Source organism: Sphaerotilus natans (genome assembly GCF_900156335.1).
In the GTDB taxonomy this organism is placed as follows: domain Bacteria; phylum Pseudomonadota; class Gammaproteobacteria; order Burkholderiales; family Burkholderiaceae_C; genus Sphaerotilus; species Sphaerotilus natans.
On the sequence record NZ_FTMZ01000009.1, the window covers coordinates 1 to 56,489 of the forward strand.

At 71.7% G+C, this 56,489-nt stretch carries 51 protein-coding genes and 1 rRNA gene (1 of these 52 running past the window's edge); 25 read left to right on the top strand and 27 right to left on the bottom strand.

Annotation, left to right across the window (positions count from 1 at the left end; genetic code table 11):
• The 3 genes from BW996_RS09685 to BW996_RS09695 all read right to left on the bottom strand — a co-directional run.
• A 16S ribosomal RNA gene (locus BW996_RS09685) occupies nt 1-208 on the bottom strand; the annotation flags it as partial.
• A 299-nt stretch (nt 209-507) separates the two neighbouring features.
• A complete protein-coding gene (gene cphA, locus BW996_RS09690) occupies nt 508-3,087 on the bottom strand; it encodes a cyanophycin synthetase (RefSeq protein WP_037481984.1) in 2,580 nt (859 codons plus the stop codon).
• Nucleotides 3,088-3,152: 65 nt separating this feature from the next.
• Nucleotides 3,153-5,303 carry a cyanophycin synthetase gene (locus BW996_RS09695; protein WP_037481987.1) on the bottom strand — a complete coding sequence of 717 codons (2,151 nt, stop codon included), beginning with the start codon at nt 5,301-5,303 and terminating at the stop codon, nt 3,153-3,155.
• A 190-nt stretch (nt 5,304-5,493) separates the two neighbouring features.
• Between BW996_RS09695 and BW996_RS09700 the strand changes: the two genes are divergently transcribed.
• Together BW996_RS09700 and BW996_RS09705 are read left to right on the top strand one after the other, a co-directional pair.
• A complete protein-coding gene (locus BW996_RS09700; protein WP_037481989.1) occupies nt 5,494-7,791 on the top strand; it encodes a cyanophycin metabolism-associated ABC transporter in 2,298 nt (765 codons plus the stop codon).
• Between the two features lie 14 nt (nt 7,792-7,805).
• Entirely contained in the window at nt 7,806-8,297 is a 492-nt protein-coding gene (locus tag BW996_RS09705; protein WP_037481991.1) for a cyanophycin metabolism-associated DUF1854 family protein, read from the top strand.
• 18 nt (nt 8,298-8,315) lie between these two features.
• Here the strand turns inward: BW996_RS09705 and BW996_RS09710 are convergent, their stop codons facing one another.
• From BW996_RS09710 to BW996_RS09720, 3 genes are all read right to left on the bottom strand, one after another.
• Nucleotides 8,316-8,726 (bottom strand): helix-turn-helix domain-containing protein, encoded by a 411-nt coding sequence (locus BW996_RS09710; protein WP_037481993.1) that lies wholly within the window; start codon nt 8,724-8,726, stop codon nt 8,316-8,318.
• Between the two features lie 60 nt (nt 8,727-8,786).
• Nucleotides 8,787-9,218: a carboxymuconolactone decarboxylase family protein gene (locus BW996_RS09715; RefSeq protein ID WP_051631926.1), complete on the bottom strand. Its 432-nt coding sequence runs from the start codon at nt 9,216-9,218 to the stop codon at nt 8,787-8,789.
• Between the two features lie 62 nt (nt 9,219-9,280).
• On the bottom strand, nt 9,281-10,321 hold the full coding sequence (locus tag BW996_RS09720) for a helix-turn-helix transcriptional regulator (RefSeq protein WP_076458864.1): 1,041 nt from the start codon (nt 10,319-10,321) through the stop codon (nt 9,281-9,283).
• A gap of 92 nt (nt 10,322-10,413) precedes the next feature.
• On the opposite strand from BW996_RS09720, the gene BW996_RS09725 reads away from it, so the two are divergent.
• Nucleotides 10,414-11,211: a ThuA domain-containing protein gene (locus BW996_RS09725; RefSeq protein ID WP_051631923.1), complete on the top strand. Its 798-nt coding sequence runs from the start codon at nt 10,414-10,416 to the stop codon at nt 11,209-11,211.
• A complete protein-coding gene (locus BW996_RS09730) occupies nt 11,208-12,407 on the top strand; it encodes an MFS transporter (protein ID WP_051631924.1) in 1,200 nt (399 codons plus the stop codon). The genes BW996_RS09725 and BW996_RS09730 overlap by 4 nt, the downstream gene beginning before the upstream one ends.
• Before the next feature lie 22 nt (nt 12,408-12,429).
• Here BW996_RS09730 and BW996_RS09735 read toward each other — a convergent pair whose 3' ends face one another.
• From BW996_RS09735 to BW996_RS09765, 7 genes are all read right to left on the bottom strand, one after another.
• Nucleotides 12,430-13,014 carry a chromate transporter gene (locus BW996_RS09735; RefSeq protein ID WP_037482001.1) on the bottom strand — a complete coding sequence of 195 codons (585 nt, stop codon included), beginning with the start codon at nt 13,012-13,014 and terminating at the stop codon, nt 12,430-12,432.
• Entirely contained in the window at nt 13,014-13,622 is a 609-nt protein-coding gene (locus BW996_RS09740; protein ID WP_037482003.1) for a chromate transporter, read from the bottom strand. Before BW996_RS09740 ends, BW996_RS09735 begins: the two co-directional genes overlap by 1 nt.
• Before the next feature lie 17 nt (nt 13,623-13,639).
• Complete coding sequence (locus tag BW996_RS09745) at nt 13,640-14,458, bottom strand: substrate-binding domain-containing protein (RefSeq protein WP_037482007.1); 819 nt, start codon at nt 14,456-14,458, stop codon at nt 13,640-13,642.
• Between the two features lie 28 nt (nt 14,459-14,486).
• Nucleotides 14,487-15,464 carry a Bug family tripartite tricarboxylate transporter substrate binding protein gene (locus tag BW996_RS09750; RefSeq protein ID WP_037482033.1) on the bottom strand — a complete coding sequence of 326 codons (978 nt, stop codon included), beginning with the start codon at nt 15,462-15,464 and terminating at the stop codon, nt 14,487-14,489.
• Between the two features lie 203 nt (nt 15,465-15,667).
• Nucleotides 15,668-16,849: a tricarballylate utilization 4Fe-4S protein TcuB gene (gene tcuB, locus BW996_RS09755; protein WP_241461966.1), complete on the bottom strand. Its 1,182-nt coding sequence runs from the start codon at nt 16,847-16,849 to the stop codon at nt 15,668-15,670.
• Nucleotides 16,846-18,252, bottom strand: a complete 1,407-nt coding sequence (gene tcuA, locus BW996_RS09760) for an FAD-dependent tricarballylate dehydrogenase TcuA (protein WP_037482009.1) — start codon at nt 18,250-18,252, stop codon at nt 16,846-16,848. Before tcuA ends, tcuB begins: the two co-directional genes overlap by 4 nt.
• 82 nt (nt 18,253-18,334) lie before the next feature.
• Nucleotides 18,335-19,249 (bottom strand): LysR family transcriptional regulator, encoded by a 915-nt coding sequence (locus BW996_RS09765; protein WP_037482011.1) that lies wholly within the window; start codon nt 19,247-19,249, stop codon nt 18,335-18,337.
• Between the two features lie 85 nt (nt 19,250-19,334).
• On the opposite strand from BW996_RS09765, the gene BW996_RS09770 reads away from it, so the two are divergent.
• The gene (locus BW996_RS09770; RefSeq protein ID WP_241461967.1) at nt 19,335-19,667 is read left to right on the top strand and encodes a soluble NSF attachment family protein; all 333 of its coding nucleotides are present in this window, start codon (nt 19,335-19,337) and stop codon (nt 19,665-19,667) included.
• Nucleotides 19,668-19,680: 13 nt separating this feature from the next.
• Here the strand turns inward: BW996_RS09770 and alaC are convergent, their stop codons facing one another.
• The 5 genes from alaC to BW996_RS09795 form a co-directional block, all read right to left on the bottom strand.
• Entirely contained in the window at nt 19,681-20,892 is a 1,212-nt protein-coding gene (gene alaC, locus BW996_RS09775; protein WP_037482012.1) for an alanine transaminase, read from the bottom strand.
• Between the two features lie 109 nt (nt 20,893-21,001).
• Complete coding sequence (locus BW996_RS09780; RefSeq protein WP_037482014.1) at nt 21,002-21,532, bottom strand: GNAT family N-acetyltransferase; 531 nt, start codon at nt 21,530-21,532, stop codon at nt 21,002-21,004.
• A gap of 13 nt (nt 21,533-21,545) precedes the next feature.
• Nucleotides 21,546-22,121 carry a helix-turn-helix domain-containing protein gene (locus BW996_RS09785; protein WP_037482016.1) on the bottom strand — a complete coding sequence of 192 codons (576 nt, stop codon included), beginning with the start codon at nt 22,119-22,121 and terminating at the stop codon, nt 21,546-21,548.
• Between the two features lie 55 nt (nt 22,122-22,176).
• Nucleotides 22,177-23,991, bottom strand: a complete 1,815-nt coding sequence (locus BW996_RS09790; protein WP_139330822.1) for a flavin-containing monooxygenase — start codon at nt 23,989-23,991, stop codon at nt 22,177-22,179.
• A 213-nt stretch (nt 23,992-24,204) separates the two neighbouring features.
• On the bottom strand, nt 24,205-26,211 hold the full coding sequence (locus BW996_RS09795) for a sigma-54-dependent Fis family transcriptional regulator (RefSeq protein WP_445683262.1): 2,007 nt from the start codon (nt 26,209-26,211) through the stop codon (nt 24,205-24,207).
• 160 nt (nt 26,212-26,371) lie between these two features.
• Between BW996_RS09795 and BW996_RS09800 the strand changes: the two genes are divergently transcribed.
• From BW996_RS09800 to BW996_RS09840, 9 genes are all read left to right on the top strand, one after another.
• Nucleotides 26,372-27,025 (top strand): YitT family protein, encoded by a 654-nt coding sequence (locus tag BW996_RS09800; protein ID WP_037482047.1) that lies wholly within the window; start codon nt 26,372-26,374, stop codon nt 27,023-27,025.
• Nucleotides 27,026-27,038: 13 nt separating this feature from the next.
• Complete coding sequence (locus BW996_RS09805; RefSeq protein WP_037482018.1) at nt 27,039-28,427, top strand: L-serine ammonia-lyase; 1,389 nt, start codon at nt 27,039-27,041, stop codon at nt 28,425-28,427.
• Between the two features lie 170 nt (nt 28,428-28,597).
• Nucleotides 28,598-29,284 carry a carbonate dehydratase gene (can, locus tag BW996_RS09810; protein WP_037482019.1) on the top strand — a complete coding sequence of 229 codons (687 nt, stop codon included), beginning with the start codon at nt 28,598-28,600 and terminating at the stop codon, nt 29,282-29,284.
• 22 nt (nt 29,285-29,306) lie between these two features.
• Entirely contained in the window at nt 29,307-31,130 is a 1,824-nt protein-coding gene (gene aceK, locus BW996_RS09815; RefSeq protein WP_051631925.1) for a bifunctional isocitrate dehydrogenase kinase/phosphatase, read from the top strand.
• A 19-nt stretch (nt 31,131-31,149) separates the two neighbouring features.
• Nucleotides 31,150-32,349, top strand: a complete 1,200-nt coding sequence (locus tag BW996_RS09820; RefSeq protein WP_037482020.1) for an acetyl-CoA C-acyltransferase — start codon at nt 31,150-31,152, stop codon at nt 32,347-32,349.
• The gene (locus BW996_RS09825) at nt 32,346-33,014 is read left to right on the top strand and encodes an SDR family oxidoreductase (RefSeq protein WP_037482021.1); all 669 of its coding nucleotides are present in this window, start codon (nt 32,346-32,348) and stop codon (nt 33,012-33,014) included. The genes BW996_RS09820 and BW996_RS09825 overlap by 4 nt, the downstream gene beginning before the upstream one ends.
• 100 nt (nt 33,015-33,114) lie before the next feature.
• The gene (locus BW996_RS09830) at nt 33,115-34,260 is read left to right on the top strand and encodes an acyl-CoA dehydrogenase family protein (protein ID WP_037482022.1); all 1,146 of its coding nucleotides are present in this window, start codon (nt 33,115-33,117) and stop codon (nt 34,258-34,260) included.
• Nucleotides 34,261-34,319: 59 nt separating this feature from the next.
• Nucleotides 34,320-35,534: a lysophospholipid transporter LplT gene (lplT, locus tag BW996_RS09835; protein ID WP_241461969.1), complete on the top strand. Its 1,215-nt coding sequence runs from the start codon at nt 34,320-34,322 to the stop codon at nt 35,532-35,534.
• Nucleotides 35,534-36,571 carry a glycosyltransferase family 4 protein gene (locus tag BW996_RS09840; protein WP_037482023.1) on the top strand — a complete coding sequence of 346 codons (1,038 nt, stop codon included), beginning with the start codon at nt 35,534-35,536 and terminating at the stop codon, nt 36,569-36,571. The genes lplT and BW996_RS09840 overlap by 1 nt, the downstream gene beginning before the upstream one ends.
• 28 nt (nt 36,572-36,599) lie before the next feature.
• Here the strand turns inward: BW996_RS09840 and BW996_RS09845 are convergent, their stop codons facing one another.
• On the bottom strand, nt 36,600-37,442 hold the full coding sequence (locus BW996_RS09845) for a UDP-2,3-diacylglucosamine diphosphatase (RefSeq protein ID WP_037482025.1): 843 nt from the start codon (nt 37,440-37,442) through the stop codon (nt 36,600-36,602).
• A gap of 148 nt (nt 37,443-37,590) precedes the next feature.
• On the opposite strand from BW996_RS09845, the gene BW996_RS09850 reads away from it, so the two are divergent.
• Nucleotides 37,591-38,127 carry a hypothetical protein gene (locus tag BW996_RS09850; protein WP_076458865.1) on the top strand — a complete coding sequence of 179 codons (537 nt, stop codon included), beginning with the start codon at nt 37,591-37,593 and terminating at the stop codon, nt 38,125-38,127.
• Between the two features lie 9 nt (nt 38,128-38,136).
• Here the strand turns inward: BW996_RS09850 and BW996_RS09855 are convergent, their stop codons facing one another.
• Nucleotides 38,137-39,171: an NAD-dependent epimerase/dehydratase family protein gene (locus BW996_RS09855; RefSeq protein ID WP_076458866.1), complete on the bottom strand. Its 1,035-nt coding sequence runs from the start codon at nt 39,169-39,171 to the stop codon at nt 38,137-38,139.
• A 132-nt stretch (nt 39,172-39,303) separates the two neighbouring features.
• Here BW996_RS09855 and BW996_RS09860 point away from each other — a divergent pair, with 132 nt between their 5' ends.
• The 10 genes from BW996_RS09860 (at nt 39,304) to chrA (ending at nt 50,744) form a co-directional block, all read left to right on the top strand.
• Nucleotides 39,304-40,131 carry a phosphatase PAP2 family protein gene (locus BW996_RS09860; protein WP_051631563.1) on the top strand — a complete coding sequence of 276 codons (828 nt, stop codon included), beginning with the start codon at nt 39,304-39,306 and terminating at the stop codon, nt 40,129-40,131.
• Nucleotides 40,128-40,991 (top strand): lysylphosphatidylglycerol synthase domain-containing protein, encoded by an 864-nt coding sequence (locus tag BW996_RS09865; protein ID WP_037478359.1) that lies wholly within the window; start codon nt 40,128-40,130, stop codon nt 40,989-40,991. Before BW996_RS09860 ends, BW996_RS09865 begins: the two co-directional genes overlap by 4 nt.
• A gap of 86 nt (nt 40,992-41,077) precedes the next feature.
• A complete protein-coding gene (locus BW996_RS09870) occupies nt 41,078-42,121 on the top strand; it encodes a glycosyltransferase family 2 protein (RefSeq protein ID WP_051631562.1) in 1,044 nt (347 codons plus the stop codon).
• A complete protein-coding gene (locus BW996_RS09875; protein ID WP_051631561.1) occupies nt 42,105-43,766 on the top strand; it encodes a phospholipid carrier-dependent glycosyltransferase in 1,662 nt (553 codons plus the stop codon). Before BW996_RS09870 ends, BW996_RS09875 begins: the two co-directional genes overlap by 17 nt.
• Complete coding sequence (locus BW996_RS09880; protein ID WP_037478358.1) at nt 43,763-45,349, top strand: ArnT family glycosyltransferase; 1,587 nt, start codon at nt 43,763-43,765, stop codon at nt 45,347-45,349. The genes BW996_RS09875 and BW996_RS09880 overlap by 4 nt, the downstream gene beginning before the upstream one ends.
• Nucleotides 45,349-46,062: a phosphatase PAP2 family protein gene (locus tag BW996_RS09885; protein WP_051631560.1), complete on the top strand. Its 714-nt coding sequence runs from the start codon at nt 45,349-45,351 to the stop codon at nt 46,060-46,062. Before BW996_RS09880 ends, BW996_RS09885 begins: the two co-directional genes overlap by 1 nt.
• Nucleotides 46,063-46,185: 123 nt before the next feature.
• The gene (locus BW996_RS09890; RefSeq protein ID WP_037478357.1) at nt 46,186-46,467 is read left to right on the top strand and encodes a hypothetical protein; all 282 of its coding nucleotides are present in this window, start codon (nt 46,186-46,188) and stop codon (nt 46,465-46,467) included.
• Nucleotides 46,468-46,542: 75 nt separating this feature from the next.
• The gene (trkA, locus tag BW996_RS09895) at nt 46,543-47,922 is read left to right on the top strand and encodes a Trk system potassium transporter TrkA (RefSeq protein ID WP_037478356.1); all 1,380 of its coding nucleotides are present in this window, start codon (nt 46,543-46,545) and stop codon (nt 47,920-47,922) included.
• Nucleotides 47,923-47,940: 18 nt separating this feature from the next.
• Nucleotides 47,941-49,398 carry a TrkH family potassium uptake protein gene (locus BW996_RS09900; protein ID WP_037478355.1) on the top strand — a complete coding sequence of 486 codons (1,458 nt, stop codon included), beginning with the start codon at nt 47,941-47,943 and terminating at the stop codon, nt 49,396-49,398.
• A gap of 2 nt (nt 49,399-49,400) precedes the next feature.
• Nucleotides 49,401-50,744, top strand: a complete 1,344-nt coding sequence (gene chrA / locus BW996_RS09905) for a chromate efflux transporter (RefSeq protein WP_037478354.1) — start codon at nt 49,401-49,403, stop codon at nt 50,742-50,744.
• Here the strand turns inward: chrA and BW996_RS09910 are convergent, their stop codons facing one another.
• The 7 genes from BW996_RS09910 to BW996_RS09940 form a co-directional block, all read right to left on the bottom strand.
• Complete coding sequence (locus BW996_RS09910) at nt 50,745-51,782, bottom strand: DMT family transporter (protein WP_037478353.1); 1,038 nt, start codon at nt 51,780-51,782, stop codon at nt 50,745-50,747.
• A 1-nt stretch (nt 51,783) separates the two neighbouring features.
• Nucleotides 51,784-52,149, bottom strand: a complete 366-nt coding sequence (locus tag BW996_RS09915) for a DUF6488 family protein (RefSeq protein WP_037478352.1) — start codon at nt 52,147-52,149, stop codon at nt 51,784-51,786.
• A 32-nt stretch (nt 52,150-52,181) separates the two neighbouring features.
• Nucleotides 52,182-52,985, bottom strand: a complete 804-nt coding sequence (locus BW996_RS09920) for a HupE/UreJ family protein (protein WP_241461826.1) — start codon at nt 52,983-52,985, stop codon at nt 52,182-52,184.
• An 86-nt stretch (nt 52,986-53,071) separates the two neighbouring features.
• Complete coding sequence (locus BW996_RS09925) at nt 53,072-53,431, bottom strand: hypothetical protein (protein WP_037478351.1); 360 nt, start codon at nt 53,429-53,431, stop codon at nt 53,072-53,074.
• An 11-nt stretch (nt 53,432-53,442) separates the two neighbouring features.
• Nucleotides 53,443-54,030: a GNAT family N-acetyltransferase gene (locus BW996_RS09930; protein WP_162177948.1), complete on the bottom strand. Its 588-nt coding sequence runs from the start codon at nt 54,028-54,030 to the stop codon at nt 53,443-53,445.
• Between the two features lie 87 nt (nt 54,031-54,117).
• Nucleotides 54,118-55,848 carry a cation:proton antiporter domain-containing protein gene (locus BW996_RS09935; protein ID WP_037478350.1) on the bottom strand — a complete coding sequence of 577 codons (1,731 nt, stop codon included), beginning with the start codon at nt 55,846-55,848 and terminating at the stop codon, nt 54,118-54,120.
• A gap of 132 nt (nt 55,849-55,980) precedes the next feature.
• On the bottom strand, nt 55,981-56,489 hold the 3' end of the coding sequence (locus tag BW996_RS09940) for a tartrate dehydrogenase (protein WP_037478349.1). Its footprint extends 607 nt past the window's final position; only the last 509 of its 1,116 coding nucleotides appear in the window; its start codon lies off the right edge, out of view; it ends in the stop codon at nt 55,981-55,983.

Genomic DNA, 56,489 nt, shown 5'->3' on the forward strand with positions numbered 1-56,489 from the left:
CGCGAGGTCTTGCGATCCCCCGCTTTCACCCTCAGGTCGTATGCGGTATTAGCGTAGCTTTCGCTACGTTATCCCCCACGACTGGGCACGTTCCGATGTATTACTCACCCGTTCGCCACTCTCAAGGGTTGCCCCTCTACCGTTCGACTTGCATGTGTAAGGCATACCGCCAGCGTTCAATCTGAGCCAGGATCAAACTCTTCAGTTCGATCTTGTTGCTTGCTCAAGGAATTGAAGTGAACTTCACTTCTCTATCCATGAGCGTTTAAGGTCACAAGGACCCGGACCCGAAGATCCGAGACACTCGCCTCAAACGCCCACGCTTATCGGCTGTTGATTTTTTAAAGAACTGCTTCGCTTTGTTTGCCGCGTTTCGTTTGTTCTGCAGCAGCGAAGAACGCTATTCTAGTACGAACTTTTCGGGTCGTGCAAGCACTTTCCCAAAAAATTTTTCAGGGTCGTGTCACCCGCCTTTCAGCACCGTGACACGACCGATGCAGCACGCGTTCAGGCGCCCGGGGCCGCGCCTCGGACACGCTGAGCCAGATAGGCCAGTGCCTCCTCGACCTGATCGACCAGGATCAGGCAGAGATCGCCCGACTGCAGGCGCTCGAGCGCCAGATCGATGGCGACGAACTCGCCGCGGATCTCGTCGATCTGCCTGGTGCGGGCCGCGCCCTGCAGGCCTTCGCGCAGCAGCGCCACCACCTCGCCGTCAGCGCGGCCGCGCTGGCAGGCATCCTGATAGAGGATGACGTCGTCGAAGGCGGCGCCCAGGATCTGCGTCTGCTCGCGGATGTCCTGATCACGGCGATCGCCCGCACCGCTGATGACCACCGAGCGGCGCTGCGCCGGCAGCGCATCGACTGCCGAGACCAGCGCACGCATTGCATCCGGGTTGTGGCCGTAGTCGGCGATGACAGTGGCGCCGCGGTAGTCCATGACGTTGAAGCGGCCGGGAGCGTTGTCGGAGTCGCTGGCGAAGCTCGCCAGGCCGCGGCGAATCGAATCCCAGTCCAGCCCGGCGCCCCAGCCGGCAGCGACCGCGGCCATGACGTTCTCGACCTGGAAGCCGATCAGGCCGCCCCGGGTGATCGGGATCTCGCGCAGCGGCAGCAGCTCGCGACGCGCGCCCTCGGCGGCGACCAGATGATCGCCTTCGACATAGACGCAGCGCCGCCCCTGGGCGCGGTGCGTGGCCATCACCGGGTGCTGACGGTCGGCGGCGAAGAAGATCACCTGACCGGGGCAGACCGAGGCCATGCCGGCCACGATCGGGTCGGCGGCGTTGAGCACCGCGTAGCCGGTGGCGGCCACGTTCTGCACGATCACCCGCTTGAGGACCGCCAGGTCCTCGACGGTGGTGATGTAGTTCAGGCCGAGGTGGTCGCCGGCGCCGATGTTGGTGACCACCGCCACCTGGCAGCGGTCGAAGCCCAGGCCTTCGCGCAGCACGCCGCCGCGGGCGGTCTCGAACACCGCCGCGTCCACGTCCGGGTGCATCAGCACGTTGCGCGCGCTGCGCGGGCCGGAGCAGTCGCCGCTGTCGATCTGGCGACCGTTGACATAGACGCCGTCGGTGTTGGTCATGCCCACGCGCAGGCCGCTGCTGGCGAACAGGTGCGTGATCAGCCGCGCGGTGGTGGTCTTGCCGTTGGTGCCGGTGACGGCGACGACCGGGATGCGGCCGTCATCGCCGTGCGCGTACATGCTGTCGATGACCGCCTCGCCGACCGCGCGGCCCTTGCCGTAGGACGGCGACAGGTGCATGCGCAGGCCCGGCGCGGCGTTGACCTCGACGATGCCGCCGTCCTGCTCCTCGAGCGGACGCAGCACGCTCTCGCAGACCACGTCGACGCCGCAGACATGCAGGCCGACCATCTGCGCCGCGGCCACCGCACGCGCGGCGACTTCCGGGTGGACATCGTCGGTCACGTCGGTGGCGGTGCCGCCGGTGCTGAGGTTGGCGTTGTTGCGCAGGATGACGCGCCGGCCCTTCTCGGGCACCGACTCGGGCAGCAGATCCTGCAGCGCCAGCCGCGCGATGGCGATGTCGTCGAAGCGGATCTTCGTCAGTGAGGTCGCGTGGCCGGTGCCGCGGCGCGGGTCGGCGTTGACGATCTCGACCAGCTCACGCACGGTGTGCTCGCCGTCGCCGATGACATGGGGCGGATCGCGACGAGCCGCGGCCACCAGCCGGTCGCCGACGACCAGCAGGCGGAAATCGCTGCCGGGCAGGTACTTCTCGACCAGCACCTCGCCGATCTCGGCGGCGGTCGCGAAGGCACGGTCGAGCTGGGCGCGGTCGGCGATGTTGACCGTCACGCCCTTGCCCTGGTTGCCGTCCTGCGGCTTGAGCACGACCGGCAGGCCGATCTCCTCGGCCACCGCCCAGGCCTCGTCGGGCGTGGCGGCCGGGCGGCCGATCGGCACCGGCACGCCGGCGGCGTGCAGCAGCTTCTTGGTCAGGTCCTTGTCCTGCGCGATCGACTCGGACACCGCGCTGGTGGTGTCGACCTCGGCGGCCTGGATGCGGCGCTGGCGCGAGCCCCAGCCGAGCTGCACCAGACTGCCCTGCGTCAGGCGGCGGATCGGGATGCCGCGGGCCAGCGCGGCGTTGACGATCGAGCCGGTGCTCGGGCCCAGGCGCACGTCCTCGTCGAGATCGCGCAGCTCGGCGATCGCGGCGGCGACATCGAACTCGCTGCCGTTCAGCGCCGCGCGCACCAGGGCCTCGGCATGGCGCAGCGCGAGGCGGCCGACGTCCTCCTCGGTGTACTCGACGACGACCTGATAGGTGCCGTCCTCGACCGTGACCGAGGTGCGGCTGAAGGTCACCGGGCAGCCGGCCTGGGCCTGCAGCGCCAGCGTCGCAGCCTCCAGCACATGCGCGAGCGACACGTCGGCGCGCTGCGCGCCGACCGGCACCGGCCCGATCGCCGGGAACAGCGCGCGCAGACGGGCCTCGAAGCCCGGCAGGTGGACCAGGGAGCGCTCGGCCGGCTCGCACGAGACGATCGCCTCGACAGCGGTGTGGCGGCTCCAGAGATTGGGGCCGCGCAGGGCCCGGATGCGGGAAACGTCCATCGGGTGTTCTTCTCTGATCGGGGTCGATCGGATCGATCGGGTTCTTCGTGCGGGGCGAGCGTGACTCAGGCGGCAGCGCGCGAGCCGAAGGTCTCCAGGCCGGCGGCCATCAGCTCCGGGTTGATGCCCATCGCCCAGGCGGTGGCCAGCGCCGGCAGCGCGACCTCGGGCGCGATCGCGATGCGACGGCGCGCCAGATCGACGCAGACCGCCTCGCTCGCGCCGGTGGCCAGCACGATGCGGCCGTCGCGCAGCAGCACGGCGCGGCCGCCCTCGGCGCGGTGGTCGGCCAGCGGCTCGGGCCGGGTGGCGTAGAGGATGACCTCGCCGTCGGACAGGCGTGCCATGTCGGCGATGCGCTCGTCGTCGGCGTTGAGCACCGCCGCGCCCTCGGGCAGCACGACGTCGACCTGGGTGCGCATCACGCGCGGCATCTGCTCGGACTCGCGGATGTCGTGGCGCTCAAGGCGATCGAAGCCATCGAGATCGGTGACCACGCCGACGTGGCAGCGGTCGTAGGGCAGGCCGGTGTCGAGGATGACGCCGGCGTCGTTCTCGATCACCACCGCCTGGACCTCGCGGTTCATCAGCAGGCGGTGGCCGCTGTCCCAGTTCGCGCAGTCACCCCGGCCGACGCGCCGGCCGGCCAGGAACAGGCCGTCGCGGCAGGCCAGACCAACATGGCGGCCGCCCAGGTGCACCAGCCACGCGACGATCTGCGCGATCTGCGAGGTGTGGCGCGAGCCGGCCACGCCGACGACCGGCACGCGGCCGCTGTCGTCCTCGGCGAACAGGTGGTCGACGATCGCCTGGCCGACCGGGCGCGGCATGCCCTGCGCCGGCTTGAGGTGCATCAGCAGGCCGGGGCCGGCGTTGACCTCGACGATGGCGCCGCCCGTCTCGTGCAGCGGGCGCGAGATGTCGGTGGTGACCAGGTCGATGCCGGCGATGTCCAGGCCGACGATGCGCGCGGCCAGGCCCACCTGGTAGGCGACGTCCGGGTGCACGTCGTCGGTGCAGTCGATGGCGACGTTGCCGTTGCGCTGGATCAGCACCTGGCGGCCGGCCTCGGGCACCGCCTCGGCGTCTAGGCCCTGGCGTTCGAGCAGCAGGCGGATCACCGGCTCGCGCTCCAGGCGGATCGTCTCGAGCGGGAATTCCTCGGCCTCGCCGCGGCGCGGGTCGGTGTTGAGCTGGGTGTCGATCAGCTGCTGCACGCTGGAGCGGCCGTCGCCGGTGACCCACAGCGTCTCGCCGCGCGCAGCGGCGACCACCTGGCCGGCGACGACCAGCACCCGGTGCTCGTCGCCGGGAATGTAGCGCTCGACGATGACCTCGCTGCCCTCGGCATCGGCCACATGCCAGGCGGCCATGACCTCCTCGCGGGTGCGCAGGTCCAGACTCACGCCGCGGCCGTGGTTGGCGTCGCTGGGCTTGACCACCACCGGCACGCCGATGTCCTCGGCCTCGTCCCAGGCGGCCTCGGGGCTGTCGGCCACCGCGCCGGCGGGCACCGGCACGCCGCAGGACTTCAGCAGCGTCTTGGTCATGTCCTTGTCGCTGGCGATGCCCTCGGCGATCGCGCTGGTCAGGTCGGTCTCGGCAGTCCAGATGCGACGCTGCGCCGCGCCGTAGCCGAGCTGCACCAGGTTGCCGTCGTTCAGCCGGATGTGCGGAATGCGGCGGTCGGTCGCAGCGCCGACGATGCTGGCGGTGCTCGGGCCCAGGTAGCAGTCGTCGATCTTCTCGCGCACCCGCTCGACCGCCGGCTCGACCTCGAAGGCCTCGTCGTTGATCGCGCTCATCAGCAGGCGGTGACCTTCGGCCAGCGCGGTGCGGGCGACCTGCTCGTCACGGGCGCGGAAGACCATGCGGTAGACGCCGCGCTGCGAGGTGCTGCGCGTCTGGCCGAAGCCGGTGGGCATGCCCGCCAGGTTCAGCAGCTCGATGACCACATGCTCGAGCACATGGCCCATCCAGGTGCCGCCCTCCAGGCGCTGCAGGAAGCCGCCGCGCTCGCCCACGCCGCAGTGGTGCTCGACCAGCGCGGGCAGCATCGCCGTCAGCCGGGCGTTGAAGCCGGGCAGCCGGTTCGACGGCCAGTCCTCGAGCTCGCCCAGGTCCAGCCAGACTTCGAGCGTCGGACGGTAAGTCCACACATTGGGGCCGCGCAGGTAGGTGATGCGCAGCAGCTTGATGTCGTCTTTCTTGCTCATGTCGTGCCGAAGGTAGCCGCCGAAGGACCGATGGGAACGTGATTGTGCCGACTTCACCTTGCGCCAGGCTCCCGGACTGAACGCCAGGTCAGCGCGATGCGCTGCCGCGACGTTGTACGAGACGTGTTCATCTGCGCCAAGGCCGCACGATCCGGCTGGGCCAGAATCGGCCACCCCGAGAAGAATCCCGATGCAAGCCCACTCCGCCTCCGTTCGCGCCGACGCCGTCGAGTCCGCGACCCTCCCGCTCCTGCCGAACGAAAACGTCCTGACCACGCTGGAGGTTGACCTGGACGAGCGGCTGCACTTCGCGCGCGCCCGGCTGCAGCTCACCGAGCAGCGGCTGATCGACGCGCGCGGGGCCTGGCCGCTGCGGCCGGACTTGTCGCTGCGGCACCACGATCACGCCGGCGTCGGCACGCTCGAGCTGCATGACGGCAGCGGGCGGCTGGCGCTGTGGCGCTTCACGCTGGCGCAGAACGTCCAGGCGCTGCGGCTGGTGCGCCTGTTCGAGCAGCGGATCGAGCAGCTCGCGCAGGCCGGCCACGCGCATCCGGACGAGGACGGCGCCGACCCGACCCGCTGCCCCACCTGCCACGCGCCGCTGCCCCCCGACAGCGACGACTGCGAGATCTGCACCCGCGAGCTGACGACACCGCCCTCGACCTGGGTGCTGCTGCGGCTGTGGCGATTCGCGCGGCCCTACCGCTGGACGCTGCTGGCGGGCTTCCTGCTGACGCTGGCCTCCACCGCCGCCACGCTGGTGCCGCCCTACCTGACGATTCCGCTGATGGACGAGGTGCTGATCCCCTTCCAGAACGGCCAATCGATCGACACCCGTCAGGTCGGCATGCTGCTGGGCGGCCTGTTCGGCTCGGGCCTGCTGGCCTGGGGCCTGGGCTGGGCGCGCACCTGGCTGCTGGCGCTGGTGTCCGAGCGCATCGCCGCCGACCTGCGCACCACCGCCTTCGACCACCTGCTCGGCCTGTCGCTGGACTATTTCGGCGCCAAGCGCACCGGCGACCTGATCGCGCGCATCGGCTCGGAGACCGATCGGCTCTCGGTCTTCCTGTCGCTGCATGCGCTGGACTTCGCCACCGACGTGCTGATGCTGGGGATGACGGCGGTGATCCTGTTCTCGATCAACCCGTGGCTGGCGCTGGTGACGCTGCTGCCGCTGCCCTTCATCGCCTGGATGATCCATCGGGTGCGAGACCGGCTGCGCACCGGCTTCGAGAAGATCGACCGCGTCTGGGGCGACGTGACCAACGTGCTGGCCGACACCATTCCGGGCATCCGCGTGGTCAAGGCCTTCGCCCAGGAATCGCGCGAGTCGAAGCGCTTCCACGAGGCCAACGACGCCAACCTGGCGGTCAACGACCGCATCAACAAGACCTGGAGCCTGTTCACGCCCACCGTGACGCTGCTGACCGACATCGGCCTGCTGGTGGTCTGGGGCTTCGGCATCTGGCAGGTCAGCCGCGGCGAGATCACGGTCGGCATCCTGACCGCCTTCCTGGCCTACATCGGCCGCTTCTACAGCCGGCTCGACTCGATGAGCCGCATCGTCTCGGTGACGCAGAAGGCCGCCGCCGGCGCCAAGCGCATCTTCGACATCCTCGACCATGTCTCGAACGTGCCCGAGCCGGCGCAGCCGGTGAAGATCACGCAGCTGCAGGGCGCGGTAAAGCTCGAGAACATCGCCTTCCGCTACGGCAGCCGCTCGGTGATCCGCGGCATGAACCTCGACATCCGCCCCGGCGAGATGATCGGCCTGGTCGGCCACTCGGGCTCGGGCAAGAGCACGCTGGTCAACCTGATCTGCCGCTTCTACGACATCACCGACGGCTCGATCCAGGTCGATGGCGTCGACATCCGCCGCTACGCGGTGTCGGACTACCGCCGCCACATCGGCCTGGTGCTGCAGGAGCCTTTCCTGTTCTTCGGCACCATCGCCGAGAACATCGCCTACGGCCGCCCGGACGCCACCCGCGCGCAGATCATCGCCGCCGCGCGCGCCGCGCACGCGCACGACTTCATCCTGCGACTGCCGCAGGGCTACGACTCGGTGGTGGGCGAGCGCGGCCAGGGCCTGTCGGGCGGCGAGCGCCAGCGCATCTCGATCGCGCGCGCGCTGCTGATCGACCCGCGCGTGCTCATCCTCGACGAGGCCACCGCCAGCGTCGACACCGAGACCGAGAAGGAAATCCAGAAGGCGCTCGACAACCTGGTGCAGGGCCGCACGACCATCGCCATCGCGCACCGGCTCTCGACGCTGCGCAAGGCCGACCGGCTGGTGGTGATGGACCGCGGCGTGGTGGTCGAGGTCGGCACGCATGACGAGCTGATGGCACGCGAGGGCCACTACTTCCGTCTCTACATGGCCCAGGCCCGCCGCACCGAGGGCGACGAGGACGGCGAGTCCGAGCACGACCAGGTGCTGCTGGCGCACCAGATCCCGCAGCCCTCGGCCCACGGCACGCACTGAACGAGACCCCGACGATGTCCCTCCCGACGACCTCCGCCGCCCTGCCCGCCTTCACGCTCGAGCGCCACGCCAGCGGCCGCCTGGTCTACACCGGCGCCGACGGCGTGCCGCGCCAAGGCGTCACGCCGGTGCGCGCATTCCCCGTCTCGGCGCCCGAGGCCGGCCTGTCGCTGGTCAGCGCCGAAGGCCACGAGCTGGTCTGGATCGACCGCCCGGCCGACCTGCCGCCGCCGCTGCGCGCGCTGATCGACGAGGAACTCGCGCACCGCGAGTTCATGCCCGAGATCAGCCGCATCCGCGAGGTCTCGACTTTCTCCACGCCCAGCACCTGGACGGTCGAGACCGACCGCGGCGAGACGACGCTGGTGCTCAAGGTCGAGGAAGACATCCGCCGCCTGCCCGGCCGGCGCCTGCTGATCACCAGCGGCCACGGCATCGTCTTCTCGGTGCGCGACATGGGCGCGCTGGACCGCGCGTCGCGGAAGTTCCTGGAGCGGTTTCTTTGAGGCGGTGAAGGGGGCGGCTCAGGCAGCCAGCATCTCCATCGGCACCGAGAACCGCGCCGCCAGCGCCCGCACCTGCCGCAGGTTGAGCCGTCGCTTGCCAGCGAGCACCTCGGAGACGACGCCCTGCGAGCCGATCTCGGGCAGGTCGGACTGCCGCAGTCCGTGCTCCTCCATCAGGCTGGCGAGCACGCTGGCCGGTGTGCTGGTGTCGGGCCACGGATGAATGCGACCTTCGTAGTCGCGGATGCGATTGGCCAGGATCTCCACCAGGCCGCCCAGCGGATGCGCCGGATCGGCGGCCACGGCGTCGAAAAGCTGGTCCACGACCGCCAGCATCCGTTCGTAGTGCGCGTCATCGGCGATCGGCGCGCCCAGGCCGAGCGCCTCGTGCAGCGCGACCCAGTGCGTCGAGATGTCGGAGAGGTTCATTTCCAGGCTCCTTTGTCGTCCATGCTCTGTGCTGCGCGTGTTCACGAAGGCTGATCCCCCTCAGCTCGGATCCAGCCCATCCACCGACAGCCCGCTGTCGGCCAGCCATTCCTTGGCGGCGCGGAAGGCCTCGATCGCGGCCGGGGCGCCGGCGTAGGGGGCGACGTGCAGCAGCACCTCGCGGATCTCGGCCAGCGTGGCGCCGTTGTTCATCGCGCCGCGCAGGTGGCCCTTGAGCTCCTGGCTGCGGCCCAGCGCGGCCAGCATCGCCACGGTGCACAGGCTGCGCTGCTTGAGCTCCAGCCCCTCGCGCAGCCAGGTCGAGCCCCAGGCGTGCTCGTTGACGTAGGCCTGCAGCGGCCGGGAGAAGGCGTCCGCGGCGCCCAGCGCGCGATCGACGAAGGCGTCGCCCATGACCTGGCGGCGGCGCTGCTCGCCGGCGGACGGCGCGGGGGAGACGGCGGAATCGGGGCGGTCGGTGCTCGTGCTCATGTCGGTGCTCATGTCGATGTTCGTGTCGAAGGGGAAAGAAGGTGGAGGCTGCCGGGGCGGCATCAGGCGGCAGTATCGGGGCGGCCGTCGTCGGCCTCGTCGCCGGGCAGGCGTGCCCAGTGGCAGGGACGCTCGCGCGTGGGCACGAAGGGTCGCGCCTGCAAGAGCGGAGCCGGCACGGCGGCAGCGGTCGCGCTGGCGGGCCGGCTCGGCCGCGCCTGGCGCCAGACCGCCGGCGTCAGCCCGTGCCGCGCGCGGAAGGTGCGGATGAAGTAGCCCGAGGACGCGAAGCCGCAGGCCCAGGCCACTTCCTTGACCGCCAGCGCCGCCTCGTCGGCCAGCAGCCGCTCGGCGCGGTCGAGGCGCAGGCGCACGATGTGCGCGGCCAGCGTCTCGCCGGCGTGGCGGTGGAAGAGGTGCGAGAGGTAGTCGGCGCTGCAGCCGCAGTGCGCGGCCAGATCGCGCACGCTCAGCGTGTGATCGCCCAGGCGGTCGCGGATCAGCGAGCGCACCCGCGCGATCAGCGGCGGCTCGACGCTGACCTCGGCGGCCGCGCCGGCCTCGAGCACCCGGCGCACCCCGGCCAGCGCCGCGGCCACCAGCGCGCGGCGCTGCAGCGCCAGCGCCGCGTCGCCTTCGTCGCCCGGCAGCGCCGCGTCGGCCAGCCAGTCCTGGATGCGCGCGACCTGCGGGTGGCCGCGCACCTCCAGGTGCAGGATGCCGGGCCGGCCGGGCTGCACCTCGTGCGCCAGATGGCTGCACAGCGAGCCGGCATCGGCGTGGATGACCAGGTTCTGGAAGGCCTGCGCCGGCGCCGGTCCGGCCGCGCGCACATGCTCGTCATGCAGCAGCTTCGGCGGCACCAGCAGCATCTCGCCGGGCTGCAGCAGCCGCTCGGCGTGCGGGAAGACGAAGCGGGTCGTGCCCGAGACCTGCAGGAACAACTCGGCGGCCAGGTGGAAATGGCCCTGGCCACGACCGGGCCAGACCGCCGGATGCGGCGGCAGCCACAGCGGCGCACGCCCCTCGGCCGCCGCACGCGCAAAGCGCTCGACCAGCTGGCGCAGGCGCTGCGCCGGCTCGGTCGGCAGGTCGGCCGTCATTGCCGACGCATCCAGGTTTTCTGACATGGTTTGAGGTTTTGTGCTGTCGGCAGCCGTTGCCGCCCATCCGGGTAAAAACCTATTCTGCCGACATGCAAAGCCCCGCCCCATTGCCCGCGCCACCAGCGCGGATTTCTGTCATCGTCTGGAACGAGTTCCGCCACGAGCGCACGCGGCCGGAGGTCGCCGCGATCTATCCGGACGGCATTCACGCCACGATCGCCGCCGCGCTGGCCGAACTGCCCGGCCTGGGGCCGACCGCCCGGGCACTCGACATCTCGACGGCCACGCTCGACGAGCCCGAGCAGGGCCTGTCGGAAGAACGTCTGGCCGGCTGCGACGTGCTGGTCTGGTGGGGCCACCGGGCGCATGCCGAGATCGAGGATGAGGTCGTCGACCGCCTGCAGCGCCATGTGCTGGCCGGCATGGGCCTGATCGTGCTGCACTCGGGCCACTTCTCGCGCCTCTTCCGCCGGCTGATGGGCACGCACTGCTCGCTGCAGTGGCGCGTCGCCGGCGAGCGCGAGCGACTGTGGGTGGTCGAGCCCGCGCACCCGATCGCCGCCGGCCTGGACGACTGCATCGAGCTCGCGCAGGAAGAGATGTACGGCGAGCGCTTCGACATTCCCGCGCCCGACAGCACCGTGTTCATCTCCTGGTTCGAGGGCGGCGAGGTCTTCCGCTCGGGCTGCTGCTGGCAGCGCGGCCACGGACGCATCTTCTATTTCCGGCCGGGCCACGAGACGTTCCCGACCTATCACCATCCGCAGATCCGGCGCGTGCTGGCCAACGCGGTGCAGTGGGCCGCGCCGAGCTCGGCACGCCGGCCCGACCGCTGCCCGAAGGTCGAGCCGCGCGAGCGCCTGCACACCCCGAAAGATTGCACATGACAACGACCTTCCCTGCCTCGCTCGGCCAGACCGCGCCCGGCCCCTCGCCCTCGCGGCTGTCGCGGGCGCGCCGCTCCACTCGGGTGCTGTTCGCGGCGCTGGGGCTGGTCGGCGGCGCCTGGGGCGTGCACATCCCCTCGGTCAAGATGCACTACGGCCTGGACGAGGCGATGCTGTCGCTGGTGCTGCTGTCGGCCGCCGCCGGCGCGGTGGTGTCGCTGTTCACCGCCGGGCGCATCGTCGCGTGGCTGGGCGCGCGCGGCGCGGCGCGGGCCTGCGCGCTGGTGATGGGCCTGATGCTGGCGCTGGTGCTGCACTGGCCCTCGCTGGCGCTGCTGCTGCCGGCGATGCTGGTCTTCGGCGCGGCGATGAGCCTCTACGACGTGGCGATCAATGCCGAAGGCTCGGCGCTGGAGGTCCTGGGCGGGCGCGCCATTCTCAGCGGCCTGCACGGCATGTTCAGCCTGGGCGCGATGGGCGGCGCGGCGCTGGCCGCAGGCCTGCTGCGGCTGCAGGTCACGCCGGAGCATCAGCTCGCCGGCTTCGGCCTGCTGATGGCGCTGGCGGTGCTGGCGGCCGCCCGCGGCATGCTCGACACCCATCCGGCGCCCGAGCCGCACGAGGGTCCGCAGGCGCAGTTCGCCTGGCCGCGCGGCCAGCTGCTGGTCATCGGCCTGCTGATCTTCGCCGGCATGAGCGCCGAAGGCGTGATGTACGACTGGTGCGTGCTCTACCTGAAGCAGGAGCTCGGCATGCCGCAGGCCCAGGCCGGCCTGGGCTACGCGGCCTTCGCAGGCGCGATGGCGCTGGCGCGCTTCGCCGGCGACCGGCTGCGCGCGCGCTATCCCGAAGACCAGCTGCTGGCCTTCAGCGCCGGGCTGTCGGCCTTCGCGATGGCGGTGGTGCTGATCAGCGGCGATCCGTGGGTCTCGCTGATCGGCTACGCGCTGGTCGGCGCCGGGCTGGCGCCGGTGGTGCCGATCCTCTACAACGCCGCGACCCGGGTGCCGGGCACCAGCCGCGCCGCGGCGATCGCCTCGGTCTCGTCGATCGGCTACAGCGGCTTCCTGATCGGCCCGCCGCTGATCGGCGCGATCGCGCACGCGCTGACCCTGACCGCCGCGATGGGCGTGGTGGTGGTGGCCGCCAGCCTGCTGTCGATCTTCTCGCACCGGGTGCCGATGGCGAAGCGCTGAGCACGGCTCGGCACGGCTCAGATTAGAGCTGGCCCGACGCGCCCAGCAGCGCGCCGGCAGCCAGCATCCACGGCAGCGCCAGCCGGGTGCGCCACACCAGCAGCGCCACGCCGGCAGCCAGCAGCAGCGGCCGCGCCGGTGGCCAGCCGCCATGCTCGCCCTGCAGCAGCAGCGTGGCGGTCGACAGCAGCACGCCGATCACCACCGGCGCCAGCCCGAGGCGGAAGGCCTGCACCGCCAGATGCTGCTGATGGCGGCCGATCCAGCGGGTCACGCCCAGCGCCAGCAGGCTGCTGGGCAGCAGCACCGCCACCAGGCTCAGCAACGCGCCGAACAGGCCGGACGCCAGCGCGGTGCCGCTGGCCGGCGCCGCGCCGCTGCCGCCCACCCCGACCTGCCAGCCCAGCAGCGCGATGAAGAGCACGTTCGGCCCCGGCGCGGCCTGCGCCAGCACCAGCGCCTGGGTGAACTGCATCGGGCTCAGCCAGGCCAGCTCGCGCACCAGATGCAGATGCAGCGCCGGCGCCAGCGTGACCGCGCCGCCGACGGCCAGCAGCGACAGGCTCAGGTGCAGGCCGGCCAGCGTCATCCAGTCCGCCAGGCTCATCACCGCCCCTTCTTCATGACGAGGGCGGTGACCAGCGCGCCGCACAGGCCCAGGCCCGGCACCACCCAGGTCAGCGGCCAGCCCGCCAGCGCCAGCGCCCCCCAGGCCAGCACCACCACCGCCAGCGCCGGCAGGAAACCCAGCGGATGCGAACGCAGCGCGGCCACCAGCCGCAGGCAGGTGCCGGCGATCAGCCCGGCCGCGACCACGCCCATGCCCTCGAGCGCCCCGGAGAAGACCCGCTGCGTGTCCGGATGCGCCGCCAGACCGCCGATCCCGCCCGCCAGCAGCAGCGCCAGCGCCAACGGCAGCAGCAGCAGGCCGGCCAGTGCGGCGGCGGCCCCGCGCCAGCCATGCGTGCGGTCGCCCAGCATCAGCGCCAGATTGCAGACGTTCGGCCCGGGCAGCACCTGGGCCACCGCCCAGTCCTGCAGGAAGGACTCGGGCGTGTACCAGCGCTCGCGCTCGACCAGCTCGCGCTGCACCACCGCCAGCACGCCCCCGAAGCCCTGCAGCGAGGTGCGGGTGAAGACGAGGAACAGCTGTGCCGGACCGCTCGGCCGGCGCAGGTCCGCCGCCTCGGGTCGCGCGGCCGGCGTCGTGCTCATCGCGGAGGCCTCGCCGCTCAGCGGGCCGGCGCCTCGGCCACCGGATCCAGCCCGGTGGCGCGCACGATCGGCGCCACCGCCGCCGAGCGCAGGAAGCGCGCCAGATGCCGCGCCGCCTCCTGCTGCGACGAGCCCTGCACCAGCCCGGCCGAGAAGAACAGCGACTGCTGCACCTCCGGCGGCAGCGTGCCGATGAAGTCCAGCTCCTTGAAATAGATCAGCTCGCTGACCTGCTGGAAGCCCAGCTCGGCGTCACCGCGCGCCACCACCGCCCCGACCCGCTCGCTGAGGATGCGCTTGCCGGTCTGGCGCAGCCGCTCCTCGACGCCCAGCTTCGGGAACAGCACGGTCGACAGATAGGCGCCGCTGGCGCTGGCCGAATAGGCCACCGAGCCGGCCTCGAGCAGGGTGCGGCGCAGCGCCTCGACGGTCGAGATGTCCGGCCGCGGCGCGCCCTTGCGCACCGCCGCACCGATGTGAGAGCGTGCCAGGTCCAGGCGCGAGCCCGGCACCAGGCGGCCGTCCTTCTCGAGCGCCTCCAGACCGGTCTCCGACAGGATCACCAGGTCGAACTTCTCGCCCCGGGCGAAGCGGCTGGGAATCGAGTCCGGCGCATTGCCGACCGAGGCACCGAAGGAGCTCCTGACCGTGTGGCCGCTGGCGGCCTCGTAGATCGGGATGAGCTGCTTGTAGGCCTCGGTGAAAGCGCCGGAAGTGATGACGTGCAGTTCAGCAGCCACGGCCGCGCCGCTGGCCAGCAGGCTGCTGGCGCCCAGCACCAGGGTGGCGCCCAGCCGCAGCCAGGTGCGTCGGGCGAGCATCGCTTGTCTCTTCATGATCAGTCTCTTTCGTGTGATGGGGGGCTCATTCCATGACGATCTTGCGATCGCGGATCACGCGGCCCCAGTAGGCGGACTCGCGCTCGATCTCGCGGCCCAGCTCCTCGCGGGTGCCCGGCGCCGGCGGCATGCCGTGGCGGTTCAGCTCGGCGACCACCTCGGGCGACTTCAGCACCTTCACCAGCTCGGTGTTCCAGCGCTCCAGCACCGGCCTGGGCACCTTGGACGCGGCCACGAAGGCATACCAGTTGGTGGCGTTGTAGCCGGGGTAGCCGGACTCGGCGACCGTCGGCACGTTGGGCAGCTGCGGCAGCCGCTTCGGCCCGGTGATGGCCAGCGGCACCAGCTTGCCGGCGTCGATGTGCTGCTGCGCGGTCGAATAGGTCGAGTAATAGGCGGTGACCCGGCCGCCCAGCAGGTCCTGCAGCGCCGGCGCGCCGCCCTTGTACGGGATGTGCACGGTGTCGATGCGCGCCATGTCGTCGAGCAGTTCGCCAGCCAGGTGCGAGGCCGAGCCAGGCCCGGTCGAGGCGTAGTCGAGCCGGCCGGGCGTCTTCTTCGCCGCGGCGATGAAGTCGGCGAAGCTGCGGATGCCGGCGCCTGCATGCACCACCAGCACGTTCGGGAAGTTCACCCCCATCGTGATCGGCGCCAGGTCGCGGATCGGGTCGTAGCTGACCTTCATCAGGTGCGGCGCGATGGCCAGCGGCCCGACCGAGCCGAAGAGCAGCACGCTGCCGTCGGTCGGTCCCTGGGCGACGTACTGGTGCGCCAGGTTGCCGCCGGCGCCGGCCTTGTTCTCGATCACCACCGTGGCGCCGAGGTTGTCGCCCAGCTTCTTGCCGATGACCCGTGCGGCCATGTCGGCCGCGCCGCCGGCGGCGAAGCCCACGATGATGGTGACGGTCTTCTTCGGCGGGAAGTCGGCGCTCTGCGCCTGCACCGGCGCGGCGGCCAGCGCCAGCAGGCTCAGCGCACCGAGCAGCCCGGCGCGGCGCCGGATCGATCCGACCGCCGGGGCCGGCGCCGACGCATCGGCATCACAGGGAAGGGAACAGCCTGAAGGCTCGGTCGAGGACATGCTTGTCTCCTGGAAATGTTCGTGGGGCGGGAAGCGGCGCGCAGGCGCACGCCGGCGGCCACCGCCCGCGGCGGCCGCATCGGGAACATCGACAACGAGAGAGGGGGCGAGGGCGCCGCGGGAAATCAGTCGGCGCCGAGGCCGACGGGACTGGGCAGGCGCCGCTCGACGTTGTGGCGCAGCAGGGCCGCCACCCGGAAGATGCCGTGGGCGAACTTGCCGTAGGGCAGCGTCAGGAACAGCGCCATCACCGCGCCCAGGTGCAGGCACAGCAGCAGCGGCATCGCAGGCAGGCCACGCGCCAGCCACAGCGCCAGACCGCTGGCGCTGGTCAGCGCCAGCAGCGTGATGAAGGCCATGTCCATCGGCCGCTGGGCGACGTCGCCGTGCAGCGGATGGCGCTGCATGCGCAGCCAGCCCAGGCCCAGCGATCCGGCCAGCAGGCTCACGCCGCCCGGCACGCCCAGCAGCTTGGGCAGGCTGGGCAGGTCATAGGGTGCTGGCTGGCCGCCCAGGTAGTGCATCAGCGTGGCCACGCCGGTGGCCGCGAAGCACAGGCCGAAGCCGTAGAAGGTAAGGTGGTGAAAGCGCCGCCGCCACAGGGTGTAGGCCTCGTCCGCCTCGTGGCAGCCGTCGCCGTGGCCGCCGTCCAGGTACTTCAGCGTCAGCACCTCCTGCGTGGCCGAGGCCGCCGCCTCGCCGCTCACCGGCCGAGCCCCCGTCACCGGGGTGATGCCGCGCCAGAAGCGCCGCACGCCCAGGCCCAGCGCCAGCACCGCCCACAGGAACACCGGCGCGAACATCAGCACCAGGGTGTTGTGCGGGAAGATCGCATAGAAGCCGCCCGGCCCCGGCGAGCCCCACAGCGCGCCGTTCCAGGCCGCCGCCAGCGCCAGGAACAGGCCCAGCGCCAGGCTCAGCAGCAGCGCCACCACCTGGCCGTTGCGCTGGTAGAGCCGGCCAAGAGGGGCGGGCCAGGCATGGTCGGTGTAGGTCTGGCCGCGCACCCGGGCCATCGCCTGCGGCACATTGACCGCGAAGGCATGCGGCGGCGCGTACTGGCAGGCATGCAGGCAGGCACCGCAGTTGTGGCAGAGGTTGGCCAGGTAGTGCACGTCGGCGGCCGGGAAGTCCAGGCGGCGCGTCATCGCCGGAAAGACCGCGCAGAAGCCCTCGCAGTAGCGGCAGGCGTTGCAGATCTGCAGCTGGCGCGCCACCTCCTCGACCGGATCGCCCTGCGCCAGCGCGGTGGCCTGGCGCACCAGCGTCTGCAGCGTGTCGGTGCCGGTCATGTTCCCGGTGCTCATGCGTTCTCCTTGCGTGCGCGGTGCGCGGCCGAGGCGGCGCCCGCGCCGGCGATGCGCCCGAAGGCGGTGCCGATCGACATGCCCACGCCGGCGGTGTAGCCCTGGCCCAGCACATTGCCGGCCATCATCTCGCCGGCAACGAACAGGTTGTCGCTGGGCCGGTCGCCGAAGCGCACGGCCGCCGTCTCGTCGGTCTTCAGGCCCAGATAGGTGAAGGTCACGCCCGGGCGCAGCGCATAGGCGGTGTAGGGCGGCGTGTCGAGGGGCCGCGCCCAGTGGGTCTTGGGCGGCTGCAGCCCGGCGGTGTGGCAGTCGTCCAGCGTGGTGTGGTCGAAGTGGCCGGCCTGGCAGGCGCGGTTGTAGTCGTCCACGGTGCGCATGAAGGTCGCCTCGTCCAGGCCGAGCCGGCGCGCCAGCTCCGGCAGGCTCTGCGCCACCTCGCCGGGAAAGACCGGCGGCATGAAGCGGCCGGCCGCCTTGGCGTCGATCACGCTCCAGGCGATCTGCCCGGGCTGGCCGGCCACCAGGCGCCCCCAGATGGCGTAGCGCTTGGGCCAGAAGTCCTCGCCCTCGTCATAGAAGCGCAGCGCCTCGCGGTTGACGACGATGCCCAGCGACACGCAGTCGATGCGGGTGCAGATGCCGCCGTCGTACAGCGGCGCGCGCGCGTCGATGGCCACCATGTGCGCCTGCGTCGGGTCGCCGATCGCGTCGGCGCGGTGCGCCTCGAGCAGGTGGCGCAGCAGCACGCCCTGGTTGAAGCGCGTGCCGCGGATCAGGAACTGCTCGGCCGGACGCTCGCCGCGCGCGTTGGTGCCCCAGGCCTCGCTCAGCCATTCGCGGTTCGACTCGAAGCCGCCGGCGGCCAGCACGCAGGCGTCGGCGGTGATGCGCTCGTCGCCGGCGTGGGCGGCCACGAAGCGGCCCGCCTCGATCTCCAGGCGCTGCACCGGCGTCTCATAGCGCACCTGCACGCCCAGGCGCTCGGCGCTGCGGTAATAGGCGTTCACCAGCGCCTTGCCGCCACCCATGAAGAAGGCGTTGGTGCGCGCCACATGCAGCGCGCCCGACAGCGGCGGCTGGAAGCGCACGCCGTGGCGGCGCATCCAGTCCCGGCAGGTCGACGAGGCGCGGATGGTCAGCCGCGCCAGCGGCTCGCTGGTGCGCCCGCCGGTGACCTTCAGCAGGTCCTGCCAGAACTCCTCCTCGGGATAGGCATCGACCAGCACGTCCTGCGGCGCGTCATGCATGCAGCGCAGGTTGCGGGTGTGGGCGGAATTGCCGCCACGCAGCAGGCGCGGCGCGGCCTCCAGCAGCAGCACGCGCGCGCCCGCCTCGGCCGCGGTGAGCGCGGCGCACAGGGCGGCGTTGCCGCCACCGATGACCAGCACGTCGGTGTGCATCGTGAATCCGTTCGAAAGTTCGAGAGTCCGTGGGATGACGGCGCCGATTCTTCCGTGGCCGGATTGATGCGTGAAATGAAACTCAGGTGCTCACTGATGCCTGCCACGCATCAGCGTCCGATGACGCCATCAGGTCGACGAAGGCGCGCGCCGCCGGCGACAGGTCGGCATGGCGACGGCGCAGCAGCTGCACCTTGCGACGCACCACCGGATGGGTGATGGCCAGACGGCGCACGCCCGGGCGGTCGCCCTCGCGGAAGGTGGAGGCGGGCAGGATGGCGCAGCCCACGCCGGCGGCCACCAGATTGAGCGCGGTCGCATGGTGCTGGACCTCGTAGCGTGCGGTCAGCGTGATGCCGCGCCGGGCGAGCTGGTAGTCCATCTGGATGCGCGTGGCCATGAAGCTGCCGACGCCGACCAGGTCCAGGCCGCGCATGTCCTCCCAGCGCAGGCTGGCGCGGCTGGCCAGCGCATGGCCGTCGCGGCAGATGAAGACCAGCGGATCGTCGAACAGCGCCGTCTCGGCCAGCTCGGCGTGGCGCTCGCCGGCCAGCGCGATGCCCAGCTCGGCCTGGCCGCCCAGCACCGCCTGGCGCACCTCGGTGGATGCACCGTCGAGCAGCCGGATGTGATTGCCCGGATGGCGCTGCGCATAGCGCCCGATCAGCCCGGGCAGCACATGCGAGGTCATCGAGGGAATGCAGGCCAGCGTGAACTGGCCGTGGCCGTGCTGGGCCATGTCGCGCAGACGGCTCATCGCGCCACTGACGTCCTGCACCATCGCGCGGGCCTGGGGCAGGAAGTCGCGGCCGACCGCGGTCAGCGCCACGCGCCGGGTGCTGCGCTCGACCAGCTTCAGCCCGAGCCAGCCCTCGAGCTTCTGCAGCCGGCGGGTCAGCGCGGTCTGAGTCAGATGCAGGCTCTCGGCCGCCTTGCCGAAGCCGCCCAGATCGGCGATGGCCACGAAGGCCTGGAGTCCGTCGAAGTCGATCTTCATGCGGCAAAGTGTCGCGCAAGCCTTGAAATCCCGGCCCGCCCCCCGCAGATCGGCAGATCAGGACCCACCGCCGCAGGAGCCGACCATGCCGATCATGCCGACCCGTCCCGAACGACTTCACCACGATCTCGGTGCCGTGCTGGCGCTGGCGCGGCTGCTGGAGCGGCTCGACCCCGGCGCCTCGGAGCGCGCGGCGGCGCAGTACCGCCAGGTCGCCTCGACGCTGGGCGCGCTGCTCGACGCGGCCGAACCCGGCCCGGCGCTGGATGCGCTGCTCGACGCGCATCCGGCCGCCGCCGAGCTCTACGAGAACCTGCATTACGCGCAGGCCGGACTGTGCCGGCATGCGCTGGGCGCCTCGCTCGGCAGCGAGATCGCCGCGGTCGACCTGATCCGCCGCGCCCGCACCCGGCGCTGACGCAGCGCCGCGCTCAGGCCGAGATGCCGTCGGCCTTGAGCATCGCGCGGATGCCACGCACCGCCTGGCGGATGCGGCTTTCGTTCTCGATCAGCGCGAAGCGCACATGGTCGTCGCCGTGGTCGCCGAAGCCGATGCCGGGGCTGACGCAGACCTTGGCGCGCGCCATCAGCTGCCTGGCGAACTCCAGCGAGCCCAGCGCCGCGTACTTCTCGGGGATCTTCGCCCAGATGTACATCGACGCCTTCGGGCAATCCACGTTCCAGCCGGCCTCGCGCAGGCCCTTGACCAGCACGTCGCGGCGCTTCTGGTAGGTCGCAGCGATGTCACCCACGCAAGTCTGATCGCCCTCCAGCGCCGCGATCGCCGCCACCTGCAGCGGCGTGAAGGTGCCGTAGTCGTGGTAGCTCTTGATGCGCGCCAGGGCGGCCACCAGATCGGGATTGCCGACCATGAAGCCGATGCGCCAGCCGGCCATGTTGTAGCTCTTGCTGAGCGTGAAGAACTCGACCGCGATGTCCTTGGCGCCGGGCACCTGCATGATCGACGGCGCCTTCCAGCCGTCGAAGACGATGTCGGCGTAGGCCAGGTCGTGCACGACGAAGATGTCGTGCTTCTTCGCCAGCGCGATGACGCGCTCGAAGAAGTCGAGCTCGACACACTGCGCGGTCGGGTTGCTGGGGAAGCCGAGGATCATCATCTTCGGCTTGGGGTAGCTGCCGCGGATGGTCTTCTCCAGCTCGGCGAAGAAGTCCACGCCGGGCACCAGCGGCACCGAGCGGATGTCGGCGCCAGCGATGACCGCGCCGTAGATGTGGATCGGATAGCTCGGGTCCGGCACCAGCACGGTGTCGCCGCGGTCGAGCGTGGCCAGCATCAGGTGCGCCAGGCCCTCCTTCGAGCCGATGGTGACGATGGCCTCGCTGTCGGGGTCGATGTCGACGGCGTAGCGGTCCTTGTACCAGTGCGAGATCGCGCGGCGCAGGCGCGGAATGCCCTTGCTGGCCGAGTAGCCGTGGGTGTCGGGGCGCTGCGCGACCTCGGTGAGCTTGGCGACGATGTGCGCCGGCGTGGCCCCGTCGGGGTTGCCCATGCTGAGGTCGATGATGTCCTCGCCCCGGCGGCGCGCGGCGAGCTTGAGCTCGGCCGTGATGTTGAAGACGTAGGGGGGAAGACGGTCGATGCGGGCGAAGCGGCGCTTGCCCGAAGAGCTGGAAGACGACATTGGCAGAGATGAACGTGAGCGCCCGGAACCGTCCGAGCGACGTCGGGCCGCGCGAAGCGGCCCGAGGGCATCCTAGGCCTTGCAGCGCCAGCGTGCAAGTCTTCGGTCTTCAGCCATCCACCGGCTCGGCCGGGGTGTCGAGCAGCAACTGGTACAGGGCCAGATCGAGCCAGCGCCCGAACTTGAAGCCCACCTGCGGCAAGGTGCCGACACGGCTGAAGCCCAGACGCCGATGAAGAGCGATGCTGCCCTGGTTGTCGGCGTCGATGGCCCCGATCATCGCGTGCACCTGCCGCTGCCGGGCCGCATCGATCAGTGCGTGCATCACCTGCAGACCCAGCCCATGACCGCGGTGGTCCTGATGGACATAGACCGAGTGCTCGACCGAATACTTGTAGGCCGGCCAGGCCCGGAAGGTGCCGAAGCTGCCGAAGGCGACAAGCTGCCCCGCCTCGTCCTCGATGCCGATGACGGGAAATCCCCCCGCCTGCTTGGTCGCGAACCAGGTCTCCATGCTCGCCAGCGAGCGCGGCTGGTAGTCGTAGAGCGCGGTCGAGTTCGCGATGGCCTCGTTGAAGATGTCGAGGATGGCGCGGGCATGGCGGTCATGCGTGCACGGCACGATGCGGCGAATCGTCATGGAAGGGCGAGCCTCAGGCAGGGAGCGGCGCGAGAGCCAGGGCCAGCAGATAGCGGGCCGGCTGCGAGCCGGGGTTGTGGAAAGTGATGCGCGGACCCGGCTGCATGGCCATGCAGTCGCCGCGCTGCAGGCGCCAGGCCCCGTGCTCGAGCGTGATGTCCATCTCGCCCTCGAGGAGCCAGATCTGATGGCTCGGACGGGCCTGCCCGGCGGGACGCTCGAAGACCACCGTCTCGCCCGCCGGAAAGCTCACCTCCACCAGTTCGATCGGCGAGACGGTGCCCGTGGGCGAGAGGTGCCGGCGCACATAGCCCGAAGCGGGGTCGGTCCAGACCGGCTGCTGCGTGTGGCGCGACACCGGATCCGGCTCCGCCTGCGGCACGGCTGCGGCAAAGAAGGCGGGCAGGGACAGCCCGAAGGCCGCAGCCAGCCTGTCGAGCACCGCGGCGGTCGGACTGGTCTCGCGCCGCTCGATCAGCGAGATCATCGAGCGGCTCACGCCGCTGTGCTGGGCCAGCTGATCCAGCGTGAAGCCACGGGCGCGGCGCAGCTCCCTGATCCGGTCGGCCAGAAAGGTGTCGATCTCCATGTATCCATCATATTGGATAAAAATCCAATAAACAAGAATGGAGTCTGTCGGGCCGTCAGCGCCGGTGGTGGCTCGGCGCCGGCTTGTGCACCGGCGTCGCCAGTCCCTCCATGCGTGCCTTGAGCTGCAGCGCCAAGTACTGCGAGTAGCAGCGCGACTGGTGCAGGTTGCCGCCGTGGATCCACAGGTTCTCGACCGGCGTGGGCTTCCACATGTTGCGCAGCTCGCCCTCCCACGGCCCGGGATCCTTGGTGGTGGCCGAGCCCAGGCCCCAGCACTTGCCGACCTGGTCGGCGACCTCGGGCGAGATCAGGTCGGCCAGCCAGCTGTTCATCGAGCCATAGCCGGTCGCGTAGACCAGCAGGTCGCAGGGCAGCTCGGTGCCGTCGCTCAGCGTGACCGAGCGCGGGTTGATGCGCTCGATGTTGACGCGGCTCTTCAGGTGGATGCGGCCGTCGGCCACCAGCTCGGAGGCGCCGACGTCGATGTAGTAGCCCGAGCCGCGGCGCAGGTACTTCATGAACAGGCCCGAGCCGTCCTCGCCGAAGTCGAGCAGGAAGCCGGCCTTCTCCAGCCGCGCGTACAGGTCGGCGTCGCGGCGCTTCATCTCCTCGTACACCGGGATGTGGAAGGTGTGCATGATCCGGTACGGCACCGAGGCAAACAGCAGGTCGGCCTTCTCGGTGCTGACGCCGTTCTCCAGCGCCTGCTCCGAGTAGAGCCCGCCCAGCGCCAGCTCCATCAGCGAGTCCGACGGCGCGATGTGCGTCGAGCTGCGCTGGATCATCGTCACGTCGGCGCCGTGCTCCCAGAGGTCGGCGCAGATGTCGTGCGCGGAGTTGTTCGAGCCCAGCACCACCGCCTTCCTGCCCGCCCAGGCCGCGCCGCCGGGGTGGCGGCTGGAATGGTGCTGCGTGCCCTCGAAGCTCTCGGCGCCGGCGATCTTCGGCACGTTGGCATAGCCCGACACGCCCAGCGCGAACACCAGCTGGCGCGGCCGCAGCGTCACCGGCCGGCCCTCGCGCACCACCCGCACCTCCCAGCGGCCGCTGGCCTCGTCCCAGCGGCACTTCTCGGCGACGGTGGAGCTCCAGTAGTTCAGCTCCATCACCTTGACGTACATCTCCAGCCAGTCGCCGACCTTGTCCTTCGGGCAGAACACCGGCCAGTCGTCCGGGAAGGGCAGATAGGGCATGTGGTCGTACCAGACCGGGTCGTGCAGGCACAGGCTCTTGTAGCGGTTGCGCCAGGAATCGCCGGCGCGCGCGTTCTTCTCGATGATGATCGTCGGCACGCCCAGCCGGCGCAGCCGCGCGCCCAGTCCGATGCCGCCCTGGCCGCCGCCGATGATGACCACCTCGGGCTGCTCGGTGTCGCCCAGCGCGGCCAGCTCCTGCTGGCGGCGCTCGAGCCAGCTGACGCGCCCGCCGGCCTGCGCACCGTGCTCGGCACCCTTGATGCGGCGCCGGCCCTTCTTCTCCTCGAAGCCCTTGAGCTCGCTCATCGTCGTCAGCAGCGTCCAGGCCCGATCGCCCTTCAGGCGCAGGTGACCGGTGCCGCGCGCCTGCGCGGTCTCGAAGTCGAACCAGGCCTCGGTGACGCCGCCGGCCTCGCTGGCCTCGCCCTGCAGGCGGAAGCCGGACGGCGCCACGGTGCCGAGCTGCGCGTCGAGCATCTCGCGGATCGCGTCGCGGCCCTCCTCGGTGCGCAGGTTCCAGGTGAAGCTGACCAGGTCGCGCCAGTAGCACTCGTCGTCGAACAGCGCGGCGGCGGCCGTGCTGTCGCGCGCGGCCAGCGCGGCCTCGAGACGGGCCAGCCAGGCGGCGGCGCGGGCGGTCGGGGTGACCGGGGCGGTCAGGGTCTCGCTCATCGTCATGTCTCCTTCATGGTGGATGCGGATGCGGCCGGCCTCTGCGCTGCCGTGCCGCCGCCCCCCAGACAGCGCAAGCCGCGTGCCGCGCCCGATCACGCCATGATCACGCCATAAAGCGATGACAAGTCCTTGATTTCATTGACCCTCTCCGTGCCGCCCGGCGCCCGGCCGCCACGGTGACAGCTGTCACACCGAGACAGCTGTCACCGGTCACCGCGTGACAGGTGACTCGACCGGAAGCTCGGCCGGAAGCTCGGCCGCATCCAGCGGCGAGACGATGCCGAAGCGGCGCATGCGCCGGTACAGCGTCATGCGCGCCACACCCATCTCGCGCGCGACGGCCGAGACGTTCCAGCGTGCGGCCGTCAGGCGCTCGCGCAGCTGCCGGGCCGCGTCGTCCTCCACCGCGCCCGTCGTCGGCTGAGGGAGGGCCGCAGGCGGCGCGCTCCGGCGATCGGCCCACCGACCCTGCAGCCGCTCGGGCAGATCGGCCAGGCGGATCACGCCGCCGAGGCAGACGCTGCGCGCGTAGTCGACGACATTGCGCAGCTCGCGCAGGTTGCCGGGCCAGTCGTGCGCCCGCAGTGCCGCGCGCGCCTCGTCGGCCAGCACCGTGCCGGCGCCGTCGTCGGCCAGCAGCCGCCCGATCAGCACGTCCAGGTCGCGGCGCTCGCGCAGCGGCGGCAGCGCGAAATGCGCGCCGTTGATCCGGTAGTAGAGATCGTCGCGGAAGCGCCCCTCGCGCACCAGGGTCTCGAGCGGGCAGTGCGTCGCGGCGATCACCCGCAGGCGCACCGGCTGCGGCCGGGTCGCGCCGATCGGCAGCACCTCGCGCTCGGCCAGCACGCGCAGCAGCCGCGCCTGCAGCGCACGCGGCATGTCGCCGATCTCGTCGAGGAAGAGCGTGCCGCCGTCGGCCTCCTGGATCAGGCCGCGCTTGCCCTTCGGCCCGGCGCCGGAGAAGCTGCCGGGCAGGTGGCCGAACAGCTCGCTCTCGATCAGCGTCTCGGGAATGGCGGCGCAGTTGACCGCGACGAAGGGCCCGTCGCGGCGCGCGCTGCTGCGGTGCAGCGCCTTGGCGAGAAACTCCTTGCCGCTGCCGGTCTCGCCGGTGATCAGCAGGCTGACCGGGCTGTCGACCAGCCGCGCGGCGCGCTCGACCAGCCGGTCCAGCGCCGGATCGCCCCCCGAGATCGCGGCCAGCGGCGCCGGCAGCGCGGCGCTGCGCGGCGTCTCGGCCGGACGCCGGGACAGCGGCGCGGCCGGCGGCGCGCTCACCCGCAGGAACAGCAGGTCCGGCCGCCCGGTGCAGCGCACCGCGCCGGCCTCGCCGCCCTGCCCGGCCAGATGGCGCGGCAGCTCCGCCGGCGACAGCTCCAGCAGCGCCTGCAGCGGCTGGCCGATCAGCGTCGAGGCGGCCGTGGCCGCGGTGCCCGGCGGCGCGAAGAGCTGCTGCGCGCGGCGGTTGTGGCCGGTGATGCGGCCGGCCGCGTCCAGCGCCAGCAGGTAGTCGGCGCGCAGGTCGAGAAAGGCCGGCGCGTCGCCCAGGCGCAGGATCCAGTCGCGCCGGTGGCGCTGCAGGAAGGCCGCGTCCTCGATGCGCGCGGCCGCGTCGCGCACCAGCTGCAGCGCCAGATGCTGGCTGGACTTGGGCTCGGCGCTGCTGAGCTGCGAGATGTCGAGCACCGCCTCCAGCCGCCCGCCGGGGCCGAACACCGGCGCCGAGGTGCAGGTCAGCGGGATGTGGGTCGCGTCGAAATGGTCGTCCAGATGCACCGTCAGCGCCTGGCCGGTGCTGATGCAGGTGCCCACGCCGCAGGTGCCGGCCTGCGCCTCGCTCCAGTCGGCGCCCAGATAGAGGCCCGCGCGGCGCAGCCGGCCCTCGATCTGCAGGTCGCCGAGAAAGTCGACCGTCACGCCGCGCGCGTCGGTCAGCAGCACCACATAGCCCAGGCCCGCGACCTGGCGATAGAGCTGCTCCAGCCCGTGGCGGGCGATCTGCAGGAAGTCGTCCATCTGGTCCTGGTGCTCGCGCAGCCGCGCCTGCGGCAGGATGACGGCCTCCTGCATGCGCGTCGGGTCGAGGCGGTGGTCGTGCACGCAGCGCTGCCAGCTCGCGCGGATGATCGCGTCGTGCGCGGCGGCGGCCGGCGCCGTCAGGCCGCGGTCGGCAACCTCGATGACGGTGGCGATGTGCGCGCGCCGGGCTGCGGACAGCGAAGGCAGCGGGGACGGCATGGCGGTCGGCATGGGCGGATCTCCGGACGGCTGGCCGGCCACTGTGCCGCAGCCCGCCCGGCACGCACAGGCGTGAACACCCGCACATCGCCCCCGGACAGCCCACCCGGCGCCGGCACGCTTCATGCACATTCCGGTCATGGCATCCGATTCCGCTGTCCCCACGCTCCCCGCCCCGCCCGCCGCCGAGGCCGAGCGCGTGCGCCGCCACACCCTGTTCGAGGACGCGCAGGCGCTGTTCACCGGCACGCTGTTCGTGTCGCTGGCGCTGATCATGTTCCGTCAGGCCGGGCTGATGACCGGCGGCACCGCCGGCGCGGCCTTCCTGCTGCACTACGCCACCGGACTGAGCTTCGGGCCGCTGTTCTTCGTGCTGAACCTGCCCTTCTACGGCTTCGCCTGGAAGCGCATGGGGCTGGAGTTCACGATCAAGACCTTCCTGTCGGTGGGCCTGCTGTCGCTGATGACCTCCTGGTCTCCGGCGCTGTTCGCCATCGAGCGGCTGCATCCGGCCTACGCGGCGGTGCTGGGCGGGCTGCTGCTGGGCTCGGGCTGCCTGTTCCTGGCGCGGCATCACGCCAGCCTGGGCGGCGCCACCATCGTCTCGCTCTATCTGCAGCGCGCGCGCCACTGGCGCGCCGGCCATGTGCAGATGGCGATCGACGGCACGATCCTGGCGCTGTCCTTCGCGCTGATCGAGCCGCAGAAGGCGCTCTACTCCATCCTTGCCGCGGTGACGATGAACCTCTTCATCGCGATCAACCACCGACCGGGGCGCTACGCGGTGCTCTGAGGAGACAGACAACATGGCCGTCAGCGTCTTCGACCTGTTCAAGATCGGCATCGGGCCGTCGAGCTCGCACACCGTGGGGCCGATGCGCGCCGCCCGGCTCTTCGTCGAGCGCCTGATCGCCGAGGGCCGGCTGGACGCGGTGGCGCGGGTGCGCGTCGAGCTGCACGGCTCGCTGGGCGCCACCGGGCGCGGCCACGGCTCGGACAAGGCGGTGCTGCTCGGCCTGGCCGGGCACGACCCGGAGACGGTCGACGTCGACGCGGTGCCGGCGCTGCTGGCGGCGATGCGCGCCGAGCGGCGCATCGTGCTGGCCGGCCGCCACCCGGTGACCTTCGTCGAGCGCGACGATCTGGCGATGCTGCGCCGCCCGCTGCCCTTCCACGCCAACGGCATGCGCTGTCTGGCCTTCGACGTCGACGGCCGCGAACTCGACAGCCGCACCTACTACTCGGTCGGCGGCGGCTTCGTCGTCAGCGATCAGGTCGCCGCCGACGGCCAGCGCCAGCGCGTGATCGCGCCCGACGCCTCGGTGCTGCCGCACCCGTTCCGCAGCGGCGCCGAGCTGCTGGCACTGACGCGCACGCTGGGCACCTCGATCGCCGGCGTGATGCGCGCCAACGAGCGCCACTGGCGCAGCGACGCCGAGATCGACGCCGGCCTGCTGCGCATCTGGCAGGTGATGCAGGACTGCGTGGCGCGCGGCTGCCGCACCGAGGGCGTGCTGCCCGGCGGCTTCAAGGTGCGCCGACGCGCCGCGGCGCTGCACGCGCAGCTGCTCGCCCACCCCGAGGCCGCGCTGCGCGACCCGCTGCAGACGCTGGACTGGATCAACCTCTACGCGCTGGCGGTCAACGAGGAGAACGCCGCCGGCGGCCGCGTCGTCACCGCACCCACCAACGGCGCGGCCGGCATCGTGCCGGCGGTGCTGCATTACTACGCGCGCTTCCATCCGGGCGCCACGTCGGCTGGCGTCGTCGACTTCCTGCTCACCGCCGCCGCCATCGGCCTGCTCTACAAGGAAAACGCCTCGATCTCCGGCGCCGAGGTCGGCTGCCAGGGCGAGGTTGGCGTGGCCTGCTCGATGGCGGCCGGTGCGCTGTGCGCCGTCATGGGCGGCAGCCCCGAGCAGGTGGAGAACGCCGCCGAGATCGGCATGGAGCACCACCTCGGGCTGACCTGCGATCCGGTCGGCGGGCTGGTGCAGATCCCCTGCATCGAGCGCAACGCCATCGCCTCGGTCAAGGCGGTGAACGCCGCGCGCATGGCGCTGCGCGGCGACGGCTCGCACCATGTCAGCCTCGACAAGGTCATCAAGACCATGCGCGAGACCGGCGCGGACATGCTGACGAAATACAAGGAAACCGCCCGCGGCGGACTGGCGGTCAACATCGTCGAGTGCTGAAGCGTGAAGCCACGCCTGAGCGCTGGGGTGAGCTTCACCAATTGACGTTTACGTAAACGTCATCAACAATCGCCGCGCTGTCGCATCCGGACCGCAGCCCGTCGGGCCGTACCCGCTTCGTGCCCGGATGTCAGCCACGGACAGGCCCCCAGCCGCAACAATCGCTGTCCATGAGCACAGAACTGAACGAACTCTTCGAACGCAATCGCCAGTGGGCGGCCGACACCGAGACCCGCGAGCCGGGTTTCTTCTCGCGCCTGTTGAAGCAGCAGACGCCGCAGTACCTGTGGATCGGCTGTGCCGACAGCCGCGTGCCGGCCAACGAGCTGGTCGACCTGCTGCCGGGCGAACTCTTCGTGCACCGCAACATCGCCAATGTGATCGTGCCCAGCGACCTCAACGCGCTGTCGGTCATCCAGTACGCGGTCGACGCGCTGCGGGTCACGCATGTGATCGTCGTCGGCCACTCCAACTGCGGCGGTGTCAAGGCGGCGCTGAACAATCTGCGCGTCGGTCTGGTCGACATCTGGCTGCGTCATGTGCAGGACGTGCGCAACCAGCACCGGGCCTTTCTCGACCGGCTGACGCCGGAGCGCCAGGTCGACGCGCTGGTCGAGCTCAACGTGCTGGAGCAGGCGCGCAACGTCTGCCGCACCACCATCGTCGAGGACGCTTGGCAGCGCGGCCAGGAGGTCGTGATTCACGGCTGGGTCTACGGCCTGCACAACGGCCTGCTGGAGGACCTGCGCATCACGGTGTCGAAGCCGCAGGACATCGAGCCCGCCTACGAGCGCGCGCTGGCGGCGCTGAAGCAGCGCTTTGTCCCGGCCGAGACGGCTGAGACGGCCGCCGACTGATCCGGACGCAGCGAGAAGGCCGATGTTCCCGCAGCAGCTCGACGACACCCGCGCCTTCGACATCGCCCGCACGATGCTCGACGGCTTCAACCGCCACTATCAGCTGCTGCGCGAGGCCAGCGCCGGTGCCAAGGCCCGCTTCGAGCTGGCCGACTGGCACGGCCAGCAGCGCGCGCAGCGCGAACGCATCGAGTTCTATCCGCGCCGGGTCGAAGAGACCGTCGAGCGGCTGCGCGGCGAGTTCGCCGCCGGTGCGCTGCCACGCGCGGTCTGGCAGCAGGTCAAGCTGCACTACATCGGCCTGCTGACCGGCCACCACCAGCCCGAACTGGCCGAGAGCTTCTTCAACTCGGTCACGACCAAGATCCTGCTTCGGGACTACTTCCACAACGACTTCATCTTCGTGCGTCCGGCCGTCTCGACCGAATACATCGAGAGCGACGAGCCCGGCGCGCGTCCGACCTTCCGCGCCTGGTACCCGAGCCGCGAGACGCTGCGCGAGGCCTTGGCGCAGCTGGTCGACAGCTTCGCGCTGGAGGGAGACTGGGCCGATCTGCAGCGCGACCTCGACGCGGTGCTGGCCGCGACCGAGGTCGCGATCGGCCCGGGCCGGCTGCGCACCAACTTCCAGATCCAAGCGCTGAGCTCGCTGTTCTTCCGCAACAAAGGCGCCTATGTGGTCGGGCGCATCATCAACGGCTACCACGACCTGCCCTTCGCGCTGCCGATCCTGCACGACGAGGCCGGCCGGCTGACGATCGACGCGGCGCTGTTCGGCGAAGACGACCTGCAGCGGCTGTTCAGCTTCGCGCGCGCCTATTTCATGGTCGACATGGAGGTGCCCTCGGCCTATGTGCAGTTCCTGCGCGCGCTGATGCCGCGCAAGCCGCGCAGCGAGCTCTACAGCGCGCTGGGCCTGCACAAGCAGGGCAAGACGCTGTTCTACCGCGACTTCCAGTCCCACCTGCGCCACTCGAGCGACCATTTCCGCATCGCGCCGGGCATCAAGGGCATGGTGATGCTGGTGTTCGACCTGCCGAGCTACCCCTACGTCTTCAAGGTCATCAAGGACCGCTTCCCGGCGCAGAAGGACACCACGCGCGAGCAGGTCAAGGGCAAGTACCTGCTGGTCAAGCAGCACGACCGGGTCGGGCGCATGGCCGACACGCTGGAGTTCAGCAACGTCGCCTTCCCGCGCGCGCGCTTTTCCGAGGCGCTGATCGAGGAGATCCGCCGCGAGGCGCCCAGCCAGCTCGAGATCTCCGACCGCGACGGCGACGGCCAGGAAGAGGTGATCCTGAAGCACGTCTACATCGAGCGCCGCATGGTGCCGCTGAACATCTACCTGCAGGAGGCCACGCCCGAGCAGCTCGAGCATGCGGTCATCGAGTACGGCCAGGCGATCAAGGAGCTGGTGGCGGCCAACATCTTTCCCGGCGACATGCTGTGGAAGAACTTCGGCGTGGTGCGCAACAACAAGGTCGTCTTCTACGACTACGACGAGATCGAGTACATCACCGACTGCCACTTCCGTCGCGTGCCCGCGCCGCGCAACGAGGAAGACGAGATGTCGGGCGAGATCTGGTATTCGGTCGGCCCGAAGGATGTCTTCCCGGAGACCTTCGGCCCCTTCCTGCTCGGCCACCGCGGCGTGCGCGAGGTGTTCATGCGCCATCACGCCGACCTGCTCGACCCGGCCTTCTGGCAGGCGCACCAGGCGCGCATTCGCGCCGGCCATGTGCACGACGTCTTTCCCTACGACCCGGAGCGCCGCTTCCCGCATCACCGGCGCCCGGTCGAACCCACGGTTCCCACCGTTCCCACCGTTCCCGTTCCCACCGACTGAATCCCGAAGGAGCGCCTCCATGAGCGTCAGCATCAGCCGCAGCCACGACCCCGTCGTCATCGTCTCCGCCGCCCGCACGCCGATCGGCGGCCTGCTGGGCGACTTCGCCGCGCTGCCGGCCGCCGAGCTCGGCGGCGTGGCGATCCGCGCCGCCATCGAGCGCGCCGGCCTGCCCGGCGACGTGGTCGACGAGGTGCTGATGGGCAACTGCCTGATGGCCGGCCAGGGCCAGGCGCCGGCGCGCCAGGCCGCGCTGGCCGCCGGCCTGCCGATCTCGGCCGGCGCGGTGACGCTGTCGAAGATGTGCGGCTCCGGCATGCGCGCGATGATGTTCGCGCACGACATGCTCGCCGCCGGCTCGGCCGACGTGATGATCGCCGGCGGCATGGAGAGCATGACCAACGCACCGCACCTGAGCTTCGTGCGCAAGGGCGTGAAGTACGGTGCCGCGCAGCTCTTCGACCACATGGCGATGGACGGCCTGGAGGACGCCTACGAGCGCGGCCGGGCGATGGGCGTCTTCGCCGAGGCCTGCGTCGAGAAATACGGCTTCACCCGCGAGGCGCAGGATGCCTACGCCATCGCCTCCACCACCCGCGCGAAGACCGCCAACGAGGACGGCTCCTTCGACTGGGAGATCGCACCGGTGACGCTCAAGGGCCGCGGCGGCGACACGGTGATCCGCCACGACGAGCAGCCCTTCAAGGCGCGTCTGGACAAGATCGCCGGGCTGAAGCCGGCGTTCAAGAAGGACGGCACGATCACGGCCGCCAACGCCAGCAGCATTTCCGACGGCGCCGCCGCGCTGGTGCTGATGCGCGAGTCAACCGCCACCGCGCATGGCCTGCAGCCGGTCGCGCGCATCGTCGCGCATGCGGTGCATGCGCAGGAACCGGCCTGGTTCTCGACCGCGCCGGTCGGCTCGATCCGCAAGGTGCTCGCGCGGGCGGGCTGGCAGGCTGGCGACGTCGACCTGTGGGAGGTCAACGAGGCCTTTGCGGCGGTGACGATGGCGGCCATGCATGAGTTCTCGCTGCCGCACGAGATCGTCAACGTGCACGGCGGCGCCTGCGCGCTGGGCCACCCGATCGGCGCCTCGGGCGCGCGCATCGTCGTGACGCTGCTGGGCGCGCTGAAGAAGCGAGGCCTGCGGCGCGGCGTCGCCAGCCTGTGCATCGGCGGCGGCGAGGCCACCGCGCTGGCCGTCGAGATGGCATGAAGTCGGTCCTCGTCATCGGGGCCTCGCGCGGCATCGGCCTGGAACTGGTTCGCCAGTACCGCACCGAGGGCACGCGCGTCGTCGCCACCGCGCGCGACGATGCGGGCCTGCAGGCGTTGTCGGCGCTCGGCGCCAAGCCGCTGCGCATCGACGTGGCGAAGGCGGCCAGCGTGGCCGGCCTGGCCTGGCAGATCGACGGCGAGGCCTTCGATCTGGCGGTGATCAACGCCGGCGTCTACGGCCCGCGCCTGCGCACGCTCGACTCGCCGTCGACCACCGACTTCGATGCGGTCATGCACACCAATGTGCTCGGCCCGATGCAGGTGGCGCCGCAGCTGCTCGACGCGCTGGCGCCAGGCGCGCGGCTGGTGGTCGTGTCGTCGATCATGGCGTCGATCGGCAGCCGCACGCAGACGCTGGGCTGGCTCTACGCCGCATCGAAGGCGGCGCTGAACTCGGTGCTGAAGGACGTGTCGCTGGCGCTGGCCGGCCGCGCGACCTGCATCGCCGTGCACCCGGGCTGGGTGCAGACGGCGATGGGCGGCCCGCAGGCGCCGCTGTCGGTGGCCGAGAGCGCCAGCACCCTGCGCACCACCTTTGCCCGCCTGACCCCAGCCGACAACGGTCGTTTCCTGAACCACGACGGCACGCCGCTCGACTGGTAAGCCCTCCCGGCCCGTCACGCCCACCTCCCCCGTCACGCCCGCCCCCCACCCGTCACGCCCGCGCAGGCGGGCGCCCACGCAGAACCAGCGAGCCCACCCCATGCTGCTCTCCGACGACCACCGCGCCATCCAGGATGCCATCCGCACCTATGTCCAGGACCAGATCGCCCCGCACGCGGCGCGCTGGGACAAGGAACACCACTTTCCCGCCGAGCAGCTCCAGGGCCTGGCCGCGCTGGGCTGCTACGGCGTGGCCGTGCCGACCGAGCACGACGGCGCCGGCCTCGACTACCTGGCGCTGGCCCTCATCCTCGAGGAGATCGCCGCGGGCGACGGCGGCACCTCCACCGTCATCAGTGTCAACAACTGCCCGGTCTGCTCGATCCTGATGGGCTTCGCCAACGAGGACCAGAAGCGGCGCTTCCTCAAGCCGCTGGCGCGCGGCGAGATGCTCGGCGCCTTCTGCCTGACCGAGCCGCACGTCGGCTCGGAGGCCGGCGGGCTGAAGACCACCGCCGTCCGGGTCCAGGATGGCGACGGCGACGCCTACGTGCTCAACGGCGTCAAGCAGTTCATCACCAGCGGCAAGAACGGCGACGTCGCCATCGTCATGGCGGTGACCGACCGGGCCGCGGGCAAGAAGGGCATCAGCGCCTTCATCGTCCCGACCGCCACGCCTGGCTACACGGTGGCGCGCATCGAGGACAAGATGGGCCAGCACAGCTCCGACACCGCGCAGATCCTGTTCGAGAACTGCCGCGTGCCGGCGGCCAACCGCATCGGCGACGAGGGCCAGGGCCTGAAGATCGCGCTGGCCGGGCTGGAGGGCGGGCGCATCGGCATCGCCTCGCAGTGCGTCGGCATGGCGCGCGCGGCCTTCGAGGCGGCGCTGCGCTACAGCAAGGAGCGCGTGGCCTTCGGCGTGCCGATCTTCGAGCACCAGGCGGTGCAGTTCCGCCTGGCCGAGATGGCCACGCAGATCGAGGCCGCGCGCCAGCTCATCTGGCACGCCGCGTCGATGAAGGACGCCGGCATCCCGTGCCTGAAGGAGGCCGCGATGGCCAAGCTCTTCGCCAGCGAGATGGCCGAGCGCGTCTGCTCGATGGCGATCCAGACCTTCGGCGGCTACGGCTATGTCAGCGACTTCCCCGTCGAGCGCATCTACCGCGACGTGCGCGTCTGCCAGATCTACGAGGGCACCAGCGACGTGCAGAAGATCCTGATCGGGCGCGCGCTGGCGGGCTGACGCCGCCCGGTCACGCCACGATCACGCCGGCGTCATGCCCGCGGCCGACACTCGGCCGGGTGACGACGTCGCTGCCCCTGCCCGCCGCCCTGCGCGGCTTCCGACTGCTGATGTCGGCCCAGTTCGTGTCCGGGCTGGCCGACAACGCGCTGCTGCTGGTGGCGATCGGCCGCCTCGCGGCCGAGGGCGGGCCGGTCTGGCTGCCGCCGCTGCTCAAGCTGGCGTTCACGCTGGCCTATGTGCTGCTGGCGCCCTTCGTCGGGCCGCTGGCCGACCGCGCGCCAAAGGCCACGGTGATGAGCGCGGCCAATGCGCTCAAGGCCGGCGCCTGCGCCGCGATGGCGCTGGGCGCGCCGGTGGGGCCGTGCTTCGCGCTGGCCGGCGCGGGTGCGGCGCTGTATTCGCCCGCCAAGTACGGCCTGGTGACCGAGCTGATGCCCGCGCACCGGCTGGTCGCCGCCAACGGCTGGATCGAGGTGGCCACCGTGCTCGCCATCCTGCTGGGCACGATGCTGGGCGGCGCGCTGCTGGCCTGGCTGGCGCCCGCCATCGCCTTCGCCGGCCTGCTGGCGCTCTACGGCCTGGCAGCGCTGCTGAATCTGGGCATTCCCGACAGCGGCGCGCGCTATCCGGCCGCGCCGCCACTGGCCTGCCAGCTCGGCGACTTCGCGCGCGCCAATGCGCGGCTGTGGCGTGATCCGCTCGGGCGCGTCTCGCTGGCCACCACCACGCTGTTCTGGGGCGTCGGCGCCACGCTGCAGTTCCTGGTGCTGCGCTGGGCGGAGGAAGACCTCGGCCTGACGCTGGCGCAGGCCGCCTGGCTGCAGGGCCTGTCGGCCACCGGCGTGGTGATCGGCGCGCTGCTGGCCGGGCGGCTGGTGCCGCTGGCGCGTGCGCCGCAGGTGCTGTGGCTGGGCGTGCCGATGGGCCTGCTGCTGCTGCCGATGCCGCACATCGACCACTGGCTGCCGGCGCTGCCGCTGCTGGCCAGCGCCGGTCTGGTCGCCGGGCTGTTCGTCGTGCCGATGAACGCGCTGCTGCAGCACCGCGGCGCCACGCTGCTCAGCGCCGGCCGCTCGATCGCAGTGCAGAACTTCAACGAGAACGCCAGCGTGCTGCTGATGCTGGCCGGCTACGCCTGGTGCAGCCGGCAGGACCTGCCGCTCGATCTGCTGATCCGCGGCTTCGGTCTGGGCATCGCGCTGCTGATGGCGCTGATCGCGCTGCATCACCACTGCCTTCGCCACCGCCTTCGCCACAAGGAGATCGCCTGATGAGGATCGTCATCGTCACCGACGCCTGGGAGCCGCAGGTCAACGGCGTGGTGCGCACGCTGAAGATGACCACGCACGAGCTCGGCCTGCTCGGCCACGAGGTGCACATCGTCTCGCCGCAGGGCTGGCCGAGCCTGCCCTGCCCGACCTATCCGGACATCCGCCTCGCCGCGGTGACGCCGCGCGGCATGGCGCGCCGGCTCGACGCGCTGCAGCCCGACTGCCTGCACATCGCCACCGAGGGCCCGCTGGGCTGGGCGGCACGCGCGGTGGCACGCCGGCGCGGCTGGCCCTTCACCACCGCCTATCACAGCCGCTTTCCCGAATACCTGCAGCTGCGCACCGGCATCCCGGTGAACTGGAGCCACGCGCTGCTGCGCCGCTTCCACAACAGCGGCGTGGCCACGCTGGTGCCCACGCCGCACATGGGCGAGGAGCTGCGCCGCCACGGCTACCGGCATCCGGTGCACTGGAGCCGCGGCGTCAACCTGGAGATGTTCAGCCCGCACGGGCCGGTGCTGGCGCGCCCGGCCGGCCGCGGCCCGGTCTTCCTGTACGTGGGCCGGCTGGCGGTCGAGAAGAACATCGACGCCTTCCTGCGGCTGGCGCTGCCGGGCGAGAAATGGGTCGCCGGCGCCGGGCCGGAGGCCGCGCGGCTGCGCCGCACCTACGGCGACGCGGTGCGCTGGTTCGACGTGCTCTCCGGCCCGGACCTGGCGCAGCTCTACCGCAGCGCCGACGTGATGGTCTTCCCGAGCGAGACCGACACCTTCGGCCTGGTGCTGATCGAGTCGATGGCCTGCGGCACGCCGGTGGCGGCGCTGCCGGCGACCGGCCCGATCGACGTGGTCGGCCCCAGCGGCGAGGGCGGCGTGATCGACACCGACCTGAAGGCAGCCTGCCTGGCCGCGCTGCGCTGCGACCGCACGCGGGTGCGGGCCTTCGCCGAGCGCTACACCTGGGCGGCGGCGACACGCCAGTTCGAGCAGGCGCTGCGACCGATCCCGCGGCCGGCCGCGCTGCTCGCGGCGACCTGAGCCCGGGCGAAGCCGGAGCCGTGCCGGCTCAGGCCGGCTGCGGCAGCGCCGCCATCGGCGCACGACGGGCACGCTGGCGCATCACCGCGGCCCAGTCGATGATCTCGAGCCGGCCGTCGGCATGCTCGACCAGCGCGGTCAGGCTCTCGACCCAGTCGCCGTCGTTGGCATAGGTCAGGCCGTCGACCACGCGCAGCTCGGCATGGTGGATGTGGCCGCAGACCACGCCGTCGACGCCACGCCGGCGCGCCTCGCGGATCACCGCCAGCTCGAAGTCGTTGATGAAGCTGACCGCGCGCTTGACCTTGAGCTTCAGGTAGCGCGAGAGCGACCAGTAGGGCAGGCCAAGACGCGCACGCGCCGAGTTCAGCATCCGGTTGAGTCGCAGCGCCAGCTGGTAGAGACCGTCGCCGACATGCGCCAGCCAGCGCGCGCACTGGATCACGCCGTCGAACAGGTCGCCGTGCATCACCCAGAGCCGGCGGCCGTCGGCGGTCTGGTGGATGCAGTCCTCCACCACCTCGATGCCGCCGAAGGCGTGGCCGGCGTAGCGGCGCGCGAACTCGTCATGGTTGCCCGGCACGAAGATCACCCGGGTGCCCTTGCGCGCCTTGCGCAGCACCTTCTGCACCACGTCGTTGTGCGCCTGCGGCCAGAACCAGCGCCGCCGCAGCTGCCAGCCGTCGACGATGTCGCCGACCAGATACAGCGTCTCGCACTCGACCGCGCGCAGGAAGTCGAGCAGCGCCTCGGCCTGGCAGCCGGACGTGCCCAGGTGCACGTCGGAGATGAACACGGTGCGGACCGACAGCGTCTCCGGCGGGAAGGCACTGTCCGGCGCCGCGGCGGCGGGGGCGGTGATGGCGTTCATGGAGCCATCGTCGGCACCCGGGATGACCGCCCGGTGAAGCGCGGGTGACAGCGGCACGACGCGGTATCGGCACGACAAGCCCCTGTCATCGAGCCCCCGGACACTGGCAGGCAGGACGCACGACGCCCACCCGAAGGAGCCCTCCGCGATGATGCCGAACCCCGCCGACACCCCTGACGCCGACGATCTGCGCGCCGCACGCCTGCTGCAGCAGGCCCTGGCCCGTCCAGGCGAGATTCTCGAGATCGAGCCCTCCGGCCCGCCACAGCCTGCCCGGCCCTTCGTGCGCCAGGGCACCGGCCGGCTGTCGCCGGCGATGAAGACGGTGCTGCAGGCCCTGTCCGGTCATGCCGCGCCGCTGCGGCTGGCGCTGACCACCGCCGCCGAGGTCGACCCGGCGGTGTGGCGGACGCCGGCCGGCACGCCGGCGATGCTGCTGATCGAGGTGCCGGCGCTGCGCGATGGCCGCGGCGCCGAGCGCGCCCGCGACGACGAGGACCCGGACCTCACGCCCTGCCTGTGCATCGACGGCACCCGTCACCTCAGCGTGGCCGGCATCGCGCGCCATTTCTGGCGGCGTCGGCCCGAGGCCGATCCGGCCGACCCGGGCGTCGATCTGGTGCTGTGCAGCGATCGCCGGCTGGTGGCGATCGGCCGGCAGTCGCGGGTCTGGCTCTGCAGCTGAGGCCGCGGCTCAGGCCGCCGCGGCCAGCGCCAGCCGCAGCGAGGCGCCGCGTGCATTCCAGCCCTCGAGCCATCGCACGAAGCCGGCCAGGCCCTCGGCCAGCGGCGTGGCCCGCCACGGACCGATCGCCTCGATCAGCCGCGACGGATCGGCGCTGGTGTCGGGCACGTCGCCGGCCTGCATCGGCGCGAACTCGATGTGCGCCGGGCAGCCGGTGGCGCGCTCGAGCAGCCGCACGAAGTCGATCACCCGCACCGGCTGGCGGTGGCCGATGTTGAACAGCTCGGCCGGCACGCCGTCCTCGCGCTGCCGGCCGGCCGGCGCGCCGCGCGCGACCAGCCGCAGCAGCGCGTCCACCACGTCGTCGACATGGGTGAAGTCGCGGCGCAGCTCGCCCTGGCCGTAGAGCTGCAGCGTCTCGCCGCGGCGCAGCCGCTCGGCGAAGCCCCAGTAGGCCATGTCCGGCCGACCCCACGGCCCGTAGACGGTGAAGAAGCGCAGGCCGGTGACCGGCAGGCGGTGCACCGCGGCGGTGGCGTGCGCCATCGCCTCGTTGGCCTGCTTGGTCGCGGCGTAGAAGGAGGCCGGCGCGTCGATGCGATCGCTCTCGCGGAAACCACCCGGCGCGGCATCGCCGTCGCGCCGGCCGTAGACGCTCGACGAGCTGGCATAGAGCAGATGGCCCACGCCCTGCAGCCGGCAGGCCTCCAGCACCGAGGCAAAGCCGAGCAGATTGGCCTGCACATAGTCGAGCGGCGCGCTGACCGAGTGGCGCACGCCCGCCTGCGCGGCCAGGTGCAGCACGGTGTCGATGCGGTGCAGGCGCATCAGCGCCTGCAGCGCGGCGCCGTCGCACAGGTCCAGCCGCTCGACCGGCACGCCGGCGGGCTGCAGCAGCGCCGCGACCCGTGCGTGCTTGAGCTCGACCGGGTAGTAGGCGTTGAAGCTGTCGCAGCCGACGACGCGGTGGCCGGCTTGCGCCAGCGCCGCGGCGGCATGCGCGCCGATGAAGCCGGCCGCGCCGGTGACGAGGATCTGGGCCATGGTGCCCCGGATGCTGGCGCGACGGCATGACGGTACCGTGTCGTGCGCGTGGCGTCGCCGCGAGGCCACGTCACCGGGTTTTCACGGACGCTTCAAGGCCGCGTCATGCGATCCCGCCACGATGACGGCGCCATGAATGCCCTCACCACGCTGCTGACCTCGCCGCCGCAGGCCCGCACCGAACACCGCCCGCTGCGCATCGCCCCGAGACCGATGCGCTGGCTCGCGGCCGCCGGCCTGCTGCTGATCGTCGGCCTGATGCTGCACCAGCACGACCTGACGCTGTTCCTCGCGCTCAATGCGCTGGGTCTGCATCTGCCGGAGCTGTGGGCGATGCTCAGCGTCGCCGGACTGGGCCTGAGCGCCTTCATCGTGCTGGCGGCGCTGCATCCGGGCGCGGCGCCGACGGCGATGCAGCCGCTGGCGGCGCTGCTGTGGTGCTTTCCGATCGGTGGCGCGCTGACGCATCTGGGCAAGCGCCTGATCGATCACGGCCGGCCCGCGGCGCTGCTGCCGCCCGACACGCTGGTCATCATCGGCGAGCCGCTGACACGCGGCGCGATGCCCTCCGGCCATGCCGCGACGACGCTGGCCTTCGTCGCGCTGCTGATCCTGTCGCGCCACCGGCCGGTCTGGCAGCAGGCGCTGATCACGCTGATCGCGCTGCCGCTGCTGCTGGCGCGCATCGCGGTCGGGGCGCACTGGCCGGCCGATCTGTGCGCCGGTGCCGGCGTCGGCCTGGTCAGCGCGCTGCTGGCCTGGCATCTGGCCAGCAGCGGCCGCCTGGCCGCCTGGCTGTGCAGCACGCCGGGCCAGTGGGCGCTCGGGCTGCTGCAGATCGGCTGCGGCCTGGCCATCGCGCGGCTCGAGACCGGCTACCCGCTGGCGCTGCCGCTGCAGGCGCTGCTGGCGGTCGTGTCGATCGCCACGGGGCTGCAGCGGCTGGGCGCACGACGATGAGCCCGGCCGAGACGATCGACACGCTGCTGCTGCGGGCCGGCCTGCTGCCGGCCGCGGCCTGGAGCGGCGCGGCCGCCGCCCTGCTGGCGAGCTATCTGCTGCGGGCCGCACGGCTGCAGGCCGAGTGGCAGCCGCGCACCGGCGCGAGCCTGCGCGACTGCCTGCGTCTGTTCCTGCTGCACAACATCGCCGTCGTCTGGCTGCCGATGCGCAGCGGCGAGGCCGGCTATCCGCTGTGGCTGCAGCGGCGCTGGCAGGTGCCGCTGCAGGAATCCCTGCCCAGCCTGCTGTGGCTGCGGCTGCAGGACGCGCTGGTGCTGGCGCTGCTGGGCGCGCTGGCCCTGGCGCTGACGACGCTCGCCGCCCTGCCGGCGCTGGCCGCGCTGGGCGTGGGTGCCGCACTGATGCTGGCGCTGGCCGGCCCGGTGGAGCAGGCGCTGGAGCGACAGCTGCGGCGCCGGCCGCAGCCCGCGGCCGAGACACGCTGGAGCCGCTGGCACGCGGCGCTGCGGGCGCGGCGCGGCGGGCGCCGGGCCTGGCGGCTGTGCATCGGCAACTGGGCGATCAAGCTGGCGACGCTGGCCCTGCTGCTCGAGGCGCTGGGCGGCGCGGGCACAGGCGGCAGCGCCGCCGCGCTGCGCGGCGTGCTGGCCGGTGAATGGGCCGGCGTGCTGCCGCTGCAGGCGCCGGGCGGCCTGGGCAGCTACGAGGCCGCGGTCTGGGCCGGCGCCGGCGCGCCGCAGCCGGCCGCGCTGGCGCTGGGCGCGGTGCTGCAGCTGCACGCGCTGTCGCTGGCGCTGGCCACGCTCGGCGGCGCGCTCGCCGCCATCGACACAGGAATGACAGGATCGACGACATGACTGCGGCAGACGCGACGACGGCATGGCAGCCGCAGGCCCAGGCGGACAGGCAACGGGGGTCCGGTGACAAGGCGTGGAGTGGCGCCATGGGGGTCACCGGGGTGAAAGTGGCGGCGGCAGGCGCAAGCCTGCCGTCGCCGGCACACCTGTCCCTGCCGGCGCACCATCTGTCGATCGTCGTGCCGATGTACAACGAGGTCGACAACGCCGCGGCGCTGATCGACGCGGTGCGCACCGCGCTGGCGGCCTACCCGCAGCCCTGGGAGCTGATCGTCGTCGACGACGGCAGCCGCGATGCCACCGCCGCGGCGCTGCGCCGCCACGCCCGCGCCACCGGCGCGCCGGTGCGGGTGATCTCGCTGGCGCGCAACTTCCGCCAGACCGCCGCGATGCAGGCCGGCATCGACGCCGCGCAGGGCGACGTCATCGTGACGATGGACGGCGACCTGCAGAACGACCCGCGCGACATCCCGCGCCTGGTGCAGCGCCTGCTGGCTGAGGATCTGGACATCGTCGCGGGCTGGCGGGTGCAGCGCCAGGACGGCTTCTGGCTGCGCCGCCTGCCGTCCCAGCTGGCCAACCGGCTGATCCGGCGCATCACCGGGCTGCCCTTTCACGATCTGGGCTGCAGCCTGAAGGCCTTCCGCGCCAGCGTGCTGCGCGAGGTGCGGCTCTACGGCGAGATGCACCGCTTCATCCCGGCCTGGCTGTCGACGGTGACCTCGCCGGCGCGCATGGCCGAGGAGCCGGTCGACCACCACCCGCGCCTGCACGGCACGTCGAAATACGGCCTGTCGCGCACGCTGCGGGTGCTGGTGGACCTGCTGGCGGTCACCTTCTTCCAGCGCTTCGCGGCGCGGCCCGGGCATTTCTTCGGCGTGATCGGGCTGGCGGTGCTGGGCGCCGGCCTGGCGATGCTGGCCTATCTGGGCGGACTGAAGCTGCTGCTGGGCGAGGACATCGGCGGGCGGCCGCTGCTGTCGCTGGGCTTCTTCTGCTGCATCGGCGGGCTGCAGTTCCTGACCACCGGCGTGCTGGCCGAGCTGCTGATCCGCATCTACTACGGCGCGCGCCACGGCCAGCCCTACGTGGTGCGCCAGGACGACGGCCGCGATGCACCGCACGCCTGAACCGCTGGCGCCGCGCTGGCTCGTCTGGGCGCTGCTGCTGCTCGGCGCGATGCTGCTGCGGCTGGGCGCCGCGCCGCTGCTCGACGTCGACGAGGGCGCCTTCGGCGAGGCCTCGCGCGAGATGCTCGCCGGCGGCGACTGGAGCCGCACCACGCTCAACGGCGAGCCGCGCTGGGACAAGCCGATCCTGATCTACTGGCTGCAGGCCGGCGCGATGGCGCTGCTGGGCCAGCAGGAGTTCGCGCTGCGCCTGCCCTCGGTGCTGGCGGCCTGGGGCTGGGTGCTGGCGACCGTGATGTTCGCGCGGCCGCGCTGGGGCGATGCGGCGGCGCTGGGCGCCGGCGCGGTGCTGGCCAGCGGGCTGGGCGTGGCGCTGATCGGGCGCGCCGCCACCGCCGATGCGCTGCTCAACCTGTGGCTGGCGCTGGCCGGGCTGGACCTGTGGCGCCATCTGGAGGCCGCGCCCGGCAGCGCCGCGGCGCGTCAGGCGCTGCGCCGCACTGCGCTGTGGATCGGCCTGGGCCTGCTGACCAAGGGGCCGATCGCGCTGATCGTGCCGGGCGCGGCCGCGCTGGTCTTCGTCGCCCTGCACCGCGGCCCGGTGCCGACCGGCACGCGGCTGCGCGGCCTGCTGGGTGACGGGGCGGCCTGGGCGCTGATGCTGGCGGTGGCCCTGCCCTGGTATGCGCTGATGCTCGTCCAGCATGGCCAGGCCTTCATCGACGGCTTCCTGGTGCGGCACAACCTGTCGCGCTACCAGGGCACGCTCGAAGGCCACGGCGGCAGCCTCGGCTACTACCTGCTGGTGCTGCCGCTGCTGATGCTGCCGTGGGCGCCGCTGCTGGTGCAGCTGCTGCGCCGCGCGCGCGCGCTGTGGCGCGAGCCGCTGGCGGGCTATCTGCTGGGCTGGGCCGGCTTCGTGATCGTCTTCTTCAGCCTGTCGGGCACGAAGCTGCCGCACTACGCGCTGTACGGCCTGACGCCGCTGGCGCTGCTGACCGGGCGGCTGCTGGCCGCCGAGGCACCGGGCGAGGCGCTGCCCGGCGCGCTGCTGCGGCTGCAGCAGGCGCTGCTGATGCTGCTGGCGCCGCTGCTGGCCGGCGCCACGCTGGCGCTGCAGGCGCGCGCCGAGCACATCGCCGACCCGCTGTACCGCACCCTGCTGGCCGCGCCGACGCCAGAGCCCGGCCCGCTGGCGGCCGGCGCGCTGCTGGCGGCAGCCGCGGCCGCGCTGTGCCTGACCGGCGCCCGCGGCCGCCTGAGCGAGACCGCCCGGCTGAGCGCCGCTGCGCTGTGCGGCCTGCTGTGGATTCACGGCCAGCTCTCGCCCTGGTGGAGCGAGCGCCTGCAGGGGCCGGTGCGCGACCTGGCCCGGCAGGCCCAGCTGCAGCCGGGCGCGCCCGCGGCCGTGCAGTGGGGCCTGCATCTGCCCAGCTTTGCCTTTCATCTGGACCGGCAAGCCCCGCGGCGCGCGCCCCGCCCAGGCGAGCTGGCGCTGGTGCGCGCCGACCAGCTGGCGCGACTGACCGAGGAAGCCGGTCTGGCCGCGCCGGTGCGGCTGGCCGAACGCAACGGTCTGGTGCTGGTGCTGGTGCTGGTGCTGGTGCAGGTGCGGATGCCGACCGAAGGCGACGCGCCGCGATGAGCACGCGCCTGCTGCTGCGTCTGCTGGGCTTCGGCGCGCTGGCCCTGCTGCTGCGGCTGGCCTTGCTGGCCGGCGTGCTCGACGACCCCACGATCGGCCTGCAGGTGGACGAGGCGCAGTACTGGGGCTGGTCGCGCGAGCTGGCCTGGGGCTACTACTCGAAGCCGCCCGGCATCGCCGCGCTGATCGCCGCCTCCACCGCGATCGGTGGGGACGGGGTGATCGGCGTGCGCTGGCTGGCGATGGCGGTGCAGGTCGCCGCCGGTGTCGCACTCGGCCTGCTGGCGCATGACCTGGCGCAGGCCGCCTGGCCCGAGCAGGCCGACCGCGCCCGGCGCGCCGCCGTCTGGGCGACGCTGATCGCGCTGAGCAATCCGGTCGCCGGGCTGCTCGGGCTGGCGGCGACCACCGACGCGCCGCTGCTGCTGTGCTGGACGCTGGCGGCGCGGGCGCTGTGGCGGCTGCGCCGCTCGGGCCGTCTCGCCGACGGCCGGGGGCTCGGGCTGTGGCTGGGCCTGGGGCTGCTGTCGAAATACACGATGGCGGCGCTGCTGCCCGGTCTGCTGGGGTGGCTGTGGCGGCGCCGCCATGACGGTGGGCCGGATCCCCGGCCCGCGCTGGCCCTGGCCTGCGCGCTGGCCGCGCTGCTGCTGCTGCCGCATCTGCTCTGGAATGCCCAGGCCGGCTGGCCGACGCTGCACCACACCGCCGAGATCACGGTGCAGGCCGGCCCGCCCGGCGCGCGCACCGCGCTGGCCATGCTGGGCTCGCTGGCCGGCTGGCTGGGCGGCCAGTGGCTGATGAGCGGGCCGCTGTGGCTGCCGCTGTGGCTGCGCTGGCGGCGGCGCCTGCCCGCCGGTGCCGCGCTGCCACCGGCGGTGCGCGAGCTGCTGCTGGCGCTGACCGTGCCGCTGCTGCTCATCGGCGCGGCCCAGGCGCTGAACGCCAAGGCGCAGATCAACTGGACCGCCCCGGCCATGCAGGGCCTGGTGCTGGCGCTGGCGCTGTGGCTGGCGCCGGCGGGGCGGCGGCCGCTGCGCCGGGCCGCCGGCGTCGTCGTCGCGCTGCACCTGCTGCTGGTCAGCACGCTGCCGCTGATCGGTGGCGCGACGCGCTGGATCCACGGCGAAGGCGCCGTGCCGCCGCGCTCGCTCGACCTGTGGGCGCGCATGCGCGGCTGGGAGCCGGCGCTGCAGGCCCTGGCCCCGGCCGCGCGCGACCCGCTGGCCGCCGGCGCGGTGCTGATCGGCGCCGACCGCACGCTGATCTCGCACGGCCGCCATGCCTGGCGCGATCTGCCCGGCGCCGACTGGCATGCCTGGCGGCCGGACCGCCGGCGCCCGCCAGCCGATCACTACCAGCTGGTGGCCGGCTGGCCGGGCACCGCCTCGGCCGCCGATCGCCAGCGCCCGCTGCTGATCGTCAGTCACGGCGAGACGCTGCCACCCGACTGGCTGGCGTGGCTGGAGCCGCCGGTGCGGCTGGCCGGCAGCCGCACCGCGCAGGGCGCCGAGCGCACGCTGGTGCTGACGCTGTGGCGGACGCGGCTGCGCGACACCCCTGCCCCGACGGAGCCCCGATGATGAACCCGCGCTGGCGTCTGGCCTGGCTGCGCTGGCTGGCGGTGACCGCCGCCACGCTGCTGCTGTTCAACCTCTTCCCGCAGATCGATCTGGCGGTCAGCGCCGCGCTGCACGATGCGGCCGCCGCCGGACTGGAGCGCTTTCCGCTCGGGCAGGCGGCGCCGGTGCAGGCGCTCTATCACGCGGTGCCGTGGCTGGGCCGGCTGGCCCTGATCCTCGCCCTGGTGCTGGTGCTGCGCCGGGACACGCCGCCGCGGCCGCGCCGCCAGGCCACGGCCGTGCTGCTGATGCTGGTGCTGGGGCTGTGGCTGACGGTCAACGTCGGCCTGAAGGACCAGTGGGGCCGACCGCGTCCGGTGGAGATCTCGGCCTTCGGCGGCCTGCACGACTTCATGCCCGCCGGACAGCCGGGTGGCGGCTGCGAGCGCAACTGCTCCTTCGTCAGCGGCCATGCGGCCACCGGCTTCGCGCTGGCAGCCGTCGGCCTGCTGGGCACGCCGGCGCGGCGTCGACGCTGGCAGCAGGCCGGCCTGGCCGCCGGGCTGCTCATCGGTGCGGGCCGCGTGCTGCAGGGCGGGCATTTCACCAGCGACATCGTCTGCGCCGGGCTGGCGATGCATCTGTGCGCGCTGCTGATCCGGCAAGGCTGGGTGCTGTGGCGCCGGTACCGTGCAGACCAGCATCGACACCGCACGGCCCAGATCGCCAAATGAAATCGCGTGAAACAAGAGCGAACAAGCACGAGGGCCGGCACTGCGGCTACCATCGCGCCCCCCGGTGACAACCGGACGACATCCGTCTAAAACAACGAATTCCTTCACGCTCGAGGAATGCCCATGACCCACAGGATCTTCCAGCGCACCGACCGGGGCCGTGCCGCCCTGCTCGAGGAGCATGAACTGCCCGCCGAGGCCCTGCGCCTGCTGATGCGCCTCAACGGCTACACCCCCCTGGACCAGCTGCTCGGTCCGGACGAGAACCGGGGGCAGGCGCTCGCTGCGCTGGCCCCGCTGCTGGAGGCCGGCCTGGCCGAGCCGGTCACGCTGAGCACCCCGGCGCCGCGCCCCTCGGCCTGGAGCGACTGGTTCGCCGGCCAGCCGGTGGCGTTGCCCGCCTGATGCCCGCCTGATCCCGGACAAGCCCGACGCGGCAGCGCGCGGCCCGGCGTCAGCGCCGCTGCCGATAATCGCGGCATGAACATCCTGATCATCGGCGCCGGCCGGGTCGGCACCAGTGTGGCAGAGCACCTGGTGTCGGAGCGCAACGACATCACCGTCATCGACACCGACCCGCAGCGGCTGCGCGACCTGCAGGAGCGCCTGGACCTGCGTGGCGTCTGCGGCAACGCGATCCAGCCCTCGGTGCTGCGCGAGGCCGGCGCCGAGGACTGCGACCTGCTGGTGGCCTGCGCGCCGCAGGACGAGACCAACCTGACGGTCTGCAAGGTCGCGCACGACCTGTTCAATGTCACCACCTCCATCGCGCGGCTGCGCTCGCCCGAGTTCGTCGAGGGCGCGCCGCTGCTGGCGCGCGAGGGCGGCTTCGCGGTCGACCATGTGATCTGCCCGGAGCAGTCGGTCACCACCTACATCCGCAAGCTCGTCGAGTACCCGGAGGCGCTGCGCGTCATCGAGTTCGCCGGCGGCCGAGTCACGCTGGCGGGCGTGCGCGCGGGTGCCGGCAGCCGGCTGGTCGGTCATCGGCTCGACGAGATTCCGACGCTGGTGCCCAACCTGGACATGCGCGTCGTCGGCCTGTTCCGGCGCGACCAGCCGCTGAAGGCCGACGGCAGCACCCGCATCGAGGCCGGCGACGAGGCCTTCGTGCTGACCCGCACTGCCGCGGTCACCGAGGTGCTGTGCGCGCTGCGCGAGCGCGACCGGCCGGTGCGCCGCGTCCTGATCGCCGGCGGCGGCAAGGTCGGCCTGCGCCTGGCACGCGAGCTGCGCGGCCGCTGCGAGATCCGCCTGATCGAGTTCGACCGCCAGCGCTGCGAGTACCTTGCCGCCGAGCTGGGCTCGGAGGTGCTGGTGCTGCACGGCGACGCCACCGACGAGGACCTGATGACCGACGCCAATGTCGGCGAGACCGATGTCTTCATCGCGCTGTCGAGCGACGACGAGGACAACATCCTGTCGGGCCTGCTGTCCAAGCGCCTGGGCGCGCGCCGCGCCATCGTGCTGATCAACCGCCGCGCCTACACCGAGCTGGTGCAGGGCACGCAGATCGACGTGGCGATCTCGCCGCAGCATGCGGTCATCGGCGAGCTGCTGGCCTATGTGCGCCGTGGCGACATCGAGGCGGTGCACAGCATGCGCCAGGGCGCGGCCGAATCGCTGGAGATCATCGCGCGCGGCGACCGGCGCAGCTCCAAGGTGGTGAGCCGGCGCATCGAGCAGATCGACCTGCCCGAGGGCGTGCAGATCGGCGCGATCGTGCGTGGCGACGAGGTCATCATGGCCCACCACGACACCGTCATCCAGACCGACGACCACGTCATCGTCTTCCTGCCGAGCAAGCGCCAGGTGCGTGCGGTCGAGAAGCTGTTCCAGGTCGGCGCGACCTTCTTCTGACACCGGCCGGCCGATCCGATGCGCTACTACTACCCGGTCTTCAAGGTCCTCGGCGGCGTGCTGATGCTGTTCGGGCTGACGATGGCGGTGCCGCTGGGCTTCTCGCATTTCCTGCATGACGGCATCGAGGAGGGCTTCGCGCTGTCGATGGCGATCACCATCGCGATCGGCGCCGGCCTGTTCCTGCACTGCCGCCACCTCGACCGCGAGCTGCAGCCGCATGACGGCTTCCTGCTGGCGACGCTGGTGTGGACGGTGCTGCCGGTGTTCGGCGCGATCCCGCTGCTGCTGCACATTCCCGGCCTGAGCTTCACCGATGCCTACTTCGAGGCCGTCTCCGGCCTGACCACCACCGGCGCCACCGTGCTGACCGGGCTGGAGAAGCTGCCGGTGTCGATCAACATCTGGCGCTGCTTCATGGTGCTGATCGGCGGCATGGGCATCATCGTTCTGGCGGTGGCGATCCTGCCGCTGCTGGGCGTGGGCGGCAGCCAGGTCTTCAAGGCCGAGACGCCCGGTCCCATGAAGGACGACAAGCTCACCCCGCGCATCGCCGAGACCGCGCGCGGGCTGTGGACCGTCTATTTCGCCATCGCCACCGCCTGCCTGCTGGGCTATCGCTGGGCGGGCATGAGCTGGCCGGACGCCTTCATGCACATGTGCTCGACGATGGGCCTGGGCGGGCTGGCGGGCTATGACGCCAGCTTCGCCGCCTTCGACTCGCTGAAGGTGGAGCTGGTGGCGATCGTGTTCATGCTGCTGTCCGGCGTGAACTTCGCGCTGTACTTCCGCATCTGGCAGCGGCGCTCGATGCGGCCGCTGTGGCGCGATCTGGAGGCACGGCTGTTCTTCGCGCTGATGGCAGCCAGCGTCGCGGTGGTCACGGTCTTCCTGGTCGCACATGGCGTCTATCCGGAGTGGACGACCGCGCTGCGCCACGCCGCGTTCAACGTCATCTCGGTGGCGACCACCACCGGCTTCGCGACCGTGGACTACGCGCAGTGGCCGATCTTCGCGCCGATCCTGATGCTGTTCCTGTGCGGCTTCGCGACCTGTGCTGGCTCGACCGGCGGCGGCATCAAGCTCAGCCGCTCGCTCTTGCTGATGAAGCAGGTGCAGCGCGAGTTCACCCGGCTGCTGCACCCGCGCGCGGTGCGGCCGGTGACGCTGGGCGGCGCGGTGGTGGAGCCTCAGGTGCTGTTCTCGGTGCAGGCCTTCATGCTGGTCTACGGCGCGGTGCTGACCGCCGGCACGATGGCACTGCTGCTGACCGGGCTGGACATCATCAGCGCCTTCACCGCCGTGGTCGCCTGCATCAACAACACCGGCCCCGGCCTCGGTCAGGTCGGCCCGGCGAACAACTACCAGGGACTCACGGACCTGCAGACCTGGATCTGCTCCATCGTGATGCTGCTCGGACGGCTGGAGCTGTTCGCGATGCTGATCCTGTTCACGCCGCAGTTCTGGCGGCGCTGAGCATGAATGCCCAGCCCCCCGCTCACCCGAGCTTCCGGGAAGCCCTCCTCTACTGGCTGCGGCTCGGCTTCATCAGCTTTGGCGGCCCGGCCGGCCAGATCGCGCTGATGCATGCCGAGCTGGTCGAGCGCCGGCGCTGGATCAGCGAGGGCCGCTTCCTGCACGCGCTGAACTACTGCATGGTGCTGCCCGGCCCGGAGGCGCAGCAGCTCGCCATCTACCTGGGCTGGCTGCTGCACCGGACCTGGGGCGGCATCGTCGCCGGCACGCTGTTCGTGCTGCCCTCGCTGCTGATCCTCGCCGCGCTGAGCTGGGTCTATCTGACCTTCGGCGATGTGCCGGCGGTCCAGGGCCTGTTCGACGGCATCAAGCCGGCGGTGGTCGCCATCGTCGCCTTCGCGGCCTGGCGAATCGGTGGGCGGGCGCTGAAGAACCGGGTGCTGCAGGCGATGGCCGCGCTGTCCTTCATCGCGCTGTTCGGCTTCGACGTGCCCTTCCCGGCCATCGTGCTGGCGGCCGGGCTGATCGGTGCGGTCGGCGGGCGGGTGGCGCCGCAGCATTTCCAGACCGGTGGCGGCGGCCACGGCACGGCCCGGGCCGGCCACGCGCCTGCGCTGATCGACGACGACACGCCAGCGCCGCCGCATGCGCGTTTTCGCTGGGGCCGCCTGCTGGCGCTGCTGGCGGTGGCGATCGCACTGTGGGCCGGGGCGATGGCGCTGCTGGCGGCCCAGGGCCAGCCGGTGCTGCACGACATGGGCGCGTTCTTCACGAAGGCCGCGCTGCTGACCTTCGGCGGCGCCTATGCGGTGCTGCCCTATGTCTACCAGGGCGGCGTCGAGACCTTCGGCTGGCTGAGCGGCCCGCAGATGATGGACGGCCTGGCGCTGGGCGAGACCACGCCGGGGCCGCTGATCATGGTGGTGGCGTTTGTCGGCTTCGTCGGCGCCTGGACAAAAGCGATCTTCGGCCCCGACGCCCTGGCGCTGGCCGGCATGGCGGGCGCGGGCGTGGCGACCTTCTTCACCTTCCTGCCGAGCTTCGTCTTCATCCTGGCCGGCGCGCCGCTGGTCGAGTCCACCCGCGGCAAGCTGCAGTTCACCGCGCCGCTGACCGGCATCACCGCCGCGGTGGTCGGCGTGATCCTGAACCTGGCGCTGTTCTTCGGCTGGCATGTGGTGTGGCCGCGGGCCACGGCCGCCGCGCCCTTCTCGGGCGGGGTCGAGGTGTTCTCGGCGGCGGTGGCGGTGGTGGCCTTCGTGGCGCTGTGGCGCTATCAGCAGGACATCGTGAAGGTGCTGGCGGTGTGCGCCGGCATGGGGCTGCTCAGGAGCCTGATGGGCTGATCAGTGCGCGTGCGTGTGATGCACGTCGGGCGCGTGCGCGTGGGCGTGCCGGGTCGGCGCATGCACATGCCGGTGGCTGTGCTCGCCCTCGGGCATCGGATCGTGCACATGGTCGTGGTGCCCGTCGTCGTGACGGTGGGCATGCTCATGGTCCAGCGCCTCGTGCGTGTGCTCGTGGTCGTGCGCTTCGGCCAGGTGCAGCAGCACGCCCGCCAGCATCGCCACGCTGCCCGCCAGCAGGCCCGGGCCCCACTGCCGATCTCCGAGCGCGACGGCGGCCACCGCCCCCAGGAACGGCGCCAGCGCGAACACCGAGCCGGTGCGCGCCGCGCCGAAGGTGCGCTGCGCCAGGAGATAGAAGCGCAGGCTCAGCCCGTAGCCGGACGCACCGACCGCCAGCAGCGCCAGACCCGCGCCCCAGGAGGGCAGCGGCTCGCCGGCCCCCCACGCCAGAACGCACGAGGCCGAGGCGCCCAGCGCCGCCTTGACCATCACCACCTGCCCCGGATCGCGCTCGGCCAGCGCCCGCGAGACGGTGTTGTCCGCGCCCCAGGCGATCGTGGCCACCAGCACCGCCAGCAGCCCGAACAGCCCGGACGCCGCCGCCGAGCCCGACGGCCACTGATCGAGCACCAGCAGCACGCCGCCGGCCAGGATCAGCGCCATCGCGGCCCGCACGCGCCAGTCGAGCGATTCTCGGTAGAGCACCCGCGCCAGCACGGCGGTGAAGAGCGCCTCCAGCGTGAGCATCAGCGAGGCGCTGGCCCCGCTGGTGTGCTGCAGGCCCCAGGCCAGCGCCACCGGCCCGAGCACCGCGCCGAAGGCCGCCATCAGCAGCAGGCGCGGGGCATCGCCGCGCTGCAGCTGCGCCTCGCGCTCGATCGGCTGGCGCAGCAGCGCCCCCAGCAGTGCCGCGCCCGCGTACAGCAGGCCGGCGGTGGCGAAGGGGCCGAGACCGCGGCCGAACTGCTGCACCAGCGGCGTGCTCAACCCGAACAGCGCCGAGGCCAGCAGCGCACCACGCCAGACCGGATTCACGTCACTGCCCGGTGTGGTTGGCGGCGATGAAATTGCCCGGCAGCGAATAGAACAGGTAGAGCGTGTCCTTCGCCTTGTCGGTGACGGCCGGGTTGCGGAAGGTAATACGCCATTCCTTGCCCTTCTTGCCCTCGATCTGCTCGACCTTCTCGGGCTTGGCGATGTCTTGCCAGGACTTGTCCACCTTGCTGCCGGCGACGAGCTGGTTCTTGTACTGCGTCGCGCAGCCGACGACGGTGGCCTCGGCGGCAGGCTTGCTGCCGTGGAAGTGGCAGCTGGCGTCGGCGCCGGCGTGGGCAGCCGGAGCGAACAGCAGGGCCGCGGCGCTCAGGGCGGAGGCAGCGAAGGCGGAAACGGTGATGTTCATGGGATGACTCCTGGTGAGAGGAAGGGGCAAATTCAAAGGCTGTTGCGGTTCGGATCGACCGTCTTCTCGACATCCATGTCCTCGTGGATGTGGCGGTGCTCCTGCTCGGGGAAGCGGAAGCTGTCCGGGTCGCTGTCGTGCAGATAGCCGTGGAGCTGCATCAGCAGCAGCAGCGCGCCCACATGCATCAGCAGCTGGTTGGCGGCGAAGCTGAACCGGGCGAACGAAGGCCGCCGACGCCAGGCGGCCAGCACGGCCACCATGACCGTCAGCGCGGCGATCTGGCCGAACTCGACGCCCAGGTTGAAGCTCAGGATGCGCAGCAGCATCGCCGTGCCGTCATCGCCCAGCGGCAGCTGCTGCAGCCGGGTGGACAGCCCGAAGCCATGCAGCAGCCCGAAGCCGAAGACCATGCCGAGCAGGTTCGGCGAGGCCATGCCCAGGTGCTTCTGGAAGCCGCCGTTGTTGTCGAAGGCCTTGTACATCACGCTCAGCGCGATCACCGCGTCGATCAGGAAGTAGTTCCAGGTGATGCCGTAGAAGGTGGCGAAGATCAGCGTGATGCAATGCCCGAGCGTGAAGACGGTGACGAACTTGGCCACGTCCTTGAACGTGGTCAGGAAGAACACCACGCCGAACAGGAACAGCAGGTGGTCGTAGCCGGTCAGCATGTGCGTGGCACCGAGACCGATGTACTGCAGATAACCGCTGTCGAGCATGCGCTGGCGGTCCTCGGCGGAGATGCCGTGGGCCTGCGCCAGCAGCGGGGTCAGGCTGGCCAGCAGCAGGAACAGGGGCGCAGCACCACGCCGCCCCAGGAGAGAGGGAAAAGTCAAGATCAACCTCGTGTCGGATGAATGCCGGGCGCGAGCGCCCGAGACGCGTCAGCCCAGGCCGGGCCGGCGCATTCGCAATACCGGAATCAGCCGAGGGATCGGGGCGGGCGCAGCAGGCCGCCCGGCGCCGGGTCCGGCTCGAACGGGCGGAGGTAGGCGGGGCCGGCCGTGGAGGCCGGCAGACGGGGCGAGGTCGCCAGAGGAATCAGGATCGCCGGCTGGCTCTGCGCACTGGCGTCGTGGTGCGTGTGCACGCCCGCATCATCCGAGCGCTCGTCGAGATGCAGCGCGCTGTCGCTGTGGTGGTGATGCCCGATGGCGTCGAGATGAATGCTCACATGCGCGAGCATCTCGGCCGTGCGCGTCGTCTGCGAAGGCAGCAAGGGCCACACCAGCTGCTGGAGGAGCAGGGCCAGCAGCAGCAGGACAGGCAAGGCACGGCGCATGGCGAGCGATTTTAGCGTGCGATCGGAGCGGCAGAACGCAACTCACCCAGTGACGAAGTACGCCCGATCGTCAGGTTGTAACGTAGCCGCCGCAGCCGCCCCGCCCAGATCGACGGCGCCGCGCCGAAGGCCGCGGCCGCGGTGCCGGGCGGCACCTCGCGCACATGGCGCACAAAATCCTGGCCGATCTCCGGATCGTGATGCTGCTCGCCGCGCAGGAAGCCGGCCCGCGCGTAGAAGGCCAGCCCCTGCGGATTGCCGACGTGGCACTGCAGCGCCAGCCGCGTCAGGCCCTGGCCGACGGCCAGCGCCTCGCAGTGCGCCAGCAGCCGCGCGGCCACGCCGCCCCGGCGCGCCTCGGCATGCACCGCGATCAGGTTCAGCCACAGCTCGCCGGCCGCCGGCCGAGGCTGGACATGAATGAAGCCGACCGGCCGCCCGCCCAGCTCGGCGACAAAGACGCGGTGCGACTCATGGCAGAGCCAGTGGCACAGCGCCGATTCGGCCACCAGGCCGGTGAAATGCTGCGCGACCAGCGCATGAATGAACGCCCAGTCCTGCGGACCGGCCACGCGGATCGACACCGGAGAGGGATTCATGTCTGCTCTGCTGCTGCTCTGTGTTGCTGCTCTGCCGGAAACCAGCGGGAGACCGGCCCCATGAAACATTTCGTGACAATACGTCACTCAGGCTGAGCGCGGGCTGAACGCGGCACCCAGCGCTTCGATCACCCCCTGACCCAGGCCCCGAGCCAACTCCTTTTCGCAGGTCAGCACCGTGCCCAGACCCTCGCCGCGCAGCAGCTCGGCCTCGTCCTCGCTGGCGGCGCGCAGCAGCACGCGGATGGCGGGGTTGAGGGTGCGGGCGGTCTCGACCATGCGCCGCAGCGCCAGCGCGTCGCTCGCGGTCACCACCAGCATCGCTGCCTGGGCGACATGGGCCTGCACCAGCACCTCCGGCTCGGCCGCGTCGCCGCAGACCGCCGCCAGCCCCTCGGCGCGCAGGCGGTCGACCCGCTCGCGGCCGAGGTCGACCACCACCAGCGGCACCTGCCGCTCCTGCAGCGCCTGCACCAGCGGCCGGCCGACCCGGCCGTGGCCGACGACGATGACCTGATCGCGCAGCAGCGTCTCGTCGGTCGAGGTCGGCAGCGCCGACAGCGGCTCGGTGCGCGCCTCGAGCCGGCGCGCCAGGGCGGAGCGCGCCAGCAGCCAGCGCTCGAAGGGCGCGATCAGGGAGAACAGCGCCGGATTGACCGCGATCGACAGGATCGCGCCGGCCAGCACCAGGCTCTGCGCCTCGGCCGGCATCAGGCCGAGCGTCACGCCCAGTCCGGCCAGGATGAAGGAGAACTCGCCGATCTGCGCCAGGCTGGCGCCGACCGTCAGCGCGGTGCCCAGCGAGTAGCGCAGCATCAGCACCAGCATGACCGCCGCGACCGTCTTGCCGACCAGGATGACCAGCACCACCGACAGCACCCGCAGCGGCTCGGTCCACAGCACCGCCGGGTCGAACAGCATGCCTACCGACACGAAGAACAGCACCGCGAAGGCATCGCGCAGCGGCAGCGTCTCGTCGGCGGCGCGGTGGCTGAACTCCGACTCGCGCATCATCATCCCGGCGAAGAAGGCGCCGAGCGCAAAGGACACGTCGAAGAGCTTGGCCGCGCCGAAGGCCACGCCGATCGCGGTGGCGATCACGCCGAGCGTGAACAGCTCCTGCGAGCCGGTGCGCGCCACCCACCACAGCAGCCGTGGCAGCAGCCGCCGCCCGACCACCAGCATCAGCACGACAAAGGCCGCCACCTTGGCCAGCGTCAGGCCGATGGCGCTCCACAGCGCGCCGGAGCCGCCGGCCGCGGCCGCCTCGGTCGTGCCGGAGGCGGGCGCGCCCAGCAGGCCCGAGAGGGCCGGCAACAGCACCAGCACCAGCACCATCACCAGGTCCTCGACCACCAGCCAGCCGACCGCGATGCGGCCCTGCACCGACTTCAGCAGCCCGCGCGCCTCCAGCGCACGCAGCAGCACCACGGTGCTGGCCACCGACAGGCACAGCCCGAAGACGATGGCCGCGCCGCCGCTCCAGCCCCAGAGCATCGCCGCACCGGCCCCCAGCAGCGTGGCCACGACGATCTGCACGATCGCGCCGGGCATCGCGATGCGGCGCACCGCCATCAGATCGTCGAGCGAGAAATGCAGCCCGACGCCGAACATCAGCAGCATCACGCCGATCTCGGCGAGCTGGCTGGCCAGGCCCACGTCGGCCACATAGCCCGGCGTGGCCGGGCTGACCACCACGCCCGCCAGCAGATAGCCCACCAGCGGCGGCAGCCTGAGCTTCATCGCCAGTAGGCCAAGGATCAGGGCCAGTCCGAAGGCGGCGGCGATGGTGGCGATCAGGCTGACGTCATGGGGCATGGACGGCGGAACTCCCTCGGCTGTCGGTGAATGGAAACGAATCGGGCGATGGATCCCGATTCTTCCCGACAGTTCAGCCCCCGGGCTCAGCCATCGGCGGGAGACCCCAGGCCGCAGCCGCTCATCCCGCGCTCAGCCTGCGATCAGCCGCGCCGCGATCGCCGCACCCACCGCCGCCGTGTCGGCCTGGCCGCCCAGGTCGGGCGTGCGCGGGCCCTCGCGCAGCACCGCCTCGATCGCCTGGACGATGGCGTCGTGCGCGGCGCGGCCCGCGCCGGTGCCCGCCGTCAGGAAGTCCAGCAGCATCGCCGCCGACCAGATCATCGCGATCGGGTTGGCGATGCCCTGGCCGCTGATGTCCGGCGCCGAGCCGTGCACCGGCTCGAACAGGCTGGGGAAGCGCCGCTCCGGGTTCAGGTTGGCCGAGGGCGCGATGCCGATCGTGCCGGTGCAGGCCGGGCCCAGGTCGCTGAGGATGTCGCCGAACAGGTTGGTCGCCACCACCACGTCGAAGCGCTGCGGCTGCAGCACGAAGCGCGCGGTCAGGATGTCGATGTGCTGCTTGTCCACCGCGATCTGCGGATAGCGCGCGTGCATCGCGTCGGCGCGCGCATCCCACCAGGGCATGGCCAGCGCGATGC

Coding starts and splice junctions, on each gene's coding strand:
- cphA (WP_037481984.1), bottom strand. CDS start 3,087: ATGGACGTTTCCCGCATCCGGGCCCTGCGCGGCCCCAATCTCTGGAGC.
- BW996_RS09780 (WP_037482014.1), bottom strand. CDS start 21,532: ATGACGATTCGCCGCATCGTGCCGTGCACGCATGACCGCCATGCCCGC.
- BW996_RS09790 (WP_139330822.1), bottom strand. CDS start 23,991: ATGAGCGAGACCCTGACCGCCCCGGTCACCCCGACCGCCCGCGCCGCC.
- BW996_RS09830 (WP_037482022.1), top strand. CDS start 33,115: ATGCTGCTCTCCGACGACCACCGCGCCATCCAGGATGCCATCCGCACC.
- BW996_RS09715 (WP_051631926.1), bottom strand. CDS start 9,218: ATGAGCACGAGCACCGACCGCCCCGATTCCGCCGTCTCCCCCGCGCCG.
- BW996_RS09705 (WP_037481991.1), top strand. CDS start 7,806: ATGTCCCTCCCGACGACCTCCGCCGCCCTGCCCGCCTTCACGCTCGAG.
- chrA (WP_037478354.1), top strand. CDS start 49,401: ATGAATGCCCAGCCCCCCGCTCACCCGAGCTTCCGGGAAGCCCTCCTC.
- BW996_RS09730 (WP_051631924.1), top strand. CDS start 11,208: ATGACAACGACCTTCCCTGCCTCGCTCGGCCAGACCGCGCCCGGCCCC.
- trkA (WP_037478356.1), top strand. CDS start 46,543: ATGAACATCCTGATCATCGGCGCCGGCCGGGTCGGCACCAGTGTGGCA.
- aceK (WP_051631925.1), top strand. CDS start 29,307: ATGTTCCCGCAGCAGCTCGACGACACCCGCGCCTTCGACATCGCCCGC.
- BW996_RS09800 (WP_037482047.1), top strand. CDS start 26,372: ATGGCATCCGATTCCGCTGTCCCCACGCTCCCCGCCCCGCCCGCCGCC.
- BW996_RS09860 (WP_051631563.1), top strand. CDS start 39,304: ATGAATGCCCTCACCACGCTGCTGACCTCGCCGCCGCAGGCCCGCACC.
- BW996_RS09735 (WP_037482001.1), bottom strand. CDS start 13,014: ATGAGCCTGGCGGACTGGATGACGCTGGCCGGCCTGCACCTGAGCCTG.
- BW996_RS09870 (WP_051631562.1), top strand. CDS start 41,078: ATGGGGGTCACCGGGGTGAAAGTGGCGGCGGCAGGCGCAAGCCTGCCG.
- BW996_RS09720 (WP_076458864.1), bottom strand. CDS start 10,321: ATGACGGCCGACCTGCCGACCGAGCCGGCGCAGCGCCTGCGCCAGCTG.
- can (WP_037482019.1), top strand. CDS start 28,598: ATGAGCACAGAACTGAACGAACTCTTCGAACGCAATCGCCAGTGGGCG.
- BW996_RS09925 (WP_037478351.1), bottom strand. CDS start 53,431: ATGCGCCGTGCCTTGCCTGTCCTGCTGCTGCTGGCCCTGCTCCTCCAG.
- BW996_RS09855 (WP_076458866.1), bottom strand. CDS start 39,171: ATGGCCCAGATCCTCGTCACCGGCGCGGCCGGCTTCATCGGCGCGCAT.
- BW996_RS09935 (WP_037478350.1), bottom strand. CDS start 55,848: ATGCCCCATGACGTCAGCCTGATCGCCACCATCGCCGCCGCCTTCGGA.
- BW996_RS09900 (WP_037478355.1), top strand. CDS start 47,941: ATGCGCTACTACTACCCGGTCTTCAAGGTCCTCGGCGGCGTGCTGATG.
- BW996_RS09695 (WP_037481987.1), bottom strand. CDS start 5,303: ATGAGCAAGAAAGACGACATCAAGCTGCTGCGCATCACCTACCTGCGC.
- BW996_RS09805 (WP_037482018.1), top strand. CDS start 27,039: ATGGCCGTCAGCGTCTTCGACCTGTTCAAGATCGGCATCGGGCCGTCG.
- BW996_RS09770 (WP_241461967.1), top strand. CDS start 19,335: ATGCCGATCATGCCGACCCGTCCCGAACGACTTCACCACGATCTCGGT.
- BW996_RS09930 (WP_162177948.1), bottom strand. CDS start 54,030: ATGAATCCCTCTCCGGTGTCGATCCGCGTGGCCGGTCCGCAGGACTGG.
- BW996_RS09880 (WP_037478358.1), top strand. CDS start 43,763: ATGAGCACGCGCCTGCTGCTGCGTCTGCTGGGCTTCGGCGCGCTGGCC.
- tcuB (WP_241461966.1), bottom strand. CDS start 16,849: ATGAGCACCGGGAACATGACCGGCACCGACACGCTGCAGACGCTGGTG.
- alaC (WP_037482012.1), bottom strand. CDS start 20,892: ATGTCGTCTTCCAGCTCTTCGGGCAAGCGCCGCTTCGCCCGCATCGAC.
- BW996_RS09740 (WP_037482003.1), bottom strand. CDS start 13,622: ATGAGCACGACGCCGGCCGCGCGACCCGAGGCGGCGGACCTGCGCCGG.
- BW996_RS09785 (WP_037482016.1), bottom strand. CDS start 22,121: ATGGAGATCGACACCTTTCTGGCCGACCGGATCAGGGAGCTGCGCCGC.
- BW996_RS09745 (WP_037482007.1), bottom strand. CDS start 14,458: ATGAAGAGACAAGCGATGCTCGCCCGACGCACCTGGCTGCGGCTGGGC.
- BW996_RS09845 (WP_037482025.1), bottom strand. CDS start 37,442: ATGAACGCCATCACCGCCCCCGCCGCCGCGGCGCCGGACAGTGCCTTC.
- BW996_RS09765 (WP_037482011.1), bottom strand. CDS start 19,249: ATGAAGATCGACTTCGACGGACTCCAGGCCTTCGTGGCCATCGCCGAT.
- BW996_RS09915 (WP_037478352.1), bottom strand. CDS start 52,149: ATGAACATCACCGTTTCCGCCTTCGCTGCCTCCGCCCTGAGCGCCGCG.
- BW996_RS09725 (WP_051631923.1), top strand. CDS start 10,414: ATGCAAAGCCCCGCCCCATTGCCCGCGCCACCAGCGCGGATTTCTGTC.
- BW996_RS09820 (WP_037482020.1), top strand. CDS start 31,150: ATGAGCGTCAGCATCAGCCGCAGCCACGACCCCGTCGTCATCGTCTCC.
- BW996_RS09875 (WP_051631561.1), top strand. CDS start 42,105: ATGCACCGCACGCCTGAACCGCTGGCGCCGCGCTGGCTCGTCTGGGCG.
- BW996_RS09825 (WP_037482021.1), top strand. CDS start 32,346: ATGAAGTCGGTCCTCGTCATCGGGGCCTCGCGCGGCATCGGCCTGGAA.
- BW996_RS09850 (WP_076458865.1), top strand. CDS start 37,591: ATGATGCCGAACCCCGCCGACACCCCTGACGCCGACGATCTGCGCGCC.
- BW996_RS09885 (WP_051631560.1), top strand. CDS start 45,349: ATGAACCCGCGCTGGCGTCTGGCCTGGCTGCGCTGGCTGGCGGTGACC.
- BW996_RS09865 (WP_037478359.1), top strand. CDS start 40,128: ATGAGCCCGGCCGAGACGATCGACACGCTGCTGCTGCGGGCCGGCCTG.
- BW996_RS09840 (WP_037482023.1), top strand. CDS start 35,534: ATGAGGATCGTCATCGTCACCGACGCCTGGGAGCCGCAGGTCAACGGC.
- tcuA (WP_037482009.1), bottom strand. CDS start 18,252: ATGCACACCGACGTGCTGGTCATCGGTGGCGGCAACGCCGCCCTGTGC.
- BW996_RS09710 (WP_037481993.1), bottom strand. CDS start 8,726: ATGAACCTCTCCGACATCTCGACGCACTGGGTCGCGCTGCACGAGGCG.
- BW996_RS09700 (WP_037481989.1), top strand. CDS start 5,494: ATGCAAGCCCACTCCGCCTCCGTTCGCGCCGACGCCGTCGAGTCCGCG.
- BW996_RS09890 (WP_037478357.1), top strand. CDS start 46,186: ATGACCCACAGGATCTTCCAGCGCACCGACCGGGGCCGTGCCGCCCTG.